This window comes from Micromonospora sp. NPDC049051 (assembly GCF_043197575.1).
GTDB lineage: Bacteria > Actinomycetota > Actinomycetes > Mycobacteriales > Micromonosporaceae > Micromonospora.
The window spans coordinates 57672-115342 of sequence record NZ_JBICTL010000006.1; the positions used below are offsets into that span (position 1 = coordinate 57672).

General features: G+C 71.0%; 41 protein-coding genes and 1 pseudogene (2 of these 42 cut by a window edge). 26 read left to right on the forward strand and 16 right to left on the reverse strand.

The window, feature by feature from the left end; translation table 11 throughout:
- A protein-coding gene (locus ACGFIR_RS24415) for a DUF6230 family protein (protein WP_393002653.1) crosses the window boundary here: on the reverse strand, positions 1-218 show its 5' portion. Its footprint begins 412 nt before the window's first position; only the first 218 of its 630 coding nucleotides appear in the window; the start codon lies at positions 216-218; the stop codon falls past the left edge of the window.
- A gap of 306 nt (positions 219-524) precedes the next feature.
- On the reverse strand, positions 525-1301 hold the full coding sequence (locus ACGFIR_RS24420) for a TetR/AcrR family transcriptional regulator (protein ID WP_393002655.1): 777 nt from the start codon (positions 1299-1301) through the stop codon (positions 525-527).
- 376 nt (positions 1302-1677) lie between these two features.
- Between ACGFIR_RS24420 and ACGFIR_RS24425 the strand changes: the two genes are divergently transcribed.
- On the forward strand, positions 1678-2370 hold the full coding sequence (locus ACGFIR_RS24425; RefSeq protein WP_393002657.1) for a Tat pathway signal sequence domain protein: 693 nt from the start codon (positions 1678-1680) through the stop codon (positions 2368-2370).
- A 62-nt stretch (positions 2371-2432) separates the two neighbouring features.
- On the opposite strand, the gene ACGFIR_RS24430 is transcribed toward ACGFIR_RS24425, so the two are convergent.
- Both ACGFIR_RS24430 and ACGFIR_RS24435 read right to left on the reverse strand, forming a co-directional pair.
- Positions 2433-3428 carry a hypothetical protein gene (locus ACGFIR_RS24430; RefSeq protein WP_393147350.1) on the reverse strand — a complete coding sequence of 332 codons (996 nt, stop codon included), beginning with the start codon at positions 3426-3428 and terminating at the stop codon, positions 2433-2435.
- A gap of 127 nt (positions 3429-3555) precedes the next feature.
- Positions 3556-5139: an acyltransferase gene (locus ACGFIR_RS24435; RefSeq protein ID WP_393002661.1), complete on the reverse strand. Its 1584-nt coding sequence runs from the start codon at positions 5137-5139 to the stop codon at positions 3556-3558.
- 194 nt (positions 5140-5333) lie between these two features.
- Here ACGFIR_RS24435 and ngcE (ACGFIR_RS24440) point away from each other — a divergent pair, with 194 nt between their 5' ends.
- From ngcE (ACGFIR_RS24440) to ACGFIR_RS24450, 3 genes are all read left to right on the forward strand, one after another.
- Positions 5334-6749, forward strand: a complete 1416-nt coding sequence (gene ngcE / locus ACGFIR_RS24440; protein WP_393002663.1) for an N-acetylglucosamine/diacetylchitobiose ABC transporter substrate-binding protein — start codon at positions 5334-5336, stop codon at positions 6747-6749.
- Positions 6750-6812: 63 nt separating this feature from the next.
- The gene (locus ACGFIR_RS24445; RefSeq protein WP_393002665.1) at positions 6813-7721 is read left to right on the forward strand and encodes a carbohydrate ABC transporter permease; all 909 of its coding nucleotides are present in this window, start codon (positions 6813-6815) and stop codon (positions 7719-7721) included.
- Positions 7718-8626, forward strand: coding sequence for a carbohydrate ABC transporter permease (locus tag ACGFIR_RS24450; RefSeq protein ID WP_393002667.1), 909 nt, complete (start codon positions 7718-7720; stop codon positions 8624-8626). Before ACGFIR_RS24445 ends, ACGFIR_RS24450 begins: the two co-directional genes overlap by 4 nt.
- A 200-nt stretch (positions 8627-8826) precedes the next feature.
- Here ACGFIR_RS24450 and ACGFIR_RS24455 read toward each other — a convergent pair whose 3' ends face one another.
- Positions 8827-9816 (reverse strand): N-acetylglucosamine kinase, encoded by a 990-nt coding sequence (locus ACGFIR_RS24455; protein WP_393147351.1) that lies wholly within the window; start codon positions 9814-9816, stop codon positions 8827-8829.
- Between the two features lie 191 nt (positions 9817-10007).
- Here ACGFIR_RS24455 and ACGFIR_RS24460 point away from each other — a divergent pair, with 191 nt between their 5' ends.
- The 5 genes from ACGFIR_RS24460 to ACGFIR_RS24480 are packed head-to-tail and all read left to right on the forward strand — an operon-like array spanning position 10008 to position 15033.
- Complete coding sequence (locus tag ACGFIR_RS24460) at positions 10008-10970, forward strand: MurR/RpiR family transcriptional regulator (protein ID WP_393002671.1); 963 nt, start codon at positions 10008-10010, stop codon at positions 10968-10970.
- Positions 10967-11716, forward strand: coding sequence for a sugar isomerase domain-containing protein (locus ACGFIR_RS24465; RefSeq protein ID WP_393002673.1), 750 nt, complete (start codon positions 10967-10969; stop codon positions 11714-11716). Before ACGFIR_RS24460 ends, ACGFIR_RS24465 begins: the two co-directional genes overlap by 4 nt.
- Positions 11717-11742: 26 nt before the next feature.
- Entirely contained in the window at positions 11743-13179 is a 1437-nt protein-coding gene (gene ngcE / locus ACGFIR_RS24470; protein WP_393002675.1) for an N-acetylglucosamine/diacetylchitobiose ABC transporter substrate-binding protein, read from the forward strand.
- A gap of 16 nt (positions 13180-13195) precedes the next feature.
- A complete protein-coding gene (locus tag ACGFIR_RS24475; protein WP_393147721.1) occupies positions 13196-14104 on the forward strand; it encodes a carbohydrate ABC transporter permease in 909 nt (302 codons plus the stop codon).
- A complete protein-coding gene (locus ACGFIR_RS24480) occupies positions 14104-15033 on the forward strand; it encodes a carbohydrate ABC transporter permease (protein WP_393147353.1) in 930 nt (309 codons plus the stop codon). The genes ACGFIR_RS24475 and ACGFIR_RS24480 overlap by 1 nt, the downstream gene beginning before the upstream one ends.
- A 10-nt stretch (positions 15034-15043) precedes the next feature.
- On the opposite strand, the gene ACGFIR_RS24485 is transcribed toward ACGFIR_RS24480, so the two are convergent.
- Both ACGFIR_RS24485 and ACGFIR_RS24490 read right to left on the reverse strand, forming a co-directional pair.
- Complete coding sequence (locus ACGFIR_RS24485; protein ID WP_393147355.1) at positions 15044-16756, reverse strand: ABC transporter ATP-binding protein; 1713 nt, start codon at positions 16754-16756, stop codon at positions 15044-15046.
- On the reverse strand, positions 16753-18507 hold the full coding sequence (locus ACGFIR_RS24490; protein ID WP_393147723.1) for an ABC transporter ATP-binding protein: 1755 nt from the start codon (positions 18505-18507) through the stop codon (positions 16753-16755). The genes ACGFIR_RS24485 and ACGFIR_RS24490 overlap by 4 nt, the downstream gene beginning before the upstream one ends.
- A 245-nt stretch (positions 18508-18752) precedes the next feature.
- On the opposite strand from ACGFIR_RS24490, the gene ACGFIR_RS24495 reads away from it, so the two are divergent.
- The gene (locus ACGFIR_RS24495; RefSeq protein WP_393002681.1) at positions 18753-20426 is read left to right on the forward strand and encodes a bifunctional 3'-5' exonuclease/DNA polymerase; all 1674 of its coding nucleotides are present in this window, start codon (positions 18753-18755) and stop codon (positions 20424-20426) included.
- A 266-nt stretch (positions 20427-20692) separates the two neighbouring features.
- Positions 20693-21286 carry an NTP transferase domain-containing protein gene (locus tag ACGFIR_RS24500; protein ID WP_393002683.1) on the forward strand — a complete coding sequence of 198 codons (594 nt, stop codon included), beginning with the start codon at positions 20693-20695 and terminating at the stop codon, positions 21284-21286.
- Between the two features lie 36 nt (positions 21287-21322).
- Here ACGFIR_RS24500 and ACGFIR_RS24505 read toward each other — a convergent pair whose 3' ends face one another.
- From ACGFIR_RS24505 to ACGFIR_RS24515, 3 genes are all read right to left on the reverse strand, one after another.
- Entirely contained in the window at positions 21323-22132 is an 810-nt protein-coding gene (locus ACGFIR_RS24505; RefSeq protein ID WP_393002685.1) for a metal-dependent hydrolase, read from the reverse strand.
- Positions 22133-22339: 207 nt separating this feature from the next.
- Positions 22340-23668, reverse strand: coding sequence for a glycosyltransferase family 4 protein (locus ACGFIR_RS24510; protein WP_393147357.1), 1329 nt, complete (start codon positions 23666-23668; stop codon positions 22340-22342).
- 140 nt (positions 23669-23808) lie between these two features.
- Positions 23809-25752, reverse strand: coding sequence for an amylo-alpha-1,6-glucosidase (locus ACGFIR_RS24515; protein WP_393147359.1), 1944 nt, complete (start codon positions 25750-25752; stop codon positions 23809-23811).
- Positions 25753-25794: 42 nt separating this feature from the next.
- Between ACGFIR_RS24515 and ACGFIR_RS24520 the strand changes: the two genes are divergently transcribed.
- The 3 genes from ACGFIR_RS24520 to ACGFIR_RS24530 all read left to right on the forward strand — a co-directional run bounded on the left by ACGFIR_RS24520 (position 25795) and on the right by ACGFIR_RS24530 (position 30066).
- Positions 25795-28503: a glucosidase gene (locus ACGFIR_RS24520; protein ID WP_393002691.1), complete on the forward strand. Its 2709-nt coding sequence runs from the start codon at positions 25795-25797 to the stop codon at positions 28501-28503.
- A 128-nt stretch (positions 28504-28631) separates the two neighbouring features.
- Complete coding sequence (locus ACGFIR_RS24525; protein ID WP_393002693.1) at positions 28632-29210, forward strand: TetR/AcrR family transcriptional regulator; 579 nt, start codon at positions 28632-28634, stop codon at positions 29208-29210.
- A gap of 148 nt (positions 29211-29358) precedes the next feature.
- Positions 29359-30066 (forward strand): HAD family hydrolase, encoded by a 708-nt coding sequence (locus ACGFIR_RS24530; RefSeq protein ID WP_393002695.1) that lies wholly within the window; start codon positions 29359-29361, stop codon positions 30064-30066.
- Positions 30067-30180: 114 nt separating this feature from the next.
- Here ACGFIR_RS24530 and ACGFIR_RS24535 read toward each other — a convergent pair whose 3' ends face one another.
- Positions 30181-30996 (reverse strand): alpha/beta fold hydrolase, encoded by an 816-nt coding sequence (locus ACGFIR_RS24535; protein ID WP_393002697.1) that lies wholly within the window; start codon positions 30994-30996, stop codon positions 30181-30183.
- 95 nt (positions 30997-31091) lie between these two features.
- Between ACGFIR_RS24535 and ACGFIR_RS24540 the strand changes: the two genes are divergently transcribed.
- The 7 genes and pseudogenes from ACGFIR_RS24540 to ACGFIR_RS24570 all read left to right on the forward strand — a co-directional run bounded on the left by ACGFIR_RS24540 (position 31092) and on the right by ACGFIR_RS24570 (position 49040).
- Positions 31092-32429 carry a PLP-dependent aminotransferase family protein gene (locus ACGFIR_RS24540; protein ID WP_393002699.1) on the forward strand — a complete coding sequence of 446 codons (1338 nt, stop codon included), beginning with the start codon at positions 31092-31094 and terminating at the stop codon, positions 32427-32429.
- Positions 32430-32940: 511 nt separating this feature from the next.
- Complete coding sequence (locus tag ACGFIR_RS24545) at positions 32941-41553, forward strand: DNRLRE domain-containing protein (RefSeq protein WP_393147361.1); 8613 nt, start codon at positions 32941-32943, stop codon at positions 41551-41553.
- Positions 41554-41715: 162 nt separating this feature from the next.
- On the forward strand, positions 41716-42378 hold the full coding sequence (locus ACGFIR_RS24550; protein WP_393002703.1) for a hypothetical protein: 663 nt from the start codon (positions 41716-41718) through the stop codon (positions 42376-42378).
- Positions 42379-42884: 506 nt separating this feature from the next.
- A pseudogene (locus ACGFIR_RS24555) lies at positions 42885-43949 on the forward strand (IS110 family transposase); the annotation flags it as partial.
- 519 nt (positions 43950-44468) lie between these two features.
- Entirely contained in the window at positions 44469-45704 is a 1236-nt protein-coding gene (locus ACGFIR_RS24560; RefSeq protein ID WP_393147363.1) for a polymorphic toxin-type HINT domain-containing protein, read from the forward strand.
- A gap of 462 nt (positions 45705-46166) precedes the next feature.
- Positions 46167-46532, forward strand: coding sequence for a hypothetical protein (locus ACGFIR_RS24565; RefSeq protein WP_393147366.1), 366 nt, complete (start codon positions 46167-46169; stop codon positions 46530-46532).
- Between the two features lie 612 nt (positions 46533-47144).
- Positions 47145-49040 (forward strand): BTAD domain-containing putative transcriptional regulator, encoded by a 1896-nt coding sequence (locus ACGFIR_RS24570; protein WP_393147368.1) that lies wholly within the window; start codon positions 47145-47147, stop codon positions 49038-49040.
- A gap of 54 nt (positions 49041-49094) precedes the next feature.
- Here the strand turns inward: ACGFIR_RS24570 and ACGFIR_RS24575 are convergent, their stop codons facing one another.
- The 3 genes from ACGFIR_RS24575 to ACGFIR_RS24585 form a co-directional block, all read right to left on the reverse strand.
- Entirely contained in the window at positions 49095-49370 is a 276-nt protein-coding gene (locus ACGFIR_RS24575) for a hypothetical protein (protein WP_393002711.1), read from the reverse strand.
- A gap of 47 nt (positions 49371-49417) precedes the next feature.
- Positions 49418-49849 (reverse strand): hypothetical protein, encoded by a 432-nt coding sequence (locus ACGFIR_RS24580; RefSeq protein ID WP_393147370.1) that lies wholly within the window; start codon positions 49847-49849, stop codon positions 49418-49420.
- Positions 49850-50123: 274 nt separating this feature from the next.
- The gene (locus ACGFIR_RS24585; protein WP_393147372.1) at positions 50124-50702 is read right to left on the reverse strand and encodes a DsbA family protein; all 579 of its coding nucleotides are present in this window, start codon (positions 50700-50702) and stop codon (positions 50124-50126) included.
- Between the two features lie 233 nt (positions 50703-50935).
- On the opposite strand from ACGFIR_RS24585, the gene ACGFIR_RS24590 reads away from it, so the two are divergent.
- From ACGFIR_RS24590 to ACGFIR_RS24605, 4 genes are read left to right on the forward strand one after another with little or no spacing between them, the layout of a single operon-like run.
- The gene (locus ACGFIR_RS24590) at positions 50936-52225 is read left to right on the forward strand and encodes an ABC transporter substrate-binding protein (protein WP_393002717.1); all 1290 of its coding nucleotides are present in this window, start codon (positions 50936-50938) and stop codon (positions 52223-52225) included.
- 46 nt (positions 52226-52271) lie between these two features.
- Positions 52272-53270: a carbohydrate ABC transporter permease gene (locus ACGFIR_RS24595; protein WP_393002719.1), complete on the forward strand. Its 999-nt coding sequence runs from the start codon at positions 52272-52274 to the stop codon at positions 53268-53270.
- Between the two features lies 1 nt (position 53271).
- On the forward strand, positions 53272-54105 hold the full coding sequence (locus ACGFIR_RS24600) for a carbohydrate ABC transporter permease (RefSeq protein WP_393002721.1): 834 nt from the start codon (positions 53272-53274) through the stop codon (positions 54103-54105).
- Between the two features lie 9 nt (positions 54106-54114).
- A complete protein-coding gene (locus ACGFIR_RS24605; protein WP_393002723.1) occupies positions 54115-55320 on the forward strand; it encodes an ABC transporter ATP-binding protein in 1206 nt (401 codons plus the stop codon).
- Between the two features lie 60 nt (positions 55321-55380).
- Here the strand turns inward: ACGFIR_RS24605 and ACGFIR_RS24610 are convergent, their stop codons facing one another.
- Entirely contained in the window at positions 55381-56115 is a 735-nt protein-coding gene (locus ACGFIR_RS24610; RefSeq protein ID WP_393002725.1) for a PRC and DUF2382 domain-containing protein, read from the reverse strand.
- A gap of 216 nt (positions 56116-56331) precedes the next feature.
- The gene (locus ACGFIR_RS24615) at positions 56332-57462 is read right to left on the reverse strand and encodes a winged helix DNA-binding domain-containing protein (RefSeq protein WP_393147374.1); all 1131 of its coding nucleotides are present in this window, start codon (positions 57460-57462) and stop codon (positions 56332-56334) included.
- A gap of 127 nt (positions 57463-57589) precedes the next feature.
- On the opposite strand from ACGFIR_RS24615, the gene ACGFIR_RS24620 reads away from it, so the two are divergent.
- Positions 57590-57671 carry the 5' portion of a DUF4190 domain-containing protein gene (locus ACGFIR_RS24620; protein ID WP_393147376.1) on the forward strand. Its footprint extends 308 nt past the window's final position, so 82 of the gene's 390 nt are visible here — the first part of the coding sequence; it begins with the start codon at positions 57590-57592; the stop codon falls past the right edge of the window.

The following is a 57671-nucleotide window of genomic DNA, read 5'->3' on the forward strand; positions in this document are numbered from 1 at the left end:
GTGGCGAACTGCTCGAAGCCCGTGCCGGTGAGCTTGTCGGCGGTGACGGTGAACGGCATGCCGGAGATGGCGAACTGCGCGCCCAGCACGCCCTCGGCGGTCAGCACGACCATGCCGGCGGCGCCCGCCACGACGGTGCCCAGCGTGACGGCGAACCGGCGCCAGCGTACGCCGCTGCGCGGCGGATCGGCTTCGATCGGTGCGAGCTCATCCGACATGGCGTCTCCCTTTCGAGATCAATTCATCGGCGACAATGGGAAATCGGCTGTGGGGTCTGCGCAGGCTGAAGTTACCGCCGAGTAAATCGCAGGTCAACGGCAGGTGGCGGCTGGTTGCGGCGGTATCTGCCAAATACGGCCAAAGTGAAAAACCGCTGCGGTTTCCGACCGGCTGCCCCGTGGCCGGCTGCCCGGCGACCGGCTGCCCGCCGACCGGGCGTCCGGCGGCCGGCTGCCCGCCGACCGGGTGTCCGGCGATCGGGTGTCCGGCGACCGGGGAAGCCCGGTCGGGAGGCCGGGTCGCGGTCAGGCCAGGGTGGCCGCCTCGCCGGTCGGCGCGCACGGCGCGGTCGCCCCCGGGCCGTCGTCCGGGCGTGCGTCCCGGGTCGCCCGGGCCGCGCCGTCGGTGCCGAGGAAGGGCGCGATGGCCGCGTAGGTGAGCACCGGCAGCAGTTGCGGCAGCTCCGCCGCGCGACCCTGGGCCACCCGGCTGCGGACGGTGGCGTGGATCCCGCCGACCACGGTGGACACCAGCGCGTCCCGGTCCACGTCGGCGGCCGTCGGGACGGGGCCCGCGTCGGCGAAGAACCGGCGGAAACTGCCGAGCAGGGCGTCGCGCTCCCGGCGGGCGTCCGGGCCGGCCGCGTCCACCTCGACGAGTGCCATCCGGGCGAAGGCGGGCACGCTCGCCAGCACCTCCAGCAGGGTGCGCAGCGCGGCGCGGGCGGCGTCCGACCACGTCGGTCCGGCCTCCCGGTAGGCGCTCTCCATGAGCTGCGACAGCACGGCGATGCCATGCCGGTACGCGGCGAGGAACGCGTCCTCCTTGCCGGTGAAGAGGGCGTAGAAGGCCGGTCGGGTCACCCCGGCGGCGTGGCAGATGTCGGTGACCCGGGCGTTGTCGTAGCCCTTCGTCGCCACCTCCCGTACGAGCCCGTCGAAGAGCCGGTCGCGCTGGGTCGCGGCCACCGCCTCGGCGGAGAGCCGGCGCGGGCCGCGTTTGATCGCGCGATCGGGGTCGCGCCCGGGGCGCGCCCCGGGCAGGGGTGCCGGCGCCGGTTGCGGGCGGCGCTGCGTGGTCAACTCGTCCGCCTCTCCAATCGATTGACTTTGCGACCCTCCGGGGTTTATAACTTTCTGCACGCTCAGTTGGGATCCCATCACTGTTGGTGATCTTCCGGATGGTCACCCGTCGACTCATCGAATGGAGGGCTCGATGGCTGCCATTATCGCGGAACAGCAGCGCCCTCCCAAGGCCGGAAAGACGCAGGTGACGCGGCCGCGCCGCAGTGCGCCACCCCGGCCTGCCCGCTGACGTCGCAGCACCCCCGCGACCCGCCGCCCGGCCGCCGACGGCCGCCGGCAACCTCCACCGCCGTCCGTCACGCGACGGCCCCGATCGCCACGCGGGCAACCTCCCGCGCCTCCGATCACCCCGTCCCTCCCGGAAGGAAGAACCATGCACAGGTACGGACGAATCGGCGTGGGTCTCGCGACCCTCGCGCTGCTGACCGGTCTCGCCGCCGCCCCGGGCTCCGCCGCTCCCGGCTCCGGCGCCGCGCCGGCACCGTTCGCCAGCAACGTGCTGACCTACCCGACGCCGGGCGGCACCGCCGTCGCCGTCAACGACGTGATCCAGGCCAGCCTCAGGACCGGCACCAACGCCACCTTCTACTCCTCCGCCACGGGCACCACCGGCGTGAAGTGCGCCGCGTCCAGCTTCAGCGCCAAGGTGCTGACCAACCCGGTCGCCCCCGGCACCGCCACCGAGAGCCTGACGGCACAGTCCTTCACCAGCTGCACCACCAACGTCATCGGCACCACCGGGGTGCAGAGCGTGGCCGTGCAGAACCTGCCGTACGCGACCTCGGTGACCAGCGCCGGCGTGGTCAAGATCAGCGGTACGGCGACGGCGCCGATCCAGAGCACCGTCGTGCTGAACTCGCTCCTCGGCCCCATCACCTGCGTGTACCGGACCAGCACCAACAGCCTGACCGGCACGGCGACCACCACCAACTCGATCATCTTCACCAACCAGACGCTGACGAAGTTCTCCGGCCCCAGCCTCTGCTTCGGCACGGCGTACTTCTCCGCGACGTACTCGCCCGTGCGGGACGTCACCCAGGGCAACAGCCCCGTCTACGTCAACTGACCGCGATCCACCGGGCCGGTGTGCGGCGCTCCGCCGCACGCCGGCCCCCGGCCGTGCGGCGGTCAGCTGTCGCCGAGCGCCGTGTGCAGGGCGCGCATCGACCGGATGGCCGACCGGATCTCCTGGAGGTAGCGGCCCGGGGTGAGCGCCGGCTCGGGCAGCCCGGCCAGGTCGGGCAGGGCCGGGTCGACGCCGACGGTCTCGATCGCGCAGCCGTACGGCACGGCGAGGGTACGCAGCGCGTCGCAGTGCTGGAACGGCACGTAGATCGGCGCGGTCACCACCAGCACCGGATCGCCCGCGCGCAGCCGGACGTGCTCGGCCCAGAAACGCTGGGTGTCGGCCGTGTGCGCCCGGCGCCGCGCCGGGTCGCTGGACGGGGCGGCCAGCACCCGCACCGGCGGGCGGTCCACGGGCCGGTACGTGCGCGACGACCAGGAGTGGTGCGGGTGCCCGGCGTCGCGGCCGTCGTCCTCGACGGGGGCGGCCACCCCGAACTCGCGCCGCACCGCCGCGTCCAAGGCCGCCACCTCCGTGTCGCAGGGCGCGACGCCGACGGTGTTGAGGCTCCGGCACTCCTCCTCGGACAGGGGGCGGAAACTGCCCAGCACCGCCACCTCGCCGGTGACCCGGATGCCGGCGCGCAGCAGCCACGCCGCGTACGCGACCCTCCGCTGGCAGGCGTGCGCCAACCCGCCGAGCACGACCAGGTGGGCGTACTCGGACCGGGCGGGCGCCGCCGGGCGGACCATGCCCAGCGCGGCGGCGGTGGCGAGCACCAGCCGCGCGGTGGCCGGGTCGAAGGCGGGTTCCCGGGCGTCCGGGCGCTCGCGGCCACCCCGGAAGTCCCAGTGCCGGGCAGAGAAGGCGTCGAGCGCGGCCAGCACCGCCGCGAGCTCCCCGTCCGGCCAGTCGCCGCCGAAGTGCCCGACCAGGGCACGCAGCGGCGCCGAGCCCACCCAGGCCCGTACGCCGGCCGCGATCGTCTCGTCGCTCGTGCCCGCCGCGCCGGTCGGCAGCGCCAGGACGCCAGGTGGCGTCTTCTCACCGGTCCGCACCGCCGGATCGTACCGACGCAGCCGGTGCTGAGGGGACGAACGAACGGGCCGCCAGCCCGGTGCCGGCCGCTGGCGGAAAGGCATCGCGGCGGCAGGGAAGAAGGCGTCCGCAGCCCGCCACGGCGGCTCAGCCCCGGCGTGCCCACCCGGATCTGAGCAGCCGCAGCGTGCCGGCCCCGGCCAGGTACGCCACCAGCGCCGGCGTCGGCACCCCCAGCGGCTCCGGTGCCGTCTTCGGCGTCTGGGCGTTGAGCACCAGGGCGTACACCACGGCGGCGAAACCGGCGGCGGTGAGCGCGGTGCGCACGGTGGCCCGCCACCGGGGGCCGGCCGGCGCGCTCCCGCCGGCCGGGGTCCCGGCGGTCCGCCCGGGGCGCCCGCCGCCGTCGCCGCCGTCGCCACCGCCGCCGCCACCCCCGCCGGTGCGGCCGGTGCGGGCCTCGATCGGGCCGAAGACGGCGACCAGGACGGCCAGCACCACGGTCAGCATGAGCACCCACGGCACCCGCCAGGCCAGCCACGCTGCCGACCCCACCGGTGGGGTCGGCAGCATCCCGGCCGCGTCCAGCGCGCCGACCAGCAGGATCGCGGCGCTCAGGTGCCAGAGGAAGACGGTGAGCACGACCGCGTTCACCGCGATCACCGCCTGCCACGGGCGGGAGCGGCGCAGCCAGCGCTCCGCCGGGTCGCGCAGCAGCAGGATCAGCCCGAACTGGGCGGTGGTCAGGGTCAGCAGGGCCAGGCTGGGCGGGGCGGCGTTGTCCAGGCGCTCGCCCGGCACGTTGAGCATGCTCACCGGGTACGGTCCGAAGGTGGTCAGCAGCACCGTCGCGCCCAGCCCGCCCAGCAGTGCCCCCGCGCCCGCGCGGCGGGACAGCGGCCACCGGCGCCACTCTGCCCCCGCGGGGCGGGGTGGGACACCGCCCCGCCCGGACGCGGCGTGCGGACCTGGACGGGCGCCGTGACGTCCAGCGTCGGCGTGATGTCCCTCGTCGGCGTGCCCGGCGTCGCCGTGACGTCCCTCGTTGGCATGATGCCCCTCGTCGGCGTGCCGCCGGGTGTCGGCGGCGCGCCAGGCGATGCCGAGCTGGTGCACGGCCAGCCAGCCGAAGACGTAGTTCGGCACCGCCAGCTCGGCCGGGCCCAGCGCCCGCCCCACGTCGCCGGCGACGACCAGCGCGGCCAGCGCCGACGGCACGAGCAGGCCGAAGCGCCGGTGCAGCGCGAGCATCGCCGGGGTCAGCGGCACCACGATCAGGTAGGCGGCGAGGAACCAGAGAGGGATCGTGGCGAACCAGCCGACGGTACGCACCAGCGGCGCCCCGACGCCGAGCAGCGACGCGAGCGCGCCGCCACCGGCGATCACCAGCAGCAGCGCGGTCGTGGGACGCAGCAGCCGGGCGCCCCGGTCCAGCAGCCAGGCGGTGGCGTCGCCGCCGGCAGCCCGGCGCGCGGTCAGCGAGGCGGCGTTGGCGTACCCGCCGACCAGGAAGAAGACCGGCATGACCTGGGCGATCCAGGTGAGCGGGTACGCCCACGGCAGCTCGGGCAGCGCGGAGCGCCCCGTCGGCCGGCCGCCGGGGTCCTCGCCGATCGCGGCGACCGCCCAGTGGCCGAGAACGACCATGCCGATCGCGAGCGCCCGGAGCAGGTCGACGTAGCGTTGCCGACCAGCGGGGGTGTGCGCGGCGAGTTGCCGCAGGCGGCGCATGGCCCGAGGCTACGTCAGGCGCCAACTGGCCGGTGCTGATAACGGTTCGGTCCCCGGGGGTTGAAGTCCGAGCCCTCCTGCCGTAGAAATTCTTCAGCAACATGTTGCGAACTGAAGACAAATTCCCCTGCGCCTCGTGCGGCGGTCGCCATCCCCCATCCGGCGGGCCGCCCGGACCGATCCGAGGAGAGACCATGAACAGGCGTGACATTCTGCGGCGCACCGCCGCCGCGGGCCTCCTGGCCACCCCCGCCGCCGGCCTGCTGGCCGGCTGCGCCACGGGCGGTGGCGGCGACAAGGGCGACGCCGAGACCTACAAGGGCACCAAGAGCGAGCAGAACCCGCTCGGGGTGAAGGAGGACGCGCCCCTCGAGGTGGTGATCTTCAACGGCGGCTTCGGTGAGGAGTACGCGAAGGCCCACGAGGCCATGTACACCGAGAAGTACCCGAAGGCGAAGATCAACCACTCCGCGACGCAGGAGATCGCCAAGACCCTCCAGCCGCGCTTCGTCGACGGCACCCCGCCCGACGTGGTCAACAACTCCGGCAAGGACCAGATCGACTTCAACAGCCTGGTCTCCCAGAACGCCATCGCCGACCTGGGCGAGCTGCTCGCCGCGCCGAGCCTCGACATCCCCGGCAAGACGGTCAAGGACACGCTGCTGCCGGGCGCCGTCGAGGTCGGCTCGTACGACGGCAAGTTCATGGTGTTGAACTACACCTACACCGCCTACGGCATCTGGCACTCCACCAAGCTCTTCGCCGACCGGGGCTGGCAGTACGCCAAGACCTGGGACGAGCACATCGCCCTGTGCAAGCAGATCAAGGCGGCCGGCATCGCCCCGTGGACGTACGCGGGCAAGCACCCCCGCTACATGAGCTGGCCGGTGATCGCCACGGCCATCAAGTTCGGCGGCCCGTCCGTCGCCACCGCGATCGACAACCTCGAGCCCAACGCGTGGAAGTCCGACGCGATGAAGGCCGCGGCGGACGCCTGGCACCAGATCGTCAAGGACGGCTACATCCTCTCCGGCTCGCCGGGCCTCGACCACGTGCAGTCGCAGACCGCCTGGTGCCAGGGCAAGGCCGCCTTCATCTCCTGCGGCTCCTGGCTGGAGAGCGAGCAGAAGAAGGTCACCCCCGAGGGCTTCAACATGACGATCCAGCCGACGCCCAGCCTGGGCAGCGGCGACAAACTGCCGTTCGAGGCGATCCGCGGCACCGCCGGCGAGCCGTTCATGATCCCGGCCAAGGCGAAGAACCTGGCCGGCGGCCTGGAGTACTTCCGGGTCATGCTGTCGAAGAAGGGCGCCCAGGACTTCACCAAGAAGGTCTCCAGCCTGACCGTGGTGGCCGGGTCGACCGAAGGCGTCGAGCTGCCGTTCGGCCTCAGCACCGTGAGCAAGGCGCTGGACGCGTCCGGCAGCAACGGCTTCAACTGGGTCTACAACAACTACTACCGCAAGCTGGAGCGTGAGCTCGTCGACGCCGCGTGCGGCGAGTTCTTCAGCGGTCGGATCGGCCCGGCCGAGTTCCTCGACATGTGCCAGAAGGGCGCCGACTCGATCGCCCAGGACAGCGCGGTCAAGAAGTACAAGCGGGCCGCGTGACATCCGGCCGGTGGGGGCGGGTCAGCCCCCACCGGCCCACCGCTGGGGGAGTAGGTCCTTCTCGTGAGACATGGCAAGTACCCGCTGATCATCACGTTCCTGGTGCCGCCGCTGCTGCTCTACGGCATCTTCGTGCTCTCGCCGTACCTGCAGGCCTTCCAGATCTCGACCACCGACTGGCTCGGCTACTCGGCCGAGACCAACTCCGTCGGACTGGCCAACTTCGAGCGCCTGCTGGACGACGGACGGGTGTGGAACGCCCTGAAGAACAACGCGTGGCTGCTCGCGATCGTGCCGGTGGTGACCATCGTGCTCGGCCTCTTCTTCGCCACGATGCTCAGCATGGGCGGTCGCAAGGGCCGGGCGGGGGTGACCGGCGTACGCGGCACATCCGTGTACCGGATGGTCTACTTCTTCCCGCAGGTGCTCTCCGTGGTCATCATCGCCCTGCTGTGGAAAGAGGTCTACCACCCCAACAGCGGCCTGCTCAACGGTGCCCTCGGCACCGTCGGGCTGCCCACGCCAGCCTGGCTCGGTGAACCCCGGTTCGCCTTCTGGTGCGTACTGGCGGTGATGGTCTGGAGCAACGTCGGCTTCTACGTGGTGCTCTTCGGGGCGGCGATGTCGGCGATCCCGCGCGACATCTACGAGGCGGTGATGCTCGACGGGGCGTCGCGGTGGACCACCCTACGCAAGATCACCATTCCGCTGCTCTGGGACACCGTGCAGGTCGCCTGGATCTACCTCGCGATCGCGGCCCTGGACGGGTTCATCCTGATCCAGCAGATGACCAACGGTGGCCCCAACTTCTCCTCCGACGTCATCGGCCTGCGGATGTACGAGACCGCGTTCGGCAGCGAGAGCAGGTTCGGCTATGCCTCGGCGATCGGCGTGGTGCTGTTCTTCCTGACCCTCTCGGTGGCGGCACTGGCGCTGCGCGCCGCCCGGCGTGATCGGATCGAGTACTCGTGACAACCCTCGACAGGACCGCGTCCGACGGCACCGCCGTGGCGGACCAGCCAACGCCGCAGGCCCGCAAGCTCCGCCGCGACATCGGCGTCGCCAACGTCTTCTCGCACTGGTTCCTGCTGCTCTGGGGCGCGTTGACCGCGCTCCCACTGCTCTGGATGTTCCTCAGCTCGTTCAAGAGCGACAAGGAGATCCTCTCCGACCCGTGGGGGCTGCCCGGCGCGCTGCGGTTCGAGAACTGGGCGCGGGCCTGGACCGAGGCGCACATCGGCCAGTACTTCCTGAACAGCGCCATCGTGGTGACCGGATCGCTCACCCTGACCATGCTGCTGGGCGCCACGGCGGCGTACGTCTTCGCCCGGTACGAGTTCCGGGGCCGGCAGTTCCTCTACTACCTGTTCGTCGGCGGGATGATGTTCCCCGTCTTCCTGGCCCTCGTGCCGCTGTTCTTCGTGGTGCGCAACGCCGGTCTCTTCGGCACCTGGACCGGACTGGTGCTGGTGTACGCCGCCTACTCGTTGCCGTTCACCGTCTTCTTCCTCACCGCCTTCTTCCGGACCCTGCCGACCGCGGTCGCGGAGGCGGCGCTGATAGACGGCTGTGGCCACTTCCGGCTCTTCTTCCGGGTGATGCTGCCGATGGCCCGACCGGGTCTGATCAGCATCGCGATCTTCAACTTCCTCAACCACTGGAACCAGTTCATCCTGCCGCAGGTGCTGATGCAGGGCGACGACTCCAAGTGGGTGCTGGCACAGGGCCTTGCCGCCCTGGCGGTCAGCCAGGGCTACCAGGGCGACTACAGCGGACTCTTCGCGGGCCTGACGATCGCCACGCTGCCGGTGCTGATCGTCTACATCCTCTTCCAGAGGCAGATCCAGTCGGGTCTGACCGCCGGCCAGCTCAAGTAGCCTCGTCCGTTCCCGATCACCTGTCGGCCGGCAGGCGCGGCTCGCGCCGTCGCCCTCACCGTCATCGCCCTCCCGCCCCCTGATCGAGGGGCGGGAGGGCGACGGTCGTCGGGAGGAAGGCCACCCACGGCGGTCGCGGCCCCGGACGCCGGCGCGGGAGGGCGACGCCGATCGGGAGGCCGGTCTGTGGGCGGGGCCGGTCAGGACGTCGGCGGCACCAGGCGGGCGTGCAGGGCGACCGGTTCGGTCACCTCGGGCAGGTCGCGGGCGGCCAGCCAGGCGGCCGCTGCGGCGCCGTCGCCGGCCGAGTGCAGCGGGGCGTCCGGCCACCGCCGGGCGACCTCGTCGCGGACCGCAGCGGCCAGCGGGGTGTCGCCGGTCAGCAGGCCGCCGCCGAGCACGACCGGGGTGGTGTCACCGGGCGGTCGGATCCGCGCGGCGCTCGCCGCCAGGTGCGCGGCGGCCTCGTCGATCAGCCCGGCGGCGACCGGCTCCCCGGCCACCGCGGCGGCGACCACCAGGGGCGCGAGCCGGGCCAGCTCCACGGGAGGCTGCCGGGTGACCGCCTGGACCAGCGCGTCGACGGTGTCCCGGGGGCGGGCCGCCACCTCGGCGGAGCCGAGCAGCGCGGTGAGTACCTCGGTCGCCAGCGCGCCCGGCGCCTGGGCCCGGTCCAGGTCGGTGAGCAGCCGGCGGACGGCCTCGCGGCCCAGCCAGAAGCCCGATCCGGCGTCGCCGAGCAGCCAGCCGTGACCGTCGGCCACCCGGTCGAGCCGTAGCTCGCGGACCCCGGCGGCGATCGCCCCGGTGCCGGCGATGAGCACGGTGCCCTCGGGGCTCGCGGTGCCCGACGCGTACGCGACCAGCGCGTCGCCGTGCACCGCGTACGGGCAGCGCAGGCCGGCGTCGCGCCAGGCCCGGTCGAAGGCGTCCCGCCCGGCCGGGTCGGCGAGGAGTCGGCCCGCTCCGGCCAGCCCGATCGTGCCGCCCCGTACCCGGGCGGGATCGACGTCGGTGAGCGCCTCCCGCAGGGCGGCCAGCAGTTCGCCGGCGGCCCGTTCGGCGCCGTGGCTGGTGGGGTTCCCGCCGCCCGCCCGACCGCTGCCCAAGCGTCGCCCGTCCAGGGCCAGGGCGGTCGCCCGGGTCGACGTACCGCCGACATCGAGACCGACCACGACGGTGTCGGACATCCGCAGCCACTCCTTCGATCGACGCCGCGTTCATGCTGGTCGGCCCGGCCGCGGCGGGCAAGGGGCGGAGCGCCTCGGGGCGTGTGCGCCAGGTAACAGTTTGAAAACTTCGCCCATGGTCTTGACACGGAGGGGCTTTCAGTAAGAACTTTTACCACTAACAGTTAACCTTCTTTTCGGAAAGGTGCCCCATGGTTGATCACGAGGTCGACACCCCCGCGGGGACCGCGGTGGTCGACGCCGTCGCGGTCGACCGACGGGGGGCGCTCGGGGTCGGCCCCGACGGCGTGCTGGCGCGGGTCCGCGCCGGCGTGGGCGAGCTGACGGGTGCTCTGCGCCGCGTCGCCGAGCACGTGCTCAGCGACCCCGAGGCCGCCGCCCGGGCGACCATCGTGGAGCTGGCCGAGCGCAGCGGCACCTCACCGGCGACGATCACCCGGTTCTGCCGCGCGATGGGCTTCGAGGGCTACGCCGACCTGCGCCTGGGCATCGCCGCGGAGACCGGCCGGGCCCGCTCGGCGGGGTGGACCGTCGACATCGGACGCGAGATCCAGCCGAGCGACCCCCTCTCCCGGGTCCTCGACCAGATCATGGCCGCCGACACCCGCGCCATGCACGACACCGCCGCGCTGCTCGACCTCGCCGAGGTGGAACGGGCCGCCGTCGCCATCGCCGGTGCGTCGCGGGTGAACATCTTCGGCGCCAGCGGCAGCGCCCTGGTCGGCGAGGAGATGCAGTTCAGCCTGCACCGCATCGGGGTGGCGGCCTGGGCCTGGAACGACGTGCACGAGGGGCTGGCCAGCGCGGCCCTGCTGCGTCAGGGCGACGTGGCGCTCGGCATCTCGCACACCGGCCAGACCCGGGAGACCATCGAGATGCTCGCCGAGGCGGGCAGCCGGGGCGCGACCACCGTGGCGCTGACCGGTTTCCCGCGCTCGCCGCTGGCCGAGCTGGCCGACATCGTGCTGCTCACCGCCAGCCAGGCCACCACCTTCCGCCCCGACGCGCTGTCCGCCCGGCACCCGCAGCTGGTCGTGCTCGACCTGCTCTACATCGCCGTCGCCCAGCGCACCCACGACCGCGCCCACGCGGCCTTCCGGCGTACCGCCCAGGCCGTCGACGGGCACAAGGCCGCGAAGGGGGCCAGCGCATGATCAGCGCCCAGGCGTACGCCGACGCCGTCCGCCCGGTGCTCGACCGGCTCGTCGACGCCAGCGCCGACGGGATCGGTGCCGCCGCCGACCTGATCGCCACCAGCCTGCGTGCCGGTGGGGTGCTCCAGGCGTTCGGCGCCGGCCACTCCGAGGCGTTCGCCGCCGAGCTGGTCGCGCGGGCCGGCGGGCTGGTGCCCACCAACCGGCTCTCCCTGCACGACCTGGTGCTGCACGGCGACGCCCCGCGCGACGTGCTCGCCGACCCGAAGCTGGAGCGCGACCCCGCCGTCGCCCATCAGCTCTACGCGCTGGCGGCCCCGCAGCCGCGGGACGTGTTCGTGGTGGCGTCCCAGTCCGGCATCAACGGCTCCGTGGTCGAGCTGGCGACACTGGTCACCGGACGCGGCCACCCGCTGATCGCGGTCACCTCGGTCGCGCACACCGCACGGGTCGCCCCACGGCACCCGTCCGGCCGGCGCCTCGCCGACCTCGCCGACGTCGTGCTGGACAACGGCGCGCCGTACGGCGACGCACTGCTGCCGCTCGAGGGCGGCGGCGCGGTCTGTGCGGTCTCCTCGGTCACCGCGGCGCTGCTGGCGCAGCTGCTGACCGCCGAGGTCGTACGACGGTTCCACCAGGCCGGGGAGGTACCCCCTATCTACCTCTCCGCCAACGTCCCCGGCGGGGACGAGCACAACCACGCCCTCGAGTCGCGGTACGCCGGGCGCCTCCGGCGGACCGCCTGACCCGAACATCCCAAGGAGAGACGACGATGCCGATTACCCCCGACAACCCGGCCGACCTGAGCCGCCGGACCGTGCTGCGCCGGGCCGCCGCGGTGGGCCTGCTCGCCACCCCGGCCATCGGCCTGCTGAGCGCCTGCGCGACCAGCGGTGGCGACGAGGAGAACGAGCAGGTCGCCGGCGGCACCAAGAGCGCCACCAACCCGCTCGGTGTCGCCGAGGACGCTGCCATCGAGGTGGTCATCTTCAACGGTGGCTACGGCGAGAAGTACGCCACCGACGTGCACCAGCCGCTGTACAAGACGGCGTTCCCGAAGGCCGAGATCAAGCACCAGTCGACGCAGGCCGTGTCCACGGTGCTCCAGCCGCGGTTCGCCTCGGGCAACCCGCCGGAGTTCGTGAACAACTCCGGCGAGAAGATGATGGACTTCGGCGCCCTGGTCGCCGACGGCCAGCTCCAGGACCTCACCGAGCTGTGGGACGCCCCGTCGGTCGACGACCCGAACAAGAAGGTCCGGGACACCGTGGTGCCGGGCACCGTCGAGGCCGGGTCCTTCAACGGCAAGCCGTACGTCCTGTACTACGTCTCCACCGTCTTCGGCATCTGGTATTCGGGCAAGCTGTTCAAGGACAACGGCTGGGCGCCGGCGAAGGACTGGTCGGAGTTCACCGCCCTGCTCGACAAGATCAAGGCCAAGGGCATCACCCCGTACGGCTACGCCGGGGCGAACGCCGCGTACTACCAGTGGAACGTGATCCTCACCCACGCGGCGAAGATCGGCGGCACGGACGTGCTGAAGAACATCGACAACCTGGAGGACGGCGCCTGGCAGCAGGACGCGGTCAAGCAGGCCGCCGCGGCGTGGGCCGAGATCGGCGCCAAGTACGTCGACAAGAGCTTCGAGGGGCTCAAGCACACCGACGTGCAGCTGCGGCAGAACCAGTACAAGCTGGCGTTCTACCCCAGCGGCGACTGGCTGGAGGGCGAGCAGAAGAAGGACACCCCGTCCGGCTTCGACTACCAGATGATGCCGGTGCCGAGCCTGTCCGCGGCGGACAAGCTGCCGGCGACGGCGCTGCGGGCGACCGCCGGTGAGGGCTACTTCGTCTCGGCCAAGAGCAAGAACCCCAAGGGCGGCCTGGAGTACATGCGCCGGATGCTCTCGGTGGCCGGCGCGAAGGGCTTCACCGAGACGGTCAAGGCCCCGACCGTGGTGACCGCCGGCTCGGACGGCTTCGCCTTCCCGCCCGGTGTGGCCAGCTCGCAGGCCGCGCTCAAGGCGGCCGGCCAGGACGTGTTCAACATCTACTTCGACGGCTGGTACAAGGAGCTCGACACGGAGGTCCGCACGGCCACCAACGAGCTGATGTTCGGCCGGATCAAGGCGGACGCCTTCGTGGAGCGCATCCAGAAGCGGGCCGACGCGATCAAGAAGGACAGCTCCACCACCAAGTTCAAGCGCTGATCGGGGCGTGAGGGTCATGCGGCACGGCAAGTATCCGTTCGTGATCGGGTTCCTCTTCGTCCCGGTCACGCTGTACGTGGTCTTCGTCATCGCGCCGTACGCGCAGGCGTTCCAGATCTCGACGACCAACTGGCGGGGGTTCTCCGCCCCGCAGTGGGTGGGCTTCGACAACTACCGGAGGTTGTTCGACGACGACAACTTCTGGAAGGCCGTCCAGCACCACGGCGTACTGCTGCTTGCCCTGCCGCTGATCACCATCGCCATCGCGCTGTTCTTCTCGTTCATGCTCAACGTGGGCGGCAAGAGCAGCGGCGGGCAGCGTCAGGGGGTCTGGGGGTCGAAGTTCTACCGGGTGGTGTTCTTCTTCCCCCAGGTCCTGGCGGTGGCCATCATCGCGGTGCTGTTCCAGATGGTCTACCGGCCGAACGAGTCCGGTCTGATCAACGGCGTGCTGATGAAGCTCGGCTTCGACCCGGTGCTCTTCCTGGTCCGGCCGAACCTGGCGCTCTGGTCGATCATCGCCGTGCTGGTCTGGCAGGCGGTCGGCTTCTACGTGGTGCTCTTCTCGGCGGGCATGGCCTCCATTCCGGGCGAGATCTACGAGGCCGCCGAGATCGACGGGGCGAGCCGGGTGACGCTCTTCTTCCGGGTCACCCTGCCGCTGCTCTGGGACACCCTCCAGGTCGCCTGGGTCTACCTGGGCATCGCCGCGTTCGACGCGTTCGCCATCGTCTCGGTGCTCTCGGTGGACGGCGGCGGCCCCGACGGCGCGACCACGGTGCTGGCCATGGAGATCTACCGCAACGCCTTCCACTACTCGAAGTACGGCTACGCCTCGGCCATGGGCGTGGCGCTGTTCTTCCTCACCCTCACGTTCGCGGCGTTGACGCTGCGGCTGACCAAGCGGGAAAGCGTGGAGTACTGATGAACCCGCAGACGACGCTGCCGCCGACACCGGCGGCACTACCGCCGAAGAACGTCAAGCCGGGCGCCGCGGGCAAGCGCGGGGGCGGGGGCCGACGCTCGGAGGTACGGTTCTTCGCCAGCCTCGGGCACGTGGCGCTCGCGGTCTGGGCGGTGATCGTGATCGTGCCGATCCTCTGGACCTTCCTCGCCTCGTTCAAGAACACCACGGAGATCTTCAGCAGCCCGTGGACGCTCCCGGCGGAGCTGCGGTTCGAGAACTACGCCCGGGCGTGGACCACGGCCAACGTCGGCCGATACTTCCTGAACAGTGTGATCGTGGTGACGTTCAGCGTCCTCGGCACCATGCTGTTCGGTTCGATGGCCGCGTACGTGCTGGCGCGTTACAGGTTCTGGGGCAACCGGGCGATCTACTACCTGTTCGTCTCGGGGCTGGCGTTCCCGGTCTTCCTCGCCCTGGTGCCGCTCTTCTTCGTGGTGAAGAACCTGGGGCTGCTGGACACCCACACCGGGCTGGTGCTGGTCTACATCGCCTACTCGCTGCCGTTCACCGTGTTCTTCCTGACCGCGTTCTTCAAGACGCTGCCGACGTCGGTCGCCGAGGCGGGCATGATCGACGGCTGTTCGCACACCCGGCTGTTCTTCCAGGTGATGCTGCCGATGGCGAAGCCGGGCCTGATCAGCGTCGGTATCTTCAACATCATCGGCCAGTGGGCGCAGTACCAGCTGCCGCTCGTGCTGCTCTCCAACGCCAAGGACAAGTGGGTGCTCACCCAGGGCATCGCCGATATCTCGGTGAACGCCGGCTACGAGGCCGACTGGTCCGGCCTCTTCGCCGCCCTGACCATCGCCATCCTCCCGATGATCATCGTCTACGCGATCTTCCAACGTCAGATCCAGTCCGGCCTCACCTCCGGCGCGGTGAAGTGACCCGGCCGGGTCACGGGTGCCAGGAACGCCAGAGGGCGGCATAGGGGCCGCCGGCCCGGACCAGGTCGTCGTGGCTGCCCAGCTCGGTGATCCGGCCTCCCTCCAGCACGGCCACCCGGTCGGCGTCGTGCGCGGTGTTGAGCCGGTGTGCGATCGCGATCACCGTCCGCCCGGTGAGCAGGGCGGCCAGGGCCCGCTCGGTGCGCCGGGCGGTGGTCGGGTCGAGGGCGGCCGTCGCCTCGTCGAGGATCAGCGTGTGCGGGTCGGCGAGCACCAGCCGGGCCAGCGCGAGCTGCTGGGCCTCGGCGGCGCCGAGCTGGTGCGCCCCGTCGCCGAGGGGGGTGTCGAGACCATCGGGCAGGCGGGCGTGCCAGTCGGCGCCGACCGTGGCCAGCGCGGCGCGCATCCGGTCGTCGGAGGCGTCCGGGGCCGCGAACGCGAGGTTGTCGCGTAGCGAGCCGATGAAGACGTGGTGCTCCTGGGTGACCAGCGCGATGCGCCGCCGCCGCTCGGCCGGGTCCAGGTCGGTCACCGGGCAGCCGCCGACGCTGACGACCCCCTCCCGGGGCGCGTCGATCCCCGCGAGCAGCCGGGCCAGCGTGGACTTCCCGGCCCCCGACGGTCCGACGAGCGCCAACCGCTCGCCGGGACGTACCTCCAGGTCGATGCCGTGCAGCACGTCGGGCCCGTCGCCGTACGCGAACCGGGCCCCCTGGACCACCAGCCGCTCGTCCACCGGGGCGGCGGCCCGGCCGGGCGGCTCCGGCGGCACCTGGCCGACGCCGAGCACCCGGGCGAACGAGGCGAAGCCGCGCTGCGCCTGCTCCGTCCACTGCAGGATCCGGTCCAGCGGCTCGATCGCCTGTTGCAGGTAGAGCGCGGCGGCGACCACCGCGCCGAGGGACACCTCGCCCCGCGCCAGCAGCAGCGCGGCGACGGGCAGCGGGTAGCTGGCCTCCACCACGGTGAAGAACACGGTGCGCAGCGCCAGGGTCGCCCGCCGGGCGGCCCAGACCCGTGCGATGCGCGCCGTGCCGTGCCCGATCCGCTCGTCGGCGAGGCGGAAGGCCTCGACGGTACGGGCGCCCTCAGCGGTGCTCGTGAGCGTCTCGGTCAGCTCGGCGGCGGCCGCCCCCTCGGCCAGGTAAGCCGGGCTGGCGCGCCGCAGGTACCACCGGGTCATCCCGACGATCGTCGGCAGCCCGGCCAGCGCGGCCAGCCCGAGCAGGGGGTGCAGCAGGAAGACCGCCCCGAACAGCAGCGTCAGCTGCACCGAGGCGATGACGATGGTCGGCACCACGTCCCGGACGGTGGTGCCGACCGTCGACACGTCGACCGAGCTGCGGGTCGCCAGGTCCCCGGAGCCGGCCCGCTCGACGACGCCGACGGGCAGGTCCAGGGTCCGCCGCACGAACTCCTCGCGCAGCCGGGCCACGGTCCGCTCGCCGAAGCGGTGGCCGGCGTACTGCGCGTAGCGCGACAGCAGCGTCTGCGCCAGCACGGCCCCGCCGATCGCCAGGGCGAGCCGGTCCACGGTGGCGACGCCGGCCCCGGCGGACACCCGGTCGACGATGGTGCCGAGCAGCCACGGCGGGGCGAGCCCGGCGACCGTGGCGCTCGCGTTCAACGCCAGCACGACTCCGACGGCGCGCCGGTCCCCGGCGATCAGCCCGCGCGTGGCCCGGCGTACGGCGGACCGGTCGGCGACCGGCAACCCGCTCACCGCAGCGCCTGCTCGGCGTCGGCGTCGCCGCGGGCCACGAGCCGCCGGTAGCCCTGGTCCCGTTCGAGCAGGTCGGCGTGCCCGCCGGTGGCGGTGACCCGCCCCGCGACCAGGTACGCGACCTCGTCGGCCCGGCCGAGCAGCAGCGGCGAGGTGGTGAGCACGACGGTGGTCCGCCCGGCCCGCGCGCGGCGCAGCCGCTCGGCGATCCGCGCCTCGGTGTGCGCGTCCACCGCCGAGGTCGGCTCGACGAGGATCAGCACCTCCGGGTCGGCGAGCAACGCCCGGGCCAGCCGGACGCGTTGCCGTTGGCCGCCGGAGAGGGCACGGGCGCGGGTGTCCAGCGGGGTGTCGAGCCCGCGTGGCAGGGCGTCGACGACGTCCTCGGCCGACGCGGCGTGCAGGGCGGCGGTGAGCCGCTCGCGGTCGGCGTCGGTGCGGGCCCCGACGAGCACGTCGCGCAGTGTCCCGGCGAACAGGTGGGCGTCGTGGTCGGCGACCAGGATGCGGGCCCGCACCTGGTCGAGCCCGACGCCGGTCAACGGCACGCCGCCCCAGGTGACGTCGCTGACGGCGTACCGGCCGAGCCGGTCGGCCAGCGCGACCGCCTCGGCCGGGTCGGCGGCGGCCACCGCGGTGAGCCGGCCCGCCCGGACCGTCAGCCCGCTCGCCGGGTCGTGCAGGTCGGCGGGGCCGGCCGGGGTGGCGACCGGGGTGGTGGGGTCCGCCGGCCGCCGGCTGCCCGGAACAGTCGCCACGCGGGCCGGCGCGGCGGATGTCCCACGGACGCCGTCCGGCGCGGCGGGTGTCCGACCGACGTCGTCCGGCGTGGCTGGTGTCCCGCCGACGTCGTCCGGCGTCACGGCGAGCAGGGCGACGATCCGGCTCGCCGCGACCCGGCCCCGGATCAGTTGGTGGCCGCCCTCCAACAGGAACCAGACCGGCACGACGAGTGTCGCGACGTAGCCGTAGACGGCGACCAGTTCCCCGACGCTGATGTCGCCGGTGACGGCCATCCGGGCCGACAGCCACACCACCGCCGCGAGGAACAGCCCGGGGACGGCCACCGTCGCCGCGTCGATCCAGCTGTTGACCGCGCCCACCCGGTAGCCCTCGGCGAGCAGGTCGCGCGAGCGGGCCGCGTACCGGCGGGCGAACAGGTCCCGACCGCCCACCCCGGCGAGCACCCGCAGCCCGGCCACGATGTCGCCCGACCGGGCGGTCAGCTCACCCTGCTGCTGCCGGTAGACCGACTCCGCCCGCTCCAGCCGGCGCAGCATGGGGGCGACGACCAGGCCGACCGAGGGCACGCCCACCAGCACGCAGAGCGCGAGCGGGGGCGAGATCGACCAGAGCACGGCGGCGACCACGAAGTAGGCGACCACCGCGCCGACCCCGGGCCCGGTCAGCGTCATCACCTGCGCCACCCGGTCGATGTCGGTGCCGCCGACCGTGGCCACCTCGCCCGCCGCCGCCCGGTTCGGCAGCGCGGCGCCGACCCGGGACAGCTTGCGGAGCACCACGGCCGCCGAGCGGGCCTTGGCGTCCTCGCGGATGAAGGTCATCGTGCGGTGGCGCATGATGCCCAGGAAGGACAGCCCCAGGCCGGCGACGACGATCGCCGCCACCCACAGGGCCAGGGCGCGCGTGTCGCCGGTGCGCAGTCCGTCGTCCACCGCGCGGGAGATCAGGTAGGGCCGGACCGACAGGGCGGTCATCCAGGCTGTGCCGAGCAGGCTGCCGCGCAGCACCCGCCACGGTTGGCAGCGGACCAGCCACCACAGGTACGGCAGGGGCCCCCGGATGTCGGGAGTGCCGGGCTCGGGGTGGGGGATCCGTGGTGGCACCGGCTCACGCTACCGAGCCGGGCACCGCCGCACCGCCCCTCGCCTTGCCGACCGTCGGCAGGTTCGGCCCACGGTCGCGGCGGACCGGTCCGGCCGAGGTGCGGCGGCTGGTGGGTGGAGTGTCGCAGGGACGAGGCAGAATCACGTCCGTGCTGGTGGCGGTGGTCTCGGACGAGCGGGGCGGGGGAGCGCTGCAACCCCTCGACGTCGCCGGGCGTCCGGCCGGTCCGGTGTGCCCGGTCGCCGACCTCGCCGCCGCCGTCGCGCAGCGCGAGGCGGCGGAGCGGCCCCGCTGGGTGTGGGCCTCCGGCGCGACGATCTACCCGGCGCTGCTGCGTGCCGGGGTGCGCGTCGAGCGCTGCCACGACGTCGAGCTGACCGAGGCCCTGCTGCTCGGTCACGCCGGCCGCTGGGGCGAGCCGCGTTCGTTCGCGGCGGCCTGGGCCCGGCTGACCGGCGCGCCGGTGCCGGCCGACCCGCCGCCGCGCCCGGCCGCGCCGCCCGGCCACGGCCAGGGTGCGCTCTTCGACGCCCTGCCCGGTCCGCCGGGCCCCGGCATCGAGGCCCTGACCCGGGTGTACGCCGACCAGCTCACCCGGATCGCCGCGACCGAGCATCCCGGCCGGTTCCGGCTGCTGGTCGCCGCCGAGTCGGCCGGCGCGCTGATCGCGGTCGAGATGGGGGTCGCCGGGCTGCCCTGGCGCGCCGACGTGCACGACGAGATCCTCGCCGAGCTGCTCGGCGAGCCGTCGCCGGTGGGTGGCCCGCCCCGGCGGCTGGCCGAGCTGGCCGCGCGGATCGCCGACGCGTTCGGCGTACGCCAGTTGCACGCCGACTCCCCGGCGGAGCTGCTGCGGGCGTTCGCCCGCGCCGGCGTGGAGGTGCCCAACACCCGGGCGTGGGTGCTGCGCGGGGTGGACCACCCGGCGGTGCCGCTGGTGCTGGAATACAAGGAGCTCTACCGGATCTGGACGGCGCACGGCTGGGCCTGGCGCGACGCCTGGGTGCGCGACGGTCGGTTCCAGCCGGAATACGTCCCGGGTGGGGTCGTCTCCGGCCGCTGGGCGACCCGGGGCGGCGGCGCGTTGCAGATCCCCAAGGTCATCCGGCGGGCGGTGGTGGCCGATCCGGGCTGGCGGTTCGTGGTGGCCGACGCCGGCCAACTGGAGCCGAGGGTGCTCGCCGCGGTCTCCGGCGACGCCCGGCTCGCCGCCGCCGGCGGTGCCGGTGACCTCTACGCCGCCCTCGCCCAGGACGCCTTCGGCGGCGACCGGCCCCGGGCGAAGGTGGCGCTGCTCGGCGCGATGTACGGGCAGACCGGCGGTGCTGCGGTGCCGGCGTTGGCGGTGCTGCGGCGCAACTATCCGACGGCCTTCGCCTACGTGGAGGCGGCCGCCCGCACGGGGGAGACCGGCGGGCTGGTGCGTTCCTGGCTCGGGCGCACCTGCCCGCCCGGCACGGCCGGGTTCGGCGATCCCGACGCCGACATCCCCGACGGCGGCGACGATCCGCGGTCGCCGCGGGCGCGGGCGGCCCGGTCACGGGGGCGGTTCACCCGCAACTTCGTCATCCAGGCCACCGCCGCCGAGTGGGCCTCGACCCTGCTGGCGACGCTGCGCGGCCAGCTCGCCGGCACTGGCGGTGAGCTGGTCTTCTTCCAGCACGACGAGGTGATCGTGCACTGCCCGGTGGAGCGGGCCGACGCGGTCGCCGAGGCCGTCACCCGGTGCGGCGAGCAGGCCGCCACGCTGCTCTTCGGCGACACCCCGGTCCGCTTCCCGCTGGACCTGTCCGTCGTCGACTGCTACGCCGACGCGGCCTGACGCTCTCGCATGCGCGACCTGACGCTCCCGCACGCGCAGCCTGACGCTCCCGCACGCGCAGCCTGACGCTCTCGCGGGTACGGCCCGGAACGGGCGTCCGGTGACGTTCCGCCCTCGGTAACAGTTGCACTATTTTCCCTTTTCGCCCCGCTACCCGGTCTGCCTTGTCCTCGTTGCTCCCGATGTCCGTACGACGGAGCGGGCCGTGCCCCCGGGCCACGGCCCGCTCCACGGTGGAGGGGGCCCAGCTGAACCGGATCGCAGGAATGATCATCGCCGCGGGCGGGGGACGTCGTATCGGCGGCCCGGAGGCGCTGCTGCACCAGGGGGAGAAGCCCCTGGTGGGCCGGATGATCGACACGATGACCGAGGCGGGCTGCGAGCGGATCGTGGTCGTGCTCGGCGCCGCCGCCGACCAGGTTCGCCAGACGGCCGACCTGAGCCGGGCCACGGTGGTGATCAATAGGGCGTGGGGGACCGGTGTCGGCTCGTCCATCCGGGCCGGCCTGGCCGCGCTCGACGACGAGGGCATCGAGGCGGTAGTGGTGGTGCCGGTCGACATGCCCGGCCTGACCGCCGCCGCCGTACGCCGGGTGGTCGCGCTGCCGTACCCCGACGTGCTGGTCTGCGCGACCTACGACGGGCTGCGCGGCTACCCGATGCTGTTCGGACGCCGGCACTGGTCCGGCATCGCCACCCTGGCCAGCGCGGACGTCGGCGCCCGGCCGTACCTGCTGGCGCACAAGGACCAGATCGTCGACATCTCCTGCGACTCGGTGGCCGACGGCAGCCGGGTCGACACCCCGGAGTTGATGGCGCTCTACGGGCTGACCGTCCCACCGCAGCGCATCGGCGCCTAGCCGCCCGGCCACCGGCCGGGGGCGCGAGGAAGGCCGTCAGATGTCGATGTTGAAGCGTTGCAGCACCGACGGGGCGACCAGCCCGGCCGCCGCGAGCACCGAGATCACGGTCAGTACGGCCCGCACGACCACCACCTCGGTCTTGCCGCCGGCCCGCAGGGCGATCTTGTTCGGCAGGCCGATCGGCGTCCACATCCGACGCTTGATCGGGATGGGCCAGAGGATGGGCACCCCGGCCCGGGTGATCATGTCGCCGAGGATGTGCACGAAGCAGCCCACCCCGACGGCGGTGCCGATCAGCGGGTAGCCCCGGCCGCCGGGCAGGTTGGCGAAGGTGTACCAGGCGGCGGCGGCCGACGCGAGGGTCACGATGACCCAGCCGGCACGCTCCGCCCACTTGTCGAACAGGCCGCGCAACGCCAGCCCGAACATGAAGAACAGGATGCCGATGACGGCCCACTTGCCGTACGCGGCGCAGAGCGTGGTGGTGCCCCAGCCGACCAGCAGGGTGAACGGGATGGTGTGGGTCAGGGTGCGGTGGCCGTTGTTGCGGCGCGGGTCCTTGCTGAGCTTCGTCGCGTAGTAGACCCCGAGCGAGATCTTCTCCATCACCTCGGCGATGAAGAGCGAGAACACGCCGAAGGTGCGGGCGACCGTCGCCCCGCCCTGGTTGCGGGTCACCTTGCCGGACAGGTCGAGATCGGGGAAGAGCGCCCCACCGGCGCAGACCGCCGTGCCGACGGCGAGTTCCAGCGGCGACTGGTGGTAGTCGGCGAACTGTTGCAGCGCCCAGGATCCGGTCAGCCATACCGCCGCGCCGGACAGCGCGTGGGACGGTCCCATCATGTCGGCTCGCCCTCCCCAGGGATCTTGAGCGCCAAAACTACGCCACTGTAGTTCGCCGGTGTGGCGCAGGGGCATCGCCCGGACGGTCCACCGGGGACGGTGGCGGGGGAGGGGTGGGTGGCTCCGCCACACCGGCAGGAAGTATGCCCTGCGAGGCGGCCTACGGGGTGGCTCTGTCGGACACCGGACGGCCCGGCGGTCGGCTGTTCAGCGGGCGCCGCCGACCGCGAGCAGGTTCCCCTCCGGGATGGTGATCTTCCGGTGGGCCCCGCCGAGCCGGGCGGTGGCGTGCCGGGCCCGCGTCGTGCCGTGCTCCCGGCGGGCCGCCGCGTACGTGCCCGCCGTGCGGGTGGCGATGGTCGCCCAGCCGTACCGCCGGCCGACCATGGTGCGCGCCCGCCGGGCCACCCGCCTGGCGAAGACCTCGTCGCCGAGGAGCCGGTCGACGGCCGCGCCGAGGGCGTCCGGGTCGCTGTGTGGGAAGGTCACCCCGGTCACGCCCGGCTCGACGATCTCGGCGAGGCCGCCGGTACGGGCCACGGCCAGCGGCGCACCGGCCGCCGCGGCCTCCAGGGCCACCATCCCGAACGGCTCGTAGAGGCTGGGCACCACGGTCGCGTCGGTGGCGCCGAGCAGCGCGGGCAGCCGGGTCGAGTCCAGGAACCCCGTGAAGCGTACGGTCTGCCCGAGCGCGAGGCGGCGGGTCTCGTCCTCCAACTCGGCGCGGTACGGGCCCTCGCCCGCGATCACCACCCGCAGCCCGGGGTGCCGCTCGCGCAGGTACGGCACGGCGTGCACCAGGTGTTGCACGCCCTTCTCGTAGACCAGCCTGCCGGCGTACCCGACGAGCGGGCCGTCGCCGGCGAAGCGGGCCCGGGCGGCGGTGACCGCCCCCGGCCCGGCGCGCCAGGCCCGGTCGTCGACCCCGTTGGGCACCACGTCGACCTGCCCGGTCGGCACGTCGAAGAGCGTCGTGACCTGGTCCCGCATGTAGCCGGAGCAGGCGATGACCCGGGTGGAGGCGTTGCTCAGCCAGTGCTCGACGCCGTGGATCGTGCGGTTCATCTCCTCCGGCAGCCAGCCCTGGTGCCGGCCGGCCTCGGTGGCGTGGATGGTGGTCACCAGGGGCAGGTCGAGGTGCTCGGCGAGGGTCGTCGCGGTGTGCGCGACGAGCCAGTCGTGGGCGTGGATGACGTCGTAGGCGCCGGCCTCGGTGGCGCGCAGGGCGGCGCGGGTGAGGGTGTGGTTGAAGGCCATGGTCCAGGCGAGCAGGGAGGAGGTGGCCAGGGGGAAGGTGACCGGGTCCTCGGCGGCCCGCAGGATGCGGACGCCGTCGGCGTACTCCTCGAGGGGTGCGCCGTCGGTGTGCCGGGTGACGACGGTGACCTCGTGCCCGGCGGCGGCCAGGGCGACGGAGAGGGCGTGCACGTGCCGGCCGAGGCCACCGACCAGCACCGGCGGGTACTCCCAGGAGAGCATCAGCACCCGCTGTCGCCGGGCGGGATGGATGTCGATCACGTCGGCGTCAGGTGACATGCGGCCCCCTCTGAGTTGTCCCCCGAGCCCGTCCGGTGGGCGCCGAACCGGCGCCCACCGGGGCCGCGCCCGGATCGGGACCCATCCTGCTGGTGGCCGGCTAACCGGCGGAGACGCCGCCGTTGCGGTCGTGTAAAGCGCTACCGACCGTTCCTGCGGACGCGCAGCAGTTCGGCGACCGACCACGCCTGGAACGGGCAGCCCGTCGCGGCGTGCGGCGCGAGGCCGTCGGCCGTCTCGCTCACCGATCCGAGGCCGTACTCGGTCAGGTGGGCCTCGACGCCGACGAAGAGGTCGTCGACCGGCATCCTGGCCCGTCGGGCGGCGTCGGCGTACGGGCCGAGCAGCCACGGCCAGACGGTGCCCTGGTGGTAGGCGCCGTCCCGCTCGGCCGGACCGCCCCGGTGCCGCCCGACGAACTCGGGCGAGTCGGGGGCCAGGCTGCGCGGGCCCAGCGGGGTGAGCAGCCCGGCGGCGACCCGGCGCACGGTGGCCTCGTCGGGCTCCAGCGGCGCGTACGGCAGCGACCAGGCCAGCAGCTGGTTGGGGCGCAGCAGGTCGTCGTCGTGCTGGGTGGCCCCGCCCAGCGGGTACGCCGGCGCGGGCGCGTCCACCACGTCGTGCAGCCAGCCCGTCGGTGCCGGGAACCGGTCGGCGAACGCGGCGGCCGCCCGCCCGTGCAGCCGCCACAGCTCGCCCGCGTCCCGCCCCGCCAGCTCGGTCAACTCGGCCAGGCCGGCCAGCCCGTTGACCCAGAGCGCGTTGACCTCCACCGGCTTGCCGGTACGCGGGGTGACCGGCACCCCGTAGACGCGGGCGTCCATCCAGGTCAGCGCCGTGCCGGGGGTGCCGCCCTGGGTGAGCAGTCCGTCGGCGGGGTCGACGGCGATGTTGAAGCGGGTGCCGGCCAGGTGCGCGTCGACCACGCCGTGCAGCGCGGGCAGCAGCTCGTCACCGAGGTCGGTGTCGCCGGTGACGGTGACGTGCCGGCTCACCGCGTGCAGGAACCACAGGGTCGCGTCGACGGTGTTGTACTCGACCCGCCCGGTGTCGGCGGTGTTGGCGAGCATCCCCTGCGACAGCGTCGCCGCGTACGACCGCAGCAGCTGGCGGCCCTCGTCGGCCCGGTTGGTGCAGAGGAACAGCCCCTCGTAGGAGATCATCGTGTCCCGCGACCAGGCGCCGAACCACGGGTAGCCGGCCACCACGTCCGGCCCGGTGGCCGTCCCGACCACGAACGCGTCGGCGGCCAGCGTGAGCGTCGCCTCGACCTCGTCGGCCGGCTTCGCCGCGGCCACCACCCGACGGTTGCGGGCGCGCGCCGCCGCGACCACCTCGGTGGCCGGGGGCGGCTCCTCGGCCAGCTCGCCGGCCCACGCGAGCACCGACACCGTGTCGCCCGGGCGCTCCAGCGCGCCCGAGAACCGGCCCGCGTACCAGAGGTCCTCGTCGGGGTTCAGACCGCGCGCCGCCTCCTCCCGGTGGTGCGCACCGTGCCACCACTGGCCCTCCGGGGCCCAGTCCGGCCCGGCGAGCCGGAACGCGCCCTCGACCACCGCCCCGCCCGACACCGGCTCCACCCGCGGGGCCGGGCCGTCGGCACGGCGCTCGCCGTGCGCGTCGCGCCACGTGCAGACCGCGGCCAGGTCGAGGCGCACCGGTCCGCCGGAGACCAGCCGGTGCACCACGGCCACGCACGACCGGCCGTGCGTCATCGCCAGCTCGCGCTCGATCACCACGTCGCCGACCCGCCAGCGCCACCGGGGCAGGCCGTCGCTCAGGTCGAACCGCTCCAGCAGCTCGAAGCCGCGCGGGTCGACGTCGCCGGAGGACCATTCGTGCGCGCCCAGGCGCACCCGGGCGCCGGAGGGGAGGAGCACGGCCGGATCGAGGCCGACGAGTCCCACCCGGCGCGACGCCGGCGTTTCGCCGGCCACCACGAGCAGGCCGTGGTAGCGGCGGGTGCGCAGCCCGCTCACCGTGCCGGTGGCGTAGCCGCCGAGACCGTCGGTGACCAGCCACTCCCGGGCGGCCCCGCCGGTCAGGTCGCCGCAGACCTGCGGACCGAAACGAATGTCGATCAACTTTCCTCCACCGGCGGCGGGGTGTAACACGCCACGACGAGAATGGCTCCTGTGGTGAAGTCTCCAGGCGACGTCGAAGATGTCCGAGTGATCACCGACGTGCCGCTCTCCGACGACCACGCGCCCGACCCCGAACGGCTCCGGCTGGCTCAGGCCGACGCCGGGGAGCAGGAGTGGCGCGCATGGGGTCCCTATCTGTCCGAGCGGGCGTGGGGGACGGTGCGGGAGGACTACAGCGAGCACGGTACGGCCTGGGACTACTTCCCGCACGACCACGCGCGGTCCCGAGCCTACCGGTGGAGCGAGGACGGCATGGCCGGCGTCTGCGACGACCGGCAGACGTTCTGCTTCGCGCTCGCCCTCTGGAACGGCAGGGACCCGATCCTCAAGGAGCGGATGTTCGGCCTCGGCGGCGACGGCGGCAACCACGGCGAGGACGCCAAGGAGTACTGGTGGTACGAGGACTCCACCCCCACCCACTCCTGGATGCGCTGGCGGTACCACTACCCGCAGGCGGCCTTCCCGTACGACGAGCTGGTCGCGGTCAACGCGCTGCGCGGCCGGGACGACACCGAGTACGAGCTGGTCGACACCGGCATCTTCGACGACGACCGGTACTGGGCGGTGACCGTCGACTACGCGAAGGCGACCCCGACGGACCTGTGCGTCGTGATCACCGTGGCCAACCGGGGTGACCGGGAGGCCACCCTGCACGTGCTGCCCACCCTCTGGTTCCGCAACACGTGGGCCTGGGGGCTGCCCGGCGGTGACCGGGTGCCCCGGCTGGTCGGCGAGGGATCGCGGCTGGTCGGCGAGCACCGGGTGCTCGGCCAGCTGCTGCTGGAGGGCGACGGCGAGCCGACGCCGCTGCTCTGCGACAACGACACCAACGCCGAGCGGCTCTGGGGGCTGCCCGGCCGCTCCCGCTACCCGAAGGACGGCATCAACGACCACGTGGTCGACGGGGCCGAGACCGTCAACCCCGCCCGGGAGGGCACCAAGGGCGCCCTGCACTACGTGCTGGAGGTGCCGGCCGGGGCACAGCGGCGGATCCGGCTGCGGCTGACCCGTACCGCCCCGCCGCCCGGCGGCGCCCCGCCACCGCGGGCGGACCTCGGTGACGGCTTCGACGCGGTGGTGTGGGCCCGCCGGGCGGAGGCGAACCGGTTCTTCGCCGGGGTGATCCCGGCCGCCGCGACCCCGGACGAGGCCCTGGTCGCCCGGCAGGCGATCGCCGGGCTGATGTGGGGCAAGCAGTTCTACCACTTCGACGTCAAGCGCTGGCTGGAGGGCGATCCCGGCTCCGCGCCCCCGCCCTCCGGCCGCCGGCACGGGCGCAACAGCGCCTGGCGGCACATGACGAGCTTCGACGTGATCTCCATGCCGGACCCGTGGGAGTACCCCTGGTACGCGGCCTGGGACCTGGCCTTCCACTGCGTCAGCATCGCCCGGGTCGACCCCGGGTTCGCCAAGGAGCAGCTGCTGCTCCTGTTGCGGGAGTGGTACCTGCACCCCAACGGCCAGATCCCGGCGTACGAGTGGGCGTTCGGCGACGTGAACCCGCCGGTGCACGCGTGGGCGGCGCTGAAGGTCTTCGAGATCGACGGCGGGCGGGACCACGACTTCCTGGCCCGGGTGATGCACAAGCTGCTGCTCAACTTCACCTGGTGGGTCAACCGCAAGGACACCGTCGGCAACAACGTCTTCGAGGGCGGCTTCCTCGGGCTGGACAACGTCGGCCCGTTCGACCGCTCGGCGGCGCTGCCGGTGGCCGGGGTGCTGGAGCAGTCCGACGGCACCGCCTGGATGGCCATGTACGCGCTGAACCTGCTCGACATCGCCGTGGTGCTGGCCGAGCACGACCGCACCTGGGTCGACACCGCCACGAAGTTCTTCGAGCACTTCGCCTACATCGCCGCCGCCGCGTACGAGCAGGGGCTGTGGGACGCCGAGGACGCGTTCTTCTACGACGTGCTGCGGCTCGCCGACGGCACGAAGGTGCCCCTGCGGGTGCGTTCGGTCGTCGGCCTGCTGCCGTTGGCCGCGACGACCCGGCTCACCGCCCGTACGCTGCACCGGCTGCCCGAGCTGCACGCCCGGCTGCGCTGGTTCCTCACCAACCGCCCCGAGTACGCCGACGTCATCGGCGCCCGGCGGCTGGGGCCCGACGGCCGCCAGCACCGGCTGCTGTCCATGGTCGGCCCGGAGCAGATCGTCCGGCTGCTCGCCCGGATGCTCGACACCGACGAGTTCCTCTCCGAGTACGGCCTGCGTACGCTGTCCCGGGCCCACCTGGACAAGCCGTTCTCGGTGACCCTCGGCGGGCAGGAGTTCAGCGTCGGCTACGAACCGGCCGAGTCGACCAGTGGCCTGTTCGGGGGCAACTCGAACTGGCGCGGCCCGATCTGGATGCCGACCAACTTCCTGCTGATCAGCGCGCTGCGCGACTACGCCGCCTTCTTCGGCGACGACCTGCAGGTGGAGTATCCGACGCGCTCCGGCGTGAAGCGGACCCTCGACGAGGTCGCCGACGACCTCTCCGCCCGGCTGATCTCGCTGTTCACCCGCGACGGCTGGGGGCGGCGGCCGATCTACGGTGCCGCCCAGCTCTTCCAGACCCACCCGGACTGGCGGGACCTGATCTGTTTCCCCGAGTACTTCCACGGCGACAACGGCGCGGGGCTGGGCGCCTGGCACCAGACCGGCTGGACGGCGCTGGTCGCCGACCTGATCCTCACCCGGCGGCGCTGACCCGCCCGTGTCGCCGTGTCCCCGCGCCGAGGCGTCGTCCCGGCTCCGGTCCGCCGTTCCCGGCCGACGACAGTCGTCAATCCGTCGCGGAGTCGTCACGGGTGGTGACGCTCGCTAGCATCGGCGGCGTGTCGCCAGCAGACGGATCAGACGCCGCACCGGCCGAGCGCGAGCGTGTCGCGCTGGCCGCCCGGGGGTTGGCCGAGGCGGAGGGGTGGGCGGCGGTGACCCACCGCCGGCTGGCCGAGCGGATCGGGGTCGACATCGAGGACGTCTACCGCTGGTTTCCGGATCCCGCCGCGCTGATGTCCGCCGTGGCGGTGCTCGGCTTCGCCGACCTGGCCGCCGCGCTCGCCGCCGCCCGGGAGACCGCCATCGGGGGCGGGCACGGCGAGTGGCCGGCCGTGGTGACGGCCTACCTGGACTTCGCGTACGCCAGTCCCGAGGTCTACGACGCGATGCTCGCCCACACCTCGGATCTCACCCTGGGCCGCGACCCGGGTCCCGGGGCGCCCCGGGCGGCCTTCGCCGAGCTGCGCGCGGCCCTGGCGCCGCTGGCCGCCGGCCGTGACCCCGACACGCTCGCCGAGGTCGGTTGGGCGCTGCTGCACGGCACCGTCATGCTGACCCGGGGCGGGCGGCTGCGCCCCGACAAGCAGGAGCAGCGCGAGGACATGATCGTGTCCGGGGTGTTCGCCAGCCCGTGACCCCGCGCCCTGTCGTGGGCCGCTCGCAACCCGCTTGCCGCGCGGAATCGTGCACGGTTACGGTTCGCGCCGCACGGAAACTGTCCACGATCCAGATGGGTGCGCCCCCGCCAGGTCGGGCCGGAGTCGCATCGCGGGGAGGGGAGCCATGGGCAACGGGCCGCGCCGGCGCGACGGGCAGGTGCTCGTCTTCGACGCCGACGACACGCTCTGGGAGAACAACGTCCTGTTCGAGCGGGTGATCGACGACTTCCTGGAGTGGCTGGACCATCCGACCCTCGACCGGGCCGGGACGCGGGCCATCCTGGACGACATCGAGCGGGCCAACGCGGTCGCGCACGGCTACGGCAGCAAGGTGTTCCTGCGCAGCCTCCGGGAGTGCCTGGAGCGGCTGCGGCAGCGGCCCGCCACCGGGGCGGAGCGCCGCCGGATCGACGAGCTGGCGGCGGCCCTTGTCGCCCACCAGGTGGAGCTGATGCCGGGGGTGGCCGAGGCGCTGGACGACCTGGCCGGCCGCCACGAACTGCTGCTGCTGACCAAGGGCGAGCGCGAGGAACAGCAGCGCAAGCTCGACGCCTGCGGCCTGCTGCACCACTTCCGCGCCGCGCACATCGTGCGGGAGAAGGACGTCGACACGTACCGGTGGCTGACCCGGGAGCACGGCATCGATCCCGCCGTCACCTGGATGATCGGCAACTCCCCGAAGTCCGACATCCGGCCCGCCCGCGCCGCCGGGCTCAACGCCGTGTTCATCCCCAACGACAACACCTGGGTGCTGGAGCACGACGAGCTGGACCCGGCCGACCCGGGGGTGCTGCGGTTGTCGGCCTTCCCCGACCTGCTGCACCACTTCTGAGGCAGCCGCTGCGGAGATGGGCCGCGCCGAAGGCATTGGTGGCGCCCCCGGCAGCGAAGCGCCGCGCGAAGGCGGCGCCGGAACCACTGCTGGCGCCGGTCACGAAGACGGTCGTCACCGCTGCGCCCCTACCGCCTCGACCTGCTCAAGCAGGTGCCCGAGCGCGGCGTTGAAGACCGCCTCCCGCTCCAGGTTGGGCAGGTGGCCGGCGCCGTCGACCACGACCAGCCTCGCGCCCGGTACGCACCCGGTGATGAGTTCGGCGTCGCCGACCGGAGTGAACTCGTCGTCGCTGCCCACCACGACCAGGGTGGGCACCTCGACCCGGCGCAGCGTCCCGACGTAGTCGGGGCGCTCGGCACGTCCGCGCAGGGCGGCGGCGGCACCGACCGGCGAGGTCGCCCGCATCATGTCGCCGACCTGCCGGGCGATCTCGGGTAGGGCCGCGATGTTCCGCGGGGCGAGCATCTTCGGCAGGACCTCCTCGGCGTAGCCGGCCATACCCTCCCGGAGCAGCCGGTCGGCGAGGGCGTTGCGCTGCGCGCGCCCGAGGTCCGTCTCTGCCGGCGCGGAGGTGTCGGCCAGCAGAACCCCGCAGATGCGCTCGGGGAACTGGCGCAGGCACTCCATCACGATCTGCCCGCCCATCGAGAGTCCGCCGAGGACGAACCGGCGTACGCCCAGCCGGTCGGCCAGGCCGGCGACGTCGCGGGCGAACACGTCGAGTGTGGTGCGGCCCGGCACCACCGTGCTCTCGCCGTATCCGCGCAGGTCGGCGGCGACGACCCGCCAGCCGGCAGCCACCGCGAAGTCGACCTGTGGACGCCACATGGAGCGGTTGAAGGGGTGCCCGTGCACCAGGACGAGGGTGTCCCCGTCGCCGCGGTCGTCGTACGCGATGTCGATGCCGTCGACCTCTGCCATGACCATCGTCTTTCCTTCCGGTTGATCTCGACAAGGACGCTAGGCGGTGCAATAGTCGAGTGCAATAAAAACAATGGCCTCGGAGCAATTTGGAGCGGAACGTGGACGACTACCGGCGGATCGCCGACCGGATCGCCGCCGACATCGCCGCCGGCCGGCTCGCCGCCGGACACCGCCTGCCCCCGCAGCGCACCTTCGCCCGCCGGCACGGCATCGCCAGCTCCACGGCCGCCCGGGTCTACGCGGAACTGACCCGGCGCGGGCTGGTGACCGGGGAGGTCGGCCGGGGCACCTTCGTCCGGGCCGCCACCCCGCCGCCGGAGCCCGCCCTCGCCGAGCCCGGTGACGTCCGCGTCGACCTGGAGCTGAGCTTCTCGGTGCTGCCGCAACAGCCCGCCCTGCTGGCCGGTGCGCTGGCCGCCCTGCTGCGGTCCGACGCGCTGGCGACGGCGCTGCCCCCGGTCGGCGTGGCCGGCACGCCTGCGGCGCGGGAAGCCGTCGCCGGGCTCCTCGGCCGCGCCGGTTGGACCCCGGGCCCGCGGCAGATCCTGTTCGCCGGCAACGGCCGGCAGGCGATCGCCGCCGCCATCGCCACCCTCGTCCCGGTGGGCGGGCGGCTCGGCGTCGAGGCGCTCACCTACCCCGTCGTCAAGGCCATCGCCGGCCGGCTCGGCGTCACCCTCGTCCCGCTGCCGGTCGACCAGGACGGCCTGCTGCCCGAGGCCGTCGCCGAGGCGCACCGTGCCGCGCCGCTACGGGCCGTCTACCTCCAGCCGACCCTGCACAACCCGCTCGGCACGACCATGCCGGCGCACCGTCGCGCCGCCCTCGCCGACGTGCTCGACCAGCTCGGCGTGTACGCCGTCGAGGACGACGTCTGGTCGTTCCTCACCGACGCCCCGACACCGCTGGCCGCGCTGGCGCCGTCCCGCACCATCCTCGTCGACAGCCTCTCGAAGCGGCTCGCCCCCGGCCTCACCGTCGGCTTCGCCGCCGCGCCGGCGCAGCTCACCGACCGGCTCGCGACCGCGATCCGGTCCGGCACCTGGGCAGCTCCCCGCTTCGCGCTGGAAGCGGCAACCCGATGGCTCGGCGACGGGACGGTCGACACCATCACCGCCGGCAAGCGCCACGACGCCCGTGCCCGGCAGGAGTTGGCGCGGGAAAGGTTGGCCGGCCAGCTCCTGCGCTCCGATCCGGACGCCTACCACTGCTGGTGGGAGCTGCCCGAACCGTGGCGCGCCGAGATGTTCGTCGCGGCGGCGGCCCGCCGGGGCATCGCGGTCACCCCCGCCGCCGCGTTCACCGTCGGGACCAGCCACGCTCCCAACGCCGTACGGCTCGGGCTGGCCGCACCGCCGCTGTCGACCCTGTCCTGGGCGCTCGACACACTCGCGGCGTTGGCCCGTTCCAGCCCCGAGGACGCCGGGGCCGAATGACCCGTGGGCGCACTGCCGGCCTCGACGGGGAACAGCGCTGGCCGGTAGGGCCGTGTTACGTCGACATGCCGCGTTTTCGCCTTGATGTCAATCACTCGCGTCGACCCCGGCTCGTCCTTGTCCGGGCCCCGACGGCCCGCCTAGCCTGATTCGGCGCTCGCGGCCCTTCGGGGTGGGCCGGGAGCGTGCCGAAGTCCGGTGGCCGGGCACACGGAGCTGAGTGCAGCGGCAGGCTCGCCGCGTAGAGCCCGGCGTGGGCGGCGTGCCACGCCCACGCGCTCGCGCGGTGCGTTCACGACGCCGGACGGCTGGGGACAGGACCGGGGAGTTGCGGCCCCGGTCCTGACACCCGCGCCGCCGGGGCGTCGCCAGCCCGCTCTCAGCGGCCGCCAACCCCGCTCTCAGCTGCCTGCAACCAGCCGATCCGTGCGGTAGCCGGACGATAGCTGTCGATATGCAAGGCCCTCCTAGCTTCTACCCGTCGTACTGGCTCCTGGTCGGAGGGTGACGGGTGAAGAGGAAACTACGGGGGCCGCTGATCGCGGGCCTGGTGGTGGCGTTGGCCGCCACCGTGGGCGGGACACAGGTCCTGTCCGAGCGGGAGCCGGACAACGCCGCGACCGCGGAGCAGGACGACGGCCTGCTGTCCCGGCTCGGCGACGCCGCGAAGGCTCTGGTGGACGGCGGGTCGCGTCCGGGGAGGCCGGAGGTGGTCAGCGCCGGCCTGGCCGTGCAGGAGAAGACGCCGCCGGCGAAGGTGTGGCCGGCGCAGAAGCGGGTCCGGGAGCTCACCGGCAAGCGCACCGAGAACAGCCGGGTCTACCAGCTGTCCGACGGGCGTACCCAGGCGGAGATCTCCGTTGTCCCGCTGCACTACCGGGACGCCAAGGGGCGCTACCAGACGATCGACACCACGGTGCGCCCGGCGAACGACAAGGGATACGTCCAGGGCAACAAGACGAACAGCTTCACCAGCCTCTTCGGCGACAGCTCGGACGACCTGGTGCGGTTCGAGCGGGACGGCCGGAGCATCGAACTGGGGTTGTCCGGGGCCGCCCGGGACGTCACCCCGAAGGTCGCCGGCTCGACGGTCACCTATCCCGGCCTGGCGGACGGGGCGGACGTCGTCTACGACGTCACCTCGACGGCCCTGAAGGAGAAGATCGTCCTGCACCGGGCCCCGAGCGGTCCGGCCTCGTACACGTTCACCCTGGACGCCACCGGCCTCACCGCGCAGCAGCGCGCCGACGGGTCGATCGCTTTCGTCGCCCCGGGCGGTGGCGCGCCGGTCTTCGTGATGCCGCCCCCGTTCATGTACGACGACCGCAACGACAAGGCGTCGCCGCACGGCAAGGTGTGGAGTGACAAGGTCACCCAGACCGTCGCCGGCTCGGGTGCGGACACGACGGTGACGGTGACCGCGGACGCCGCCTGGCTGGCCGACCCGAAGCGGGTCTACCCGGTGGTGATCGACCCCACCATCCGGATCCAGCCGGTGCCGACCGACTCCCAGGACGTGCAGGTCTACTCGGGCAACCCGGATCACGAATACCAGAAGGACGCCACGACGTGGCCGTTGCGGGTCGGCACGGACACCGGGATCTGGCGGTCGCTGGTGCGGTTCCCGTTGGCGGCGGTGCCGTCCGGGACGGCGATCGACGACGCCCGGCTCGAGCTGTACTACGACCAGACCCACACCTCGCACGAGCATGACGTGCTGATGGAGGCGCGTCGGATGACGCAGCCGTGGACGGCGGAGTCGGCGACGTGGAACAACACGCACCAGAACATCGCCCCGCAGCCGGCCGGGAACCTCGTGCAGGTCGACGACGGCGACGCGGGCACCTCGGTCACCGGTTCGTGGGCCTGGTCCGGCAACCCGGACATGACCAAGCACGCGGTCAAGGCCGACTACCGGTTCAACAACGACGCCACCGCGGGGGACACCCACACCTGGACGCCGACGGTCACCGAGACCGGGGACTACAAGGTCGAGGTGCACTACGTGGGCGCGTCCGACCGGGCCAACCCCACCCCGTACACGGTGCACCACGCGAATGGTTCGACGGCGGCGTCGGTCAACCAGACCACCCCGGACAGCAAGGGCGCCTGGGCGACCCTCGGCACGTACCGCTTCAACGCCGGCACCTCCGGCCGGGTGGTCCTGCAGGACGTGGCGGGCAAGGCGGTGATCGCCGACGCGGTGCGCTTCACCCGGTGGGGCGTGGCGAACAAGGCCAAGAACGTCTCCAGCGTGTGGAACTCGTTCGCCGTCCGGGACGTGGTGCAGCAGTGGCTCAACGGCACGCCGAACCACGGGTTCGTGATCAAGGCGGTGGACGAGGACACCAAGGGCCGCGGCGGGCCGATCTACGAGGCGTCGGAGTACGCGTACCAGAACGACCGGCGTGACCAGAACCTGCCCCGGCTGGTCGTCACGTACGGCCGGCCGGGTGTGGCGGTGCACCCGCCGACCACGGTCACCGCCACCGGCGCGGTGCTGACCTGGCCGCAGTACCAGGACCCGTCGTCGAGCACCGGTGACGACGCGGTGGAGTACCAGGTGCACCGCAGCATCTACCAGGACTTCCGGCCGTCGTCGGCGACGCTGATCGCCCCGGTCGGCACGAGCACGCTCACCTATCAGGACACCACGGCGGTGCCGACGGCGGCGGACAACACCGACCCGATGGCCCGCAAGTTCTACTACTACATGGTCGCGGTGAAGACCCGCGACGGGCAGGTCCTGGCCGGGCCGAGCCAGGCCGTCATGCTGCCCAAGGCCGGGCAGATCACCCGGATCTACCGGAACGCGGCGGCGGCCGGAGACCCGACCGGCGTCAACGGGGTGGTCGACACGAACCTGTCGCTGACCCGGCGCACCGAGAACGTCGACAGCTACGTCGGGGACCCGTACCTGGGGGTGGGGAACAACTCGACGTACTTCGGCACCACGCGGGGCCTGGTGAAGTTCCCGACCCTGGCCGGCATCCCGGCGACGGCGCGGGTCGTCGACGCGCAGCTGCGGATGTGGAACACCTCGCTGTTCCCCGGCGACAACCAGACCGAGTACGTCGACGTCCACAAACTGACCCAGGGGTTCGACGAGACGACCGCCACCTGGGACAAGGCGAACGCCACCACCGCCTGGACCACCCCCGGCGGCGACTACGACACCACCTGGAAGGCCGGGTTCAACGGGTTCACCAACGACCCGGAGTGGGCCACCTGGACGGTCACCGACCCGGTGAAGAGCTGGGTCGCCACGCCGGGCAGCAACAAGGGCTTCCTGCTGCGGATGCGTAACGAGGCCACCCAGACCGCGCGGGCCATGATGCTGTCGTCGGAGGCACCCGAGCCGCTGCTGCGCCCGACGCTGGAGGTCACCTACCTCGAGCAGAGCGCCGAGTCGACCTACCACGCGCCGAGCACCCCGCACCAGCTCGCGCCGGCCTCGACGTACACCGTCCCGGTCACCGTGTCGAACCCGACCGGCGCGGCGTTCGCCGCCACCGAGTGGGAGCTGACCTACCAGTGGAAGCGGGCCGACGGCCTGCCGGTCTCCGACGCCGCCATCCACGTGCCGACGCCGCTGCCGGCCGCCGTGCCGATCGCCGGCACGGTCGACGTCAACGCGCAGGTCAAGACCCCACCGCCGGCGTCGGACGGCAACAAGCGCACCGACTACGTGCTCGACTGGGAGCTACGCAACAAGGTCACCGGCAAGAAGCTCTCCGAGACCACCCCCGCGATCAAGGCGTTGCCGCAGAACATCGCGGTGGAGGAGCCGACCTCCGACCAGCTCGGTCTGGAGAAGTTCTACTCGTACGCGGGGAAGAACACCGGTGCCGGTGGCACGCTGATGAACAACCTGTACGCCGGCAACACGGTCTGGTCGTACAACGCGTTCAGCAACCCGTCGCGGGGCCTGTCGACCTTCGTCCGGCTGGCGTACAACTCGTTGGACACCAGTGACACCGTCGCCGGCTACGGCTGGTCGTTGCAGGCGTCGTCGTTGATGCGCCTGGGCACGCCGCTGGACTTCCACCCCAACCCGAACCCGACGAAGGTCACCCTGACCGACGGCGACGGCACCGCCCACCGGTTCACCTGGGACGCGGCGGCGAACGAGTGGAAGAGCCCCAAGGGTGTGCACCTGCACCTGCAGAAGCACAGCAGCGTGCAGTGCAAGCCCAACACGCAGGAGCCGAAGGCGTGGGTGCTCACCAAGCCCGACCGGACGCAGTTCTTCTACGACTGCGAGGGCTTCCTGTCGAGCGTGGTGGACAGCAACGGCAACGAGCTGCGCTTCACCTACGAGGAGCGCAAGTCCAACAACAAGCCGACCAAGTTCCTGCGGTACCTGACGGACGCGACCGGCCGGCAGACGCTGACCGTCGACTACTACGCGAAGGGCCAGGCGTTCGACTACATCGACGACACCACCTGGACCCGACAGTCCGGCACCAACCTGACCAACCCGAAGATCATCGACCACGTCTCGCAGATCACCGACATCTCGGGACGCAAGCTCACCTTCACCTACACCGACAAGGGTCTGCTGGGTGAGCTGATCGACGGCGCCGGCTCCAGCCAGCCGAAGACGTTCAGGTTCGCCTACGACATGACGCAGGGCAACAAGAACGTCAAGCTGGTCAAGACCACCGACCCACGCGGCAACGCCACCGAGGTGACCTACAACTACCCGCAGGCCGGCGACGACCCGAAGTGGCACTGGACCACCAAGTCGTACAAGGACCGGCTGACCCACCTGACGCAGTTCGCGTACACCGACCCGGACGGGCCGCAGGGCAACACCATCCACACCACGGTCACGGACGCGGAGAACCACGCCACCGCCTACCAGATGGACGGCTACGGCCGGCCGACCCAGACGACCAACGCGAAGAACCAGACCACGAAGTTCGGCTGGGACGACAACCACAACGTGATCCGCCTGGAGGAGGCCAACCAGGCCGTCTCCACCTGGACGTACGACGCCAAGACCGGCTACCCGACCGAGATCAAGGACGCCGAGGCGGTCAGGAACGGCACGTCAGGCACCGTGCTGACCTACCAGCGCCAGCTCAACGGCTACGTCGCGGAGGTCACCGCGAAGACCAGCCCCGAGGGGCGCAAGCACACCTTCGGCTACGAGGCCGACGGTGACCTCGCCTGGGTGGTCGACCCGATGGGCAACACCACGACGGACCCGGAGGACTACAAGACCTCCTACACGTACGACGCGTGGGGCCAGATGCTGACGGCGACCGATGCCAACGGCAACACCACGGTCAACAACAGTTTCGACCCGAACGGCTACCCGCAGACGATCACCGACGCGAAGCAGAAGTCGACGACGTTCGTCTACGACGTGCGCGGCAACGTCCTGAAGGTCACCGACGCCAACGGCAAGGAAACCACGCAGACGTACGACACGTTCGGGCGTCCGCTGGAGAACCGCGTCCCGAAGGACCAGGCCGCCGGGGACTTCGTCGTCACCCCGGCGCCGAAGTACGACCAGAACGACAACGTCTACGAGTCGTACGCCCCGAACGGTGCCGTCAGCAAGGCGGTCTACGACCAGGCCGACCAGGTGACCTACACGCTGGCCCCGGTCGACGTCGCAGGTGATCCGGAGCGAAAGACGTCGTTCACCTACGACAAGGTCGGCAACCTGCTGACCACCACCGAGCCGAAGGGCAACCTCACGACGTTGGCCGGTGACTTCGTCACCACCAACGTGTACGACGAGATCTACCAGCTCACCGGCGTCGTCAACGCCAAGGGCGACCGGATCACCTACGAGTACGACAACGTCGGCAACGTCCGCAAGGTGATCGACCCGATCAAGAACGCGTCGGCCGCGACCGACGACTACACCACCCTGTACGAGTACGACTGGTCCCACCGGCTGACCAAGACCACGGACGCGCTGGGCAAGTTCACCACCAGCACGTACGACCGGGACGGTCTGGTCAAGGCCACCACCGACCAGCTCGGCAACACCACCGAGGTCACCTTCGACCCGCGGGGACTGCCCAGCCAGGTCAAGGTGCCGCACAAGAACGACGCCGGAGTCATCACCTACCGCACGACGAAGTACGAGTACGACGAGGTCGGCAACCAGACCAGGACGATCAGTCCGCGGGGTGTGGCCACCACGGACGACCCGGACGACTTCGCCACGGTCACCGTCTACGACGAGCTGAACCGGGCGAAGGAGACCCGCACGGCGTACGACAAGGACGACGCCCGCTACAAGACGGCGGACGTCACCACCTACGAGTACGACTCCGTGGGCCAGCTGGCGAAGGTCAGCATGCCGCCGTCGGCGGGTGAGTCGGTCCGCAACGACACGACATACACCTACTTCGACAACGGCCTGACGAAGACCAGCAGCGACCCGTGGGACATCGTCACGTCCTACGACTACGACAAGCTGGGTGCCCAGACCGCGCGGACGGTCACTTCGGCGGGCGGATCGTCGAACCGGACCATGACCTGGTCCTACTTCCCGGACGGCAAGCTGAAGTCCCGCACGGACGACGGCGTGCCGGTCGGCAGGCAGGTCGTCCTGGTCGACAACTCCGACTTCAACAACACCGCGGCCACCGGCACCTGGACCGCGGCCACCTCGGCGACGAACAAGTACGGGCACAACTACGTCACCCGCCCGGCGGGAACCGGCACGAACACCTTCACCTGGCAACTCAACGTGCCCCAGGCCGGCACGTACGAGGCGTTCGCCCGCTACCCGAGCGTGTCCGGCGCCGCCACCGACGCGAAGTTCACGGTCAACCACGGCGGCGGCAACACGGTGAAGACGGTCAACCAGACCGCCAACGCCGGCACCTGGGTGAGCCTCGGCTCGTACAGCTTCACCGAGGGCAACAGCCACAAGGTGTCGCTGTCCGACCAGGCCGGCGGCACGGTCGTCGCCGACGCGGTGAAGCTGGTCCGGAACAACACCGGCGAGACCGACAACGAGAAAGCCGACTACGCCTACCGCTACGACCCGAACGGCAACCTCAAGACCATCACCGACTCGTCACCCAGTGCCCGCGTCGACACCTACTCGGTCGCCTACACCGACCTGAACCAGGTGCAGACGGTCACCGAAAGCAAGTCGGGAACGGTCAAGAACAACACCACCTACACCTACAACGAGAACAGCGCACCGAAGACGACCACACACGACAGCCAGTACGCCAGCTACGCCTACGACCCTCGTGACCTGGTCTCGACGGTGGTCAACGGCAAGTCCGCCACGGACCCGGACAAGAAGACCACCACGCTCACGTACACCGACCGTGGTGAGTTGTTGAGGATGACCAAGGGCAACGGCAACACCGTTGACCACATCTACTACCTGGACGGGGCGCTCAAGACCCAGGCCGAGAAGAAGTCCAACGGGACGTTGGTGTCGGAGCACACCTACACCTACGACCTGAACGGCAACCGGGCCCGGGACGTCGCGAGGAAGATGAACGCCGACAACCACTCGGCGTACCTCGACACCACCAGCGACTACACCTACGACCCGCGCGACCGCCTGTCCCAACTGGTCAAGACCGGTCACGGCGCCGACACCGAAACCTACGTGCACGACGCCAACAACAACGTCATCGACCAGACCATCAAGAACACCACGACCACCTTCAACTACGACCGCAACCGGCTGCTCACCGCGACCACCGGCGGTGTGAAGGCGTCGTACAACTACGACCCCTTCGGCCGGCTCGACACGGTCACAGCGGCCGGAACGGTCATCGAGCGGAACGTCTACGACGGCTTCGACCACGTCATCGAGAACCGCAAGACGACCGGCACGGCCACCTCGATCACGAGATACACCTACGACCCCCTGGACCGGACGACGACGAAGACGTCCGACGCCGGCAGTGCCGCGGGAAAGACCACGACCTTCAACTACCTTGGTCTCTCCGGCGAGGTCCTCAACGAGGAGGTGGCTGGCCAGGTCACCAAGTCGTACCAGTATTCACCGTGGGGTCAGCGATTGTCGCAGATCACCCACAAGGACGACGGCAGCGAAGAGGACGCCTACTACGGCTACAACCCGCACACCGACGTCGAGCAGATCACCGACGAGGCCGGCAACACGAAGGCCACCTACGGCTACACCGCCTACGGCAAGAACGACGACGCGCAGTTCACCGGCATCGACAAGCCCGACGCCACGGATCCGACGAAGGAGCCGTACAACGCCTACCGGTATAATGCCAAGCGCTGGGACCAGGGCTCCGGCACCTACGACATGGGCTTCCGCGACTACAGTCCTGGCCTCAATCGATTTCTATCCCGTGACAGTTACAACGGCGCGCTCTCTGACCTGCGGCTCAGCCTCGACCCCTGGACCAGCAGCCGCTACGCCTTCGGCGGCGGAAATCCGATCAGTGTTATCGAAGACGACGGCCACAAGCCGTGCGGCGACGACAGTTGCCAACTGTACGAACGTCCCGATGGGCAGACGGTTGATGCGAGACCGCTCAGCGCGCTCAAGACGGAGGTTGAGGAGATAGCGAAGACGCACAACACCAAGGAAGCGGGCCTCTGCCTTACTGACGACGGCCCTTCCTTGACGTGCGCTCGTCAAGGCGATGGCCCTAAAGGCAACAAGCTGGGGCCAAACGAGATCGCAGTGTGTAATTACCTCGGACTGGACTGTATGGCTGTGCAGAAAGCCTCGGAGTGGACCTGGGCGGAAGTCGCCAAAATGAGGAAGAAGTATGGCTGGGATCCAAAGGAGGCGAATGCGTACCAGCATGGACTCTGGATGGGAGCCATGCGCGTTCTGGGAGTTTCCGAACATGATGCGATGATGTTCGGAGTTGCTCACGAACTTGATCACTCTTCGGATAAGGATCCGCCTCTTTATGGCCCGGAGTCGAACAAGGACATGCATAACAATTTCGTCAGCCTGCGACTGGGGGAACAGGCAAGAACTGGCGAGACTATAGCTCGGAAGCCCGGTGGGTACACGGGTGGACGAGCTGGAGTTCCGAATTGGAGGTACGATCCTCTGGCTGAGTTGGGAAAACTGGCTCTTCAGGCAATGGACCCTAGCGCATGCGGCAACAACTGCCTGAGAGTTGATTGGTAAACGGTCAGATTTAACAATCCGTGAGTGGGTGTCGTCTCTCCTGATGAGATGGCATCCACTTGCGGCGATTGTTGAACTGGTAATGGCGAGAATTTAATCGCTGTAGGTACTTAATGGCGAGTCCGCTGATGTGGAGTCCCGTGCTGTGGAGGAATTGACCATATGGCCGAGAACCGGGTTAAGTGCGAAACTGGCGTCGTGCGACGCCGTCGCCTGTTTGCAGGAACTCTTATCGGCATGGTGGTCCTAGCTGTGCTCATCGTCCTGGTTGCCGCTCACGACCCGCGGCACTACGTGTATCTGATCCCATTTGGCCGGACGCCGGTCGTCATGGCGGTATTGATGCTGTCCCCGGCGATACTGGGCTTCGCGGTGTGGCTGCTTCTCAGAAAAAAGCGAGCGGTGCGGATATTGGCAAGCGCCGTAGTGGCCCTGACGGTTCTTATGTGTGCAGTTGGCTACCGGATCTCGGCGACTGATTCAATTCTCGAAGAAGTCAGCGCAGATGGCGGACGTACCGTGGTGGCGGTATCGCCAGGTGGCGATTTTGACCTGGTTGTAATTGACCACGTCGTTTTGACAACGCGTTACGAGATTGTGCGGGTCCGGTCGCGTGCCGGTCTGACAAGCCGGGAGGCGGGCCAGGACCTTGCCTGTTTCGTGGAGACGTTCGGACAATTCGATCCGGAGAACACCTTTGAGAGCGCCAGATTCGTGCGTGAGTACGAGGTTGAGGTGCGCACCGAGGCTGGCGGGCCGTGGACAACCACCTTCGACAAGAGCACCTTGCTGGCTGCTGCAACCGTCTCCCATGGCTGCGGATAGCTGTGGATTCGAGGCTAAGGGTGGGAATCATCGAAATTCCCCGTTGGGAATGCGTAGGTGTTCGGCCCCTCGAATTTTGCGCTAACTTGATCTTTAACCTATGGCGGCCGGTTGGTGACTCCGGCTGGTCATGGTGACAGCCCTTGCTTGATCACTCTTCTTGTCGAGGGGAGATGATCAATGGCCAAGGGCTGTCTCGTGACCAGCAACACCACGATGAAAAGAGCTGTGAAGGTAGGTGTTGGCTGGCCTGGGGCTAGCTGGCAGGGTCAGCGTCATGATCGCGGCTGGGTGTGGCTCATGAAAATGGTGGCCCCACGAGGTGCTCTCAGTGAGATCTGCCCATCCGGTCTGCGGTCGGGCGCCGGCCCTGTCCCTCTCGGTGGCTTGATCAGAAGCTTGCCCGGTCCGTTGCAGCGGATCGTGGCTCATCACAGTCCTGCCGCGAGAGCACACAGCCCGGGCCGACGCCGTCACGACGTCTCCCGGGAAGGCAGTACGCCGCAATGGCCATCGTCGCAGACCAGTACGACTTCGTCATCGGCGTGGACACCCACGCCGCCTCCCACACGCTCGCCTTGATCACCGCTGGCACCGGCGCAGTCGGACAGCAGGCTCAGTTCCCGACCAGCCCGTCAGGGCTGCGCCGTGCCGTCGACTGGATCGAACGCCACACCCACCAGGCGCCGACGCTGATCGTCATCGACGGCGCCGGTTCCTACGGCGCCACCTTCACCGAGCAACTTTCTGCAGCCGGCTTGACCGTCGCCGAGGCCCCCGACGTTGCGGCCACCACCCGGCGTCGCCGTGGCAAGAGCGACGCCGTGGACGCCGTCGCGATGGCTCAAGCAGCTCGCAGCCTCGACATCAACAAACTATGCTGGCCACGCGCCGGCGGCGATCGCACAGCACTGCGCGTCCTGACAGTGGCTCGCGAACAGATGAGCGGCGAACGCACCCCGCGGTCAACGCGCTGACCGCGCTGCTGCGCACCGTCGACCTCGGCATCGACGCCCGCCGCGCCCTGACCACCACGACGATCGCCGCCGTCGCGGCCTGGCGCACCCGCAGCGACAACGCCACCCTGGCCGTCTGCCGCGCCGAGGCGATCCGGCTGGCGTGTCGCATCCGCGCTCTCGACGCAGAACTCGCCGCCAACCACACCGCGCTGCACAAAGCTGTCACCGCGCAAGCGCCACAACTGCTCGCCCTGCCAGGTGTCGGCGCCGTTGTCGCCGCCACCGTTCTGCTGGCCTGGTCCCACCCTGGCCGCGTTCGCTCCGAAGCCGCGTTCGCTGCCCTGGCCGGCGCGTCACCGCTACCAGCTTCATCAGGCAATACCACCCGCTACCGGCTCAACCGCGGCGGCGACCGACGCCTCAACCGAGCGCTCTACACCGTCGCGCTGGTCCGCATGGGCCACGACCCTCGCACCCGCGGCTACGTGACCCGCCGCACCCGCGAAGGACGCACCAAACGCGAGATCATGCGCAGCCTCAAGCGCTACATCAGCCGGCAACTCTTCCGGACTCTGAACGGCGCCCACCCAGCCACCAGCACCACTTGACAGCTATAGAAGCATCTCAGTAATGGCGTCCACTGGTGTCAATCGGTTCATGCGATGCTGCTTGGCCGCCATTGCCGCCTCATCCCTCCTCTCTGCGACGGCCTGCAGCTCTGACGCCAAGCCCCCGGGGAAGCGGCTGGGTAAGCCTATCGGCAGCCATGTCGAAGACATCGCATGGCGAGCTGACGGCGCTACAGTATCTTCGGCCTTCATCGTGCTCGAGCCGAAGACGAGCCCAAGCTCGTCGAGTTCACCTCCGGGAAGGAAATGCCACGAGAAGTGGCTCTTGCGCCAGTCGGCTTTTGCCCTCAGCCAGCCTTCGTCAACTTGTCCACACTCCCAGACGGGAGACTTGGAGCCGTCGTGACATGCGAAGGAGGTGTTGAGTATTCGAGGGATGAAAGGGTTTCCGTGGCGATCGAGGATGGAAAGCTTATTGAGCTGGCTAACCTCGGTGGCTCAGATCGGCTAATACTCCAGCCGGTACGCCTTCGGTGGCGGCAATCCGATCAGTGCCATCGAAATGGACGGACACAGCTTCATCTCCGACATCGGTAGCGGAATCGTCAGCGGTGCCAAGGATTTCTTCGGTGGTGTCGTCGATGGCGCAAAGGGTCTTTGGGCCGATATCTCCGGCAGCTACGCCGAAGCGGGACAAGTGGTCGAGGACGCTTCGAACGGCGATTGGGGCAGCGCAACAAAGCGGGCGGGCGGCTTAGCGGTCGACACGTACACCAAGCCATACAAGATGCTGTGGGGAATGGTGTCCGACGTTGGCACCACCTGGTGGAGCGGTGTGCAGGCCGCCGCAGAGGGAGACTTGGAGGGCTGGGCACGCGCCGGCACCAAGAACGGCTTGACCATAGCTACTTCCGTGGCTCCGGCCAAGGTGCGGCTGGGCGGCTGCCGAAACAGTTTTGTTCCCGGAACCCTCGTGGTGATGGCTGACGGGTCGCGCAAGGCTATCGATAAAATACGCGTTGGCGACGAGGTTCTCGCCACCGACCCGGAGACTGGCCGGACCGAGGCGCGCAGTGTCGAGGCCCTTATCCTTGGCGAGGGGCAGAAAGATCTCGTAGAGGTCACCGTCGACACCGATGGCGATGGTGGCGACAAGACGGGCATGGTTGTCGCCACCGACCAGCACCCGTTCTGGCTCGAAGACCTCAAGAAGTGGGCCAACGCCGAGGACATTCAGCCAGGAAGTTGGCTGCGGTCGTCGGACGGGAAGCTGGTAAAGGTTCTCGCGGTCCGCGCCTGGACACAATTCGCCCGCGTGCACAACCTCACCGTTGCGGGAATCCACACGTACTATGTGGTGGCGGACGATGCGCCGGTGCTCGTCCACAACTGTGGAGGCGCGTATGATTGGAAACCAGGTAACCGACCGGGCCTCGCAACTGATAAGCAGGCACCGCTTCCCTCAAATGTCGGAATCAAGCCAGGTGAGGCTCTCCGCAAGGGTGAGCACCACTACGTGGTTATGAAAGACGGATCTCTTCGCGCAATGCACAACGATGACATGTTTGGCCTTGACGCAAGTGCAGGACACACGAGCTTGGCTGGGAATCGGCCTGTTCACATGGCGGGAACTTTTGTAGTGGATGAGTTTGGCCGAATTACGAAATTTGGTAATTGGTCGGGCCACTATGGGCCGCAGAACGTGCGGGGATTCACGCCGCTCGAAGACATAGCTCGCGCTGCCTTCAAGAGGCATGGGCTTTCGCCAGGTGTCTGGGAGTATGAAGACTTTTCCTAGAAGGAGCCGGATCTTGCTATTCAAGACGTTGTCGCTGGAATGGCTTAGGCTGGCAGAATGACGGAGCTATTGAACTTTGGGGTGCGCCTAGCCCGTCTACTGGATTGTCGGAAGCTGGACGTTGCTGGTTTGTCGCGAGCCGCTGCAGTCCCTGAACCAGACCTTCAGGCGGTACTCGATGGTCTGGCGCCAAGTTCGCCGATGCTTCGGCGGCTCGCTCCCGCGCTCGGCCTTCACTCGGCCGATCTCTTCATAATGGCTGAGCTGGAGATGCCGGATGATCTTTCCCCGTCAGGGGAGAGGGCTGCCTCGGCAGTGGGCGAGCTTGTAAGGTGCGCCGTTCAGTTGCAGCCGGAGCAGCGGAGTCGGCTGCGACGGTATGCCCAATCATTACCTCGGGCGCGTGTAGGGCATGCTTCGCCTCGACCGGCACACGAGCAGTATCGATCGCACGCTGGAGCCTTGATCGTGCGTATGCTGCACAACAGAAATCTGGATTGGCTGAACTCAGCCAAGGTTCTCTTCCGGCTGTCCGGCATCGGCCCTCTGGCTGCATCGACGGTCGGAGCCATTGCCCATGGGCGCGAGGAGTTGTCTCCTGAATTGTTGACGGGCTTTGCGGCGGTCTTAGCGATCTCTGATCGCGACCTGGCCGCCCTGATTGGCGTTGAAGCAACTCACGCCAGCTCGAAAGTTAATCCTGCGGCAGTTGACGTAGCCGGTCTTATCTGGGATGTTCGGCATCTTTCTGTCGGGCAGGTTCAGCAGGTCTGCGATGAGGCGAATTCGAATCGGCTGCATGTGGAGGGGCGGCAAGAGGAGTCGTGACAGGTGAGTGGACATAGCGTAGGTATGGCCGCGCCATCACTGAAGGTTCTCGAATTGTTCATCGACAGCCCGCGGGCTTGGCTGCGGTCACCGCTATGACCAGAGGCCGAGGGGAGCAACGCTCGACCTTATCTGACGACCGTGCAATGAAGTGATGTCGCCAGCGGTCCGGTGCGCCTGTCGGGTGCACCGGGCCGTTGGTTTCGTCGCCGCCCATCTGGCCTGTGCTGAGCGGGCGATCGCGTGACCGTTGCGCAGGGCTCACAGGGACATCACCGCCTGCTGCTGCCGGGCAACCTGCGCCAGAGGCCACCGTTTTGGCTTTGCGACGTCGCGGGGCCATGCGTGCCGGCTGCTGCATTGCGACCGTCGTCGGGTTCCTGGGCGGGTGTTCTGCCTCACCGATCGGGTATTTTGGCTCGATGAGAGACGAGGCCCGTCACAGCCTGTCAAGGATCGTTGGGAGCGTCTTCCTGGCTGATTTCGTTACGGTGACACGCCGCCGAAGGGTATTGATGTTAGTCACCCTCTACCCCTCCCTGCGTGTCTTGTTCCGTCCGGACCTCCCCATTTAGCATGAGCGCGCTCAAGGTTCAACGGGGGAGCGGCACCATGAAACTACAGATCAGACTTCTGGGCAGTGTGGAGTTGTGCGTCGACGGCCAGTCCGTCACGCCCGGCGCGGCGAAGCGGAGAGCGGTCCTCGCGGGCCTCGCCCTGGAGGCCAACCGTCCGGTCTCCCTGTCCAGGCTGGCCGCCATGGTCTGGCCCGACGTGCCACCAGCCTCGGCCGCGGCGAACCTGCGTTCCCACGCCGCCGCGCTGCGGCGGGTGCTGGGCGACCGGCTGGTCGCCCGCCCCAACGCGTACGAGCTGCGGCTCTCGCCGGACGAGCTGGACGTGACGGAGTTCCACCGGCTGGCGGGTGAGGGGCGGGCCCTGCTCGCCACGGCGAACCCTGCCAGCGCCGTCGGCACCCTGACCGCCGCACTCGCACAGTGGCGCGGAGTCTCGGGCGACGGTCTGCCCAGAGGCACCGCGCTGGACAACCGGTGGGCCAGCCTCGACGAGCAGCGACTCCAGGTCTTCGAGGAGCTGGCCGAGGCGCGGTTGGCCGCCGGCGAGCACGGGCATCTCCTGCCCGAGCTGCGCGGACACGTCGCCGCCCACCCGCTGCGCGAGCGGGCCTGGGCTCAGCTCATGCTGGCCCTCTACCGGTGCGGGGACGTCCCGGCGGCGCTCACCGTCTACCGCGACGCCCGGAGGACGCTCGACGAGCAGTTGGGCATCGAGCCGGGCGAGGAACTGGCCGCGTTGCACCGGGCGATGCTCGACCGGGCGCCCGCGTTGGCGTACACCCCGCCGCCCGCACCGGTCACGACGGCGCCCGCACCGGTCGCCCCGCCGGCGCCGGACGCCGCCGGGGTGGCGCCGCCCCCGTCCCGGCCCGCCGGGGGTGCCTGCTGGGCGGTGCCCCGCGAGCTGCCGGCGGGCGTGGTCACCTTCGTCGGCCGGAAACGGGAGACCGACGAGATCACCACCGCCCTGCGTGCCCCGACCCCCGCGACCGTGGTCGTGACCGGCGCGTTCGGCAGTGGCAAGACCGCCCTGGCGGTACGCGCCGCGCACGTCGTCGCCGCCGACTTCCCGGACGGGCAGGTCTACGTCGACCTCAACACCCGGAACCCGGCGGCCCCCGGCGAGGTGCTGGCCCGGGTGCTGCGCGCGATCGGCGTCCACCCCGCGGACGTGCCGGCGAACACCGACGAGCGGGCCGGCTGGTACCGGTCCCTGGTGGCCGGGCGACGGCTGCTGCTGGTGGTGGACGGGGTCACGCGCGCCGCCCAGGTCCGCCCCCTGCTGCCGGCCGGGCCCGGTCCCGGCCTCGTCGTGGTCGCGCAGCGCCGGTTGGGCAGCCTGGACGGCGTACGACGGGTGACGCTGCGCCCGCTCGCCGCCGGCGACGCCCGCGACCTGCTGGCGGCGCTCGCCGGCCCGGAGCGGCTGGCCGTCGACCCGGCGGCCACCGGCGAGCTGGTACGTCTCTGCGCCGGCTCGGTGCTGGCGCTGCGCGTCGCTGGCACGCGCCTGGCGGCCCGACGGCGCATGTCGGTGGGCGCCCTGGTCGGTCAGCTCGCCGACGGGCGGGAGCGGCTGGACCTGCTCGACTACGAGGACCTGTCGGTACGGACCAGCCTCGACACCGTGGTGGCCGCTGTCCGGGCCGACGACGACGTGGCGGGGCGGATCCTCGCCCTGCTCGGCGCGGCACCCGACGCGCTGCGCCAGCCCGAACGGGTCGCCCGGCAACTCGGGATCTCCGCCGCGCGGCTGCACCGCACCCTGGACGACCTGGCCGATGCCCACCTGCTCCAGGCGCACCGCAACGAGCCCGGCGGCCATCTGCTGCCGGCGCTGGTGCGGGAGTACGCGGCCGAGCTGGCCGCCGAGCCGAGGTTGGTGACCGGCGCGTCGACGGGCCGGCGGGTGGGTCCGCTGGTCGCCTGACCGATGGCGGGCCGAAGCGGGGCGAACCCTGACCGGCCCGCCACGCACCCTCTCTCAGGAGACCTCGCCGCGTACGATCGCCACCGCGACCCGGCAGAACTCGTCCATGTCAGGGGTGAAGCCGGCGGCGATGTCGGGGTGCAGCCCCGAGCGCGTCTCGTCGAGCAGGCGTTGGCAGACCTGCTCCACCGGCTCGCCGGCGTAGCTGGCGCTGACCCGTTCCGTGGCGGCCTGCAACGCCGAGGTCAGCTGGTCCTCCAGCGGGCCCCGCAGCTTCTGCTGCACGGGGTCGAGCCCGCGAGGGTCCAGCGTGACATGTGGCTCCGACATCGGCGCTCCCTTCGTCGGCGTCCGCGGTACCCCACCGCGTCCGTCGGTCAAACCACGGTCGGTACGGCGGCCACCCGGACCTGGTACGAGTAGTCCTCCGCCGGCTCCTCCGCGTACGACAGCCGGCGGATCTGCCGGTCGTCGTCGTAGAGGGCGACGTCCACCAGGACGCCGAGGTGCGCCAGGCCGATGCTGGCCACCCGCTTCTTGTCCTGGAGCACCGCGCACACCCCGCCCAGCAGGGTGCTGGCGTCGGCGGTGCGGTGGCCCGGCGGGCAGCGCAGCACGAGGTCCACCTCGACCGGCCCGGACAGCGGGGTCCAGCCGGTGTGCTGGGCCGCGGCACAGGCCGCCTGGAGCAGGGCGCGGACCCTCGTCGCCTGCCGGTGCCCGGCGGCGAAGATGGACAGCGCCTCGGTCTTGACCGGTGGCAGGCCGCTCACCTCGAACGTCAGGGCGAGAGCGCGGGTGTCCTGCACGACGGCACCTCCTCGTTGGCAACGATCCTGCCCAACCGGTGCGGCGGCGGAGGGAGGTTCCCGCGAGAACCCACCTATCGGGGCGGGCCGGTCGGCCGGAGGCGTGTCGACGTCGGCGGCGAACGCGCTGGCTGTGGAGCCAGGGAAACGCTAGCGGACCCACCCGCTCCTGGGTAGCTCTCCGCTCACGGGATGGGACGCTGCGTGTAACCTTCGCGGTCGTTGGAACGCCCGGCGCGCCATGCCGTCTCTACCGGGGCGGTCCCGCCGCCCGTCAGTGCCGGGCGCGCTTGACCTCGTGGAAGGCGGGCATCCGGATCAGGGGGAGCAGCGAGTCCCAGATCGTCAGGGCGTCGTCGGTGCCGGGTACCTCGGTCAGGATCGGACCGTGGATGCCGCGCTCGGCGCCCGGAACCATGAGCACCGGCGCGCCGATGTCCGGGCCGGCCGAGGCGTACGCCAGCGCGTGCGACTCGCGTACGGCCTCGTCCCAGCGGTCGTCGTCGAGTGCCGGCGCGGCGGCACCCAGGCCCGCCGCCTCGACGGCCGCGTCCACGATCTTCGCCGACAGCGGGTTGCCCGCGTCGTGGCTGCGGGCGCCGACCTCGGCGTAGAAGCGGGCGGTGTCGTCGTGGCGTCCCTCGGCGCGCAGCGCCTCCACCAGCCGCAGCGCGCGGCTGGAGGCGGTCATCGCGTCGGCGTACTCCGGTGGCACCCGCCCCGCGTTCAGGATGGCCAGGCTGAACGCCCGCCACTCGATGTGCAGGCCCCGGGCGTCGGCGACCGCGACCAGCCAGCGGGAGGTGCGCCAGGTCCACGGGCAGGCCGGGTCGAGGAAGAAGGTGGCGTCCATCGGTCGAGCCTACGGGCGGCCAGGCCGGCCCGCACGGCAGTGACCCGGCGTCACGTCCGACGGGGCCGGCATCGTCCCACCAGTGCCAGGTTTCGCAACTTCGCAGGTCGGGCAGTGTTGGGCCACGACGCGTTCGGGCGAAGGAACCGCTGGTCAGAGGGCCCGGACGGCTCGCCGTGCGCCGGGGCACGAAGCCTCACCCCCGGCCTTTGGCCGACACGAGGGGAGGGGTGATGAGCGACCCGGACAAGGCCCGACGCCGACGGCGGCCACGCGTGCGCGCGGTGGCCGCCGTCGCGGCGTTGACGCTGGTGGCACCGATGGCGGCAGCCTGCGGTTCCGGCGGCGACGACGGTACGCCCACGATCAACCTGTACTACCCGCCGGAGCAGAACCTGCAGAAGGTCGTCGACGACTGCAACGCGCAGGCCCGGGGGCGCTACCAGATCGTCTACCGGGTGCTGCCCCGGCAGGCCGACGACCAGCGGGTGCAGATGGTGCGCCGGCTCGCCGCGCAGGACAGCGGGATGGACGTCCTGGGCCTCGACGTCACCTGGACCCAGGAGTTCGCCAGCGCCGACTGGATCAGGGAGTGGACCGGGCAGGACCGTGCCGAGGTCGAGCAGGGCACCCTCGCCGGCCCGCTCGAGACGGCGCGCTACGAGGACAAGCTCTACGCGGCGCCGAAGAACACCAACGTCCAGCTGCTCTGGTACCGCAAGGACCTGGTGCCGCAGCCGCCGAAGACGTGGGACCAGATGATCTCCGTCGCCCAGGAGCTGAAGCAGCAGGGCAAGCCGTACCAGGTGCTCACCATGGGCGCCCAGTACGAGGGGCTCGTCGTGCTCTACAACACCCTCGCCGAGAGCGCCGGCGGGAAGATCCTCAGCGACGACGGCAAGCAGGCCGTGATGGACGAGGGCACCGTACGGGCGTTGGACCAGCTCCAGCGCTTCGCCACGTCGGGCGTGACGTCGCCGTCGTTCAGCAACGCCACCGAGGACCCGGTCCGGCTGGAGTTCCAGTCCGGCGACGGCGCCTTCCAGGTCAACTGGCCGTTCGTCTACCCGGCCATGCAGGAGGCCAACCCGGAGCTGGCGAAGCAGGTCGGCTGGGCCCGGATCCCGGGCGTCGACGAGAACACCCCGAGCAAGGTCACCATCGGCGGGATCAACATGGCGGTCAGCGCCTACTCGAAGCACCCCGAGGAGTCCTTCGAGGCGGCCCGCTGCATCCGTAACGAGAAGAACCAGAAGTTCTCGGCCGTCAACGACGGCGTCCCGCCGACCATCGAGAAGGTCTACGACGACCCGGAGATGGCCGAGGCGTACCCGATGCGCGACACCATCCTCGAAGAGCTCAAGGAGCCGGCCGTCCGGCCGCTGACCCCGGCGTACCAGAGCATCTCCACCGTCATGTCGGCGATCCTGTCGCCGCCGTCGGCGATCCGGCCCGAGCGGACCGCGAACGAGCTGCGCGACGCCATCGCCGACGCCCTCGAATCGAAGGGGGTCCTGCCGTGAGCGAGCGCAACCGGCGACTCGACGCCGACCGCCGGGAGGTGGCGGGATGAGCGTCAACGCCACGCCGGCGGGCGCCGACGTTACCGCCGAGGAGACCGCCGCCCGGTCGGGCCGGGAATCCCGGGTGCCGGCGCAGCGCGGCGGACGGGGCCGCAAGGCGCCGTTGAGCGAGAACAAGAAGGCCGAACGCCGGCTGGGGTGGCTGCTCTGCGCGCCCGCCGCGCTGGTCATGGTGCTGGTGACCGCGTACCCGATCATCTACTCGGTCTGGCTGTCGCTGCAGCGCTACGACCTGCGCTTCCCCGCCGAGCGCGAGTTTGTGGGCCTGGAGAACTACGTCACGGTGCTGACCAACGAGTTCTGGTGGACGGCGTTCGGGGTGACCGCGCTGATCACGGTGGTCACCGTCGCCGTCGAGCTGGCGCTCGGCATGGGGCTGGCGCTGATCATGCACCGTACGCTGGTGGGCCGGGGCATCGTGCGGACGGCGGCGCTGATCCCGTACGGCATCGTCACGGTCGTCGCGGCCTTCTCCTGGCGGTACGCGTGGACGCCGGGCACGGGCTACCTGGCCAACCTGTTCAGCGACGGCGCGCCGCTGACCGAGCGCGCCAGCTCGCTGGCGATCATCATGCTGGCCGAGATCTGGAAGACGACGCCGTTCATGGCGCTGCTGCTCATGGCCGGTCTCGCCCTCGTGCCGGAGGACCTGCTCAAGGCCGCCTCCACCGACGGCGCCACCTCCTGGCAGCGCTTCACCAAGGTGATGCTGCCGGTGATGAAGCCGGCGATCCTGGTCGCGCTGCTGTTCCGCACCCTGGACGCGTTCCGGGTGTTCGACAACATCTTCGTGCTGACCGCCGGCGGCAACGAGACCTCGTCGGTGTCGATGCTCGCCTACAACAACCTGATCCGGGGCCTGAACCTCGGCATCGGATCGACGATGTCGGTGCTGATCTTCCTCACCGTGGCGATCATCGCCTTCGTCTTCGTGAAGCTGTTCGGTACCGCTGCCCCCGGCAGCGACGACGGGGAGAGGCGTTGAGATGGCTGACACCACCACCCGGGCCAAGCTGCGCTGGGGCCTGCTGGACGCCATCGTGGTCGTCTTCGCGCTGGTGCCGGTGCTCTGGATCATGTCGTTGTCGTTCAAGACCCCGGCGACCCTGACGGACGGGAAGTTCATCCCGCAGGAGTGGACGCTGGACAACTACCGGTCGATCTTCTCCACGGACCAGTTCGTCCGCGCGCTGGTGAACTCGATCGGCATCGCGCTGATTGCCACCGTGATCGCCGTGGTGCTCGGCGCCATGGCCGCGTACGCGATCTCCCGGCTGGACTTCCCCGGCAAGCGGCTGCTGGTCGGGGTCTCCCTGCTGATCGCGATGTTCCCGCAGGTGTCGCTGGTGTCGCCGCTGTTCGAGATCGAGCGCCAGCTCGGCCTCTTCGACACCTGGCCGGGCCTGATCCTGCCGTACATCACCTTCGCGCTGCCGCTGGCGATCTACACGCTGTCGGCGTTCTTCAAGCAGATCCCGTGGGACCTGGAGAAGGCGGCGAAGATGGACGGCGCCACGCAGGCCCAGGCGTTCCGGCGGGTCATCGCCCCGCTGGCCGCGCCGGGACTGTTCACCACGGCGATCCTGGTCTTCATCTTCTGCTGGAACGACTTCCTCTTCGCCATCACGCTGACCTCCACCGAGCGGGCCCGGACGGTGCCGGTGGCGCTGTCGTTCTTCACCGGCGAGTCGCAGTTCGAGGACCCCACCGGGGCGATCTGCGCCGCCGCCGTGGTGATCACCATTCCGATCATCCTGTTCGTCCTCTTCTTCCAGCGCCGCATCGTCTCCGGCCTGACCTCCGGCGCAGTCAAGGGATAGGTGGTACTCATGGCTGACATCGTGCTCGACAAGGTGAGCAAGAAGTTCCCGGACGGAACCGTCGCGGTGGCCGACGTCGACCTGGAGATCGCCGACGGGGAGTTCGTCATCCTGGTCGGCCCGTCCGGCTGCGGGAAGTCGACCACCCTCAACATGATCGCGGGCCTGGAGGACATCAGCTCGGGCGAGCTGCGCATCGGCGGCGAGCGGGTCAACGACAAGGCCCCCCGGGACCGGGACATCGCGATGGTCTTCCAGTCCTACGCCCTCTACCCGAACATGACCGTCCGGGAGAACATGGCGTTCCCGCTGCGGCTGGCGAAGCTCGACAAGGAGACGATCCACCAGAAGGTGGAGGAGGCGGCGAAGGTCCTGGAGCTGTCGGCGCTGCTGGACCGCAAGCCGGCGAACCTCTCCGGCGGCCAGCGCCAGCGGGTGGCGATGGGACGGGCGATCGTCCGGCAGCCCAAGGCGTTCCTGATGGACGAGCCGCTGTCCAACCTGGACGCCAAGCTGCGGGTGCAGATGCGTACGGTGGTGTCGCGCCTGCAGAAGAAGCTCGGCACCACCACCGTCTACGTGACCCACGACCAGACCGAGGCCATGACCCTCGGCGACCGCGTGGTGATCATGCGGGGCGGCGCGGTGCAGCAGGTCGGCCCGCCGCAGGAGCTCTACGACCACCCGCGCAACCTCTTCGTCGCCGGCTTCATCGGCTCGCCGTCGATGAACTTCCTGCACGCCGCGATCGAGGACGGCAAGCTGCGTACGGCGCTGGGCGACGTGCCGATCGGCGAGCGGATCCGGCGCGAGCTGGAGGGGGCCGACGCCCCGCGCGAGTTGATCCTGGGCATCCGGCCGGAGCACTTCGAGGACGCGGCACTCGTCGACGACGACACCCGCCGCCGGGGCATGGAGTTCGAGGCGCCGGTCGACATCGTCGAGTCGATGGGCTCCGACAAGTACGTCTACTTCAGCGTCGAGGGGGAGCGGGCCAGCGCCGCCGAGCTGGAGGAGTTGGCCGCCGACGCGGGCGCCGACTTCAGCGGCGGCGGCGCCAGCCTGGTCACGCGGCTGTCCGCCGAGTCCCCGGTCGAGGAGGGCCAGACCCGGCGGGTGTGGTGCAACCTGGAGAAGATCCACCTGTTCGACCCGTCCAACGGGCGCAACCTGACCCTGCACGAGGGACGGGCGGCGGGCGCGCTCGCCGGCTGACGTACGCCACGACGGGCGGGCGGGTCGAAGAGACCCACCCGCCCGTCGTCGGGTTGACGGTCAGCGGCGTCGCCGGTTGCGCTCCGGGATGTCCGCGTCCACCCGCTCCCGGCGGATCCGGTCGTCGATGGGCTGCTGCTCGACGACCTCCTCCTTGGCCAGGTGGACGCGCTCCACGGGCACCGCCTCCTTGCCGACCACCGGCCGCTCGGCCCGCAGGGTCATCTCCTGCTCGGCCTCGCCGATGTCGGCGCGCATGCCGCGTGCGTCGCGGGCGGCGATGGGCTCCCGCTCCACGTACACCTCGTCGTGCTCGACGGGCACGGTGGTGTGCACGTCCTCGGTGACCACGTACTTGCGCAGCCGTGCCGCTCCGGCGGGCTGGCTCTCCGTGCCGACCCGCAGCCGCTCCTCCGAGCGGATCAGGTCCCCACCGGCCGCCGGCGCCCGTCCCCGGTCAGGGGTCGGCGGGACCTGCGGCGTCAGACGGTAGTGGCCGTAGAGCTGCTCGATCTGCGCGGTGTCCAGCGGCTGGTCGGTGCCGGCGTCCACGGCCGGGGCGTCTTTCACGGTCGACTTGTCGTAGTCGACGGTGAGCCCGCCGTCGGTGATCCGGGCCTTGTCCAGCGGAGCCATCGACTCCTTGTGGCCCATCCGACCCGTCCGCACGCTGACCCAGGTCGGCTCGCCGGCGGCGTCGGCCCAGATCTGGCCCACGCTGCCGATCTTCGACCCCGAGCGGTCCTTGACGTCCTGGCCGTACAGCGAGTTGGCCTGCTGTTCGGTGAGCTTCATCGGTCGTCTACCTCCCTCTCGTGTCACGGGCCGGATACCCGGCCGGCCGCACCGGATTCGTCGCCGACCCGACGGATAGGAGCAGCGCCGCGAGCAGGGGGACACCCGCCGGGACGCCTGGGGCTGCGGGGACCGGTGGGACTGCCGAGGCGAGCGCCGCCGGCGCCCTGCGCAGCCAGGCCGAACACGCCGCCCGGCCGGGCCGAGGGACGCCGCTCAGCCGGGCAGACTCGCCGCTGCGCCGGGCCAGTCGATGTGCAGCGGCAGCCCCACGAAGCCGGCGTAACGGCTCAGGGCATCCGTCACGCGGGCCCGGGTCGCCTCGTCGAAGGGCACCAGCGGGGACACCGCGACCGTCACCCGGGCCCTGCCGACGGTGCGCTTCCAGGTGCCCACGACCCGCCCGTCGCGGACCACCGTGGCCCGGAAGACGCCGTTGCCTCCCGGCACGATCGCCTGGGCGTGGGCGGGATCCAGCATCAGCGAGCGGTCCTTGAAACCCAGCAGGTATTCGTCGAAGCCGGGCAGCACCAGCAGGTCGTCGACCGGCTCGCGGGGCGCGTCGAGCAGGGCGGCGTCGACGAACGCCTCCTGCCCGTCGACGCGTACGGCCGCCAGGGCGTCGCCGGCCGCGGCGAAGCCCCGGCGGGCGTCGGTGAGCGTGAGCCCCGTCCAGCCCGCGAACTCCCGGGCGGTGACCGGCCCGTGCCCGCGGACGTAGCGGTGGGCGAGGATCGCCAGGGCCTCGTCGCGCTCCGGCCGGCGTGCGGCGGGCGCCCACTCGTCGAGCAGGGCGAAGGTCTGCTCGGTGCCCACGTTGGGCGCGAGGCAGGTGACGCCGCGGACGCTGGCATACCAGAGCAGGTGGTAGCCGCGCTGGTCGCCGGTGCCGATGCCGGCGGCCTCCAGCGCGGCGAGGCAGCGTGCCCGGGTGAGCCGACCGCCGCCGGCCAGCGCGGCGCAGAGCACGTCGAGCGCGCCGTCCGCGTCGGCCTCGGTCAGCCCGAGCTGCGCCCGGCGCCCGGCGACGCCGGCCAGCGAGCGTACGCCGGTCAGCTCCAGCATCCAGCGGGCGTCGCGGGGCGGCACGAGGTGCACGGTGCCCCGCATCGGCCAGGTGCGCAGCGCCTCGCGGCGTTCCAGCGCGGCGTGCACGTCGGCGTGGGTGAACGCGGGCAGGCGCACCCCCAGCGACCACATGCCGCTGGCCAGGTCCTGCGCCTGCATGGCCCCGAACCAGTCCACCACGTCGGCCACCGCGCCCGGGGACACGGTGGGGTGCGGCCGCAGCAGCAGGCTGGTCATCCGCAGCGCGAGCGCCTCGCGCCCGGTCAGCTCCGCTGGCATGGGGCTCCTCGGATCGGGATGAGGCCCCAGCCTAGGGCCGAGGTACGACACCCGACGCATGAAGGCCGCCGCGGCGGGAATGCGGCCGACCGCCAGGGGCGCCGTCCGCGCGCCCGGAGGGAGCGACATGACCGCGTCCAGCGAGCCGGGCCGGGGTGCCGGCGTGACGACCAGTGCCCGTCGTGGCGGCCCCGCCGCCAAGACCAGCG

Coding starts and splice junctions, on each gene's coding strand:
- ACGFIR_RS24520 (WP_393002691.1), top strand. CDS start 25,795: ATGGCTCCTGTGGTGAAGTCTCCAGGCGACGTCGAAGATGTCCGAGTG.
- ACGFIR_RS24500 (WP_393002683.1), top strand. CDS start 20,693: ATGATCATCGCCGCGGGCGGGGGACGTCGTATCGGCGGCCCGGAGGCG.
- ACGFIR_RS24615 (WP_393147374.1), bottom strand. CDS start 57,462: ATGCCAGCGGAGCTGACCGGGCGCGAGGCGCTCGCGCTGCGGATGACC.
- ACGFIR_RS24590 (WP_393002717.1), top strand. CDS start 50,936: ATGAGCGACCCGGACAAGGCCCGACGCCGACGGCGGCCACGCGTGCGC.
- ngcE (WP_393002663.1), top strand. CDS start 5,334: ATGAACAGGCGTGACATTCTGCGGCGCACCGCCGCCGCGGGCCTCCTG.
- ACGFIR_RS24550 (WP_393002703.1), top strand. CDS start 41,716: ATGGCCGAGAACCGGGTTAAGTGCGAAACTGGCGTCGTGCGACGCCGT.
- ACGFIR_RS24585 (WP_393147372.1), bottom strand. CDS start 50,702: ATGGACGCCACCTTCTTCCTCGACCCGGCCTGCCCGTGGACCTGGCGC.
- ACGFIR_RS24530 (WP_393002695.1), top strand. CDS start 29,359: ATGGGCAACGGGCCGCGCCGGCGCGACGGGCAGGTGCTCGTCTTCGAC.
- ACGFIR_RS24425 (WP_393002657.1), top strand. CDS start 1,678: ATGCACAGGTACGGACGAATCGGCGTGGGTCTCGCGACCCTCGCGCTG.
- ACGFIR_RS24605 (WP_393002723.1), top strand. CDS start 54,115: ATGGCTGACATCGTGCTCGACAAGGTGAGCAAGAAGTTCCCGGACGGA.
- ACGFIR_RS24610 (WP_393002725.1), bottom strand. CDS start 56,115: ATGAAGCTCACCGAACAGCAGGCCAACTCGCTGTACGGCCAGGACGTC.
- ACGFIR_RS24560 (WP_393147363.1), top strand. CDS start 44,469: ATGGACGGACACAGCTTCATCTCCGACATCGGTAGCGGAATCGTCAGC.
- ACGFIR_RS24570 (WP_393147368.1), top strand. CDS start 47,145: ATGAAACTACAGATCAGACTTCTGGGCAGTGTGGAGTTGTGCGTCGAC.
- ACGFIR_RS24505 (WP_393002685.1), bottom strand. CDS start 22,132: ATGATGGGACCGTCCCACGCGCTGTCCGGCGCGGCGGTATGGCTGACC.
- ACGFIR_RS24475 (WP_393147721.1), top strand. CDS start 13,196: ATGCGGCACGGCAAGTATCCGTTCGTGATCGGGTTCCTCTTCGTCCCG.
- ACGFIR_RS24460 (WP_393002671.1), top strand. CDS start 10,008: ATGGTTGATCACGAGGTCGACACCCCCGCGGGGACCGCGGTGGTCGAC.
- ACGFIR_RS24595 (WP_393002719.1), top strand. CDS start 52,272: ATGAGCGTCAACGCCACGCCGGCGGGCGCCGACGTTACCGCCGAGGAG.
- ACGFIR_RS24575 (WP_393002711.1), bottom strand. CDS start 49,370: ATGTCGGAGCCACATGTCACGCTGGACCCTCGCGGGCTCGACCCCGTG.
- ACGFIR_RS24510 (WP_393147357.1), bottom strand. CDS start 23,668: ATGTCACCTGACGCCGACGTGATCGACATCCATCCCGCCCGGCGACAG.
- ACGFIR_RS24600 (WP_393002721.1), top strand. CDS start 53,272: ATGGCTGACACCACCACCCGGGCCAAGCTGCGCTGGGGCCTGCTGGAC.
- ngcE (WP_393002675.1), top strand. CDS start 11,743: ATGCCGATTACCCCCGACAACCCGGCCGACCTGAGCCGCCGGACCGTG.
- ACGFIR_RS24480 (WP_393147353.1), top strand. CDS start 14,104: ATGAACCCGCAGACGACGCTGCCGCCGACACCGGCGGCACTACCGCCG.
- ACGFIR_RS24535 (WP_393002697.1), bottom strand. CDS start 30,996: ATGGTCATGGCAGAGGTCGACGGCATCGACATCGCGTACGACGACCGC.
- ACGFIR_RS24435 (WP_393002661.1), bottom strand. CDS start 5,139: ATGCGCCGCCTGCGGCAACTCGCCGCGCACACCCCCGCTGGTCGGCAA.
- ACGFIR_RS24455 (WP_393147351.1), bottom strand. CDS start 9,816: ATGTCCGACACCGTCGTGGTCGGTCTCGATGTCGGCGGTACGTCGACC.
- ACGFIR_RS24465 (WP_393002673.1), top strand. CDS start 10,967: ATGATCAGCGCCCAGGCGTACGCCGACGCCGTCCGCCCGGTGCTCGAC.